The organism is Leptolyngbya sp. CCNP1308, assembly GCF_034932455.1.
In the GTDB taxonomy this organism is placed as follows: domain Bacteria; phylum Cyanobacteriota; class Cyanobacteriia; order Phormidesmidales; family Phormidesmidaceae; genus Nodosilinea.
The window spans coordinates 57,672-113,180 of the sequence record NZ_JAYGIH010000072.1; the positions used below are offsets into that span (position 1 = coordinate 57,672).

General features: G+C 57.1%; 53 protein-coding genes and 2 riboswitches. Of the genes, 18 read left to right on the top strand and 35 right to left on the bottom strand.

All coding sequences use genetic code 11. The features are described 5' to 3' along the window. Positions 1 to 33 precede the first annotated feature (33 nt). A complete protein-coding gene (locus VB780_RS14510) occupies positions 34 to 924 on the bottom strand; it encodes a DUF1838 family protein (RefSeq protein WP_323351876.1) in 891 nt (296 codons plus the stop codon). Positions 925 to 1,185: 261 nt separating this feature from the next. On the opposite strand from VB780_RS14510, the gene VB780_RS14515 reads away from it, so the two are divergent. Next, entirely contained in the window at positions 1,186 to 1,713 is a 528-nt protein-coding gene (locus VB780_RS14515) for a 2TM domain-containing protein (RefSeq protein WP_323351877.1), read from the top strand. Between the two features lie 45 nt (positions 1,714 to 1,758). Here the strand turns inward: VB780_RS14515 and hypB are convergent, their stop codons facing one another. From hypB to cobM, 4 genes are all read right to left on the bottom strand, one after another. Further along, on the bottom strand, positions 1,759 to 2,484 hold the full coding sequence (gene hypB / locus VB780_RS14520) for a hydrogenase nickel incorporation protein HypB (protein WP_323351878.1): 726 nt from the start codon (positions 2,482 to 2,484) through the stop codon (positions 1,759 to 1,761). Between the two features lie 143 nt (positions 2,485 to 2,627). Continuing rightward, positions 2,628 to 2,993, bottom strand: a complete 366-nt coding sequence (gene hypA, locus VB780_RS14525) for a hydrogenase maturation nickel metallochaperone HypA (RefSeq protein WP_323351879.1) — start codon at positions 2,991 to 2,993, stop codon at positions 2,628 to 2,630. A gap of 121 nt (positions 2,994 to 3,114) precedes the next feature. Then, positions 3,115 to 4,311 carry an agmatinase family protein gene (locus VB780_RS14530; RefSeq protein ID WP_323351880.1) on the bottom strand — a complete coding sequence of 399 codons (1,197 nt, stop codon included), beginning with the start codon at positions 4,309 to 4,311 and terminating at the stop codon, positions 3,115 to 3,117. 108 nt (positions 4,312 to 4,419) lie between these two features. Continuing rightward, a riboswitch (guanidine-I (ykkC/yxkD leader) is annotated at positions 4,420 to 4,525 on the bottom strand. Between the two features lie 41 nt (positions 4,526 to 4,566). Continuing rightward, positions 4,567 to 5,433: a precorrin-4 C(11)-methyltransferase gene (gene cobM / locus VB780_RS14535; RefSeq protein WP_323351881.1), complete on the bottom strand. Its 867-nt coding sequence runs from the start codon at positions 5,431 to 5,433 to the stop codon at positions 4,567 to 4,569. A 372-nt stretch (positions 5,434 to 5,805) separates the two neighbouring features. On the opposite strand from cobM, the gene VB780_RS14540 reads away from it, so the two are divergent. The 3 genes from VB780_RS14540 to VB780_RS14550 all read left to right on the top strand — a co-directional run bounded on the left by VB780_RS14540 (position 5,806) and on the right by VB780_RS14550 (position 8,994). Further along, the gene (locus tag VB780_RS14540) at positions 5,806 to 7,827 is read left to right on the top strand and encodes a serine/threonine-protein kinase (protein WP_323351882.1); all 2,022 of its coding nucleotides are present in this window, start codon (positions 5,806 to 5,808) and stop codon (positions 7,825 to 7,827) included. A 105-nt stretch (positions 7,828 to 7,932) separates the two neighbouring features. Then, entirely contained in the window at positions 7,933 to 8,400 is a 468-nt protein-coding gene (locus VB780_RS14545) for a phycobilisome protein (RefSeq protein WP_323351883.1), read from the top strand. A 99-nt stretch (positions 8,401 to 8,499) separates the two neighbouring features. Then, positions 8,500 to 8,994, top strand: a complete 495-nt coding sequence (locus VB780_RS14550) for a hypothetical protein (protein WP_323351884.1) — start codon at positions 8,500 to 8,502, stop codon at positions 8,992 to 8,994. A 46-nt stretch (positions 8,995 to 9,040) separates the two neighbouring features. On the opposite strand, the gene VB780_RS14555 is transcribed toward VB780_RS14550, so the two are convergent. From VB780_RS14555 to VB780_RS14575, 5 genes are all read right to left on the bottom strand, one after another. Further along, positions 9,041 to 9,499: a GatB/YqeY domain-containing protein gene (locus VB780_RS14555; protein WP_323351885.1), complete on the bottom strand. Its 459-nt coding sequence runs from the start codon at positions 9,497 to 9,499 to the stop codon at positions 9,041 to 9,043. A 151-nt stretch (positions 9,500 to 9,650) separates the two neighbouring features. Continuing rightward, positions 9,651 to 10,109 (bottom strand): hypothetical protein, encoded by a 459-nt coding sequence (locus VB780_RS14560; RefSeq protein WP_323351886.1) that lies wholly within the window; start codon positions 10,107 to 10,109, stop codon positions 9,651 to 9,653. Positions 10,110 to 10,219: 110 nt separating this feature from the next. Further along, positions 10,220 to 11,575, bottom strand: coding sequence for a 3-phosphoshikimate 1-carboxyvinyltransferase (aroA, locus tag VB780_RS14565; RefSeq protein WP_323351887.1), 1,356 nt, complete (start codon positions 11,573 to 11,575; stop codon positions 10,220 to 10,222). Between the two features lie 111 nt (positions 11,576 to 11,686). Next, complete coding sequence (locus VB780_RS14570) at positions 11,687 to 12,043, bottom strand: PIN domain-containing protein (RefSeq protein ID WP_323351888.1); 357 nt, start codon at positions 12,041 to 12,043, stop codon at positions 11,687 to 11,689. 379 nt (positions 12,044 to 12,422) lie between these two features. Next, the gene (locus VB780_RS14575) at positions 12,423 to 13,505 is read right to left on the bottom strand and encodes a PIN/TRAM domain-containing protein (RefSeq protein ID WP_323351889.1); all 1,083 of its coding nucleotides are present in this window, start codon (positions 13,503 to 13,505) and stop codon (positions 12,423 to 12,425) included. 200 nt (positions 13,506 to 13,705) lie between these two features. Here VB780_RS14575 and VB780_RS14580 point away from each other — a divergent pair, with 200 nt between their 5' ends. Next, entirely contained in the window at positions 13,706 to 14,830 is a 1,125-nt protein-coding gene (locus VB780_RS14580; protein ID WP_323351890.1) for a histidinol-phosphate transaminase, read from the top strand. 28 nt (positions 14,831 to 14,858) lie between these two features. On the opposite strand, the gene VB780_RS14585 is transcribed toward VB780_RS14580, so the two are convergent. After that, the gene (locus VB780_RS14585) at positions 14,859 to 15,326 is read right to left on the bottom strand and encodes a hypothetical protein (protein WP_323351891.1); all 468 of its coding nucleotides are present in this window, start codon (positions 15,324 to 15,326) and stop codon (positions 14,859 to 14,861) included. A gap of 306 nt (positions 15,327 to 15,632) precedes the next feature. Beyond that, entirely contained in the window at positions 15,633 to 16,250 is a 618-nt protein-coding gene (locus VB780_RS14590; RefSeq protein WP_323351892.1) for a GNAT family N-acetyltransferase, read from the bottom strand. A 315-nt stretch (positions 16,251 to 16,565) separates the two neighbouring features. Between VB780_RS14590 and VB780_RS14595 the strand changes: the two genes are divergently transcribed. Continuing rightward, positions 16,566 to 17,576, top strand: a complete 1,011-nt coding sequence (locus VB780_RS14595; RefSeq protein WP_323351893.1) for a hypothetical protein — start codon at positions 16,566 to 16,568, stop codon at positions 17,574 to 17,576. An 83-nt stretch (positions 17,577 to 17,659) separates the two neighbouring features. On the opposite strand, the gene VB780_RS14600 is transcribed toward VB780_RS14595, so the two are convergent. Next, positions 17,660 to 18,376, bottom strand: coding sequence for a histidine phosphatase family protein (locus VB780_RS14600; protein ID WP_323351894.1), 717 nt, complete (start codon positions 18,374 to 18,376; stop codon positions 17,660 to 17,662). 144 nt (positions 18,377 to 18,520) lie between these two features. On the opposite strand from VB780_RS14600, the gene VB780_RS14605 reads away from it, so the two are divergent. The 5 genes from VB780_RS14605 to VB780_RS14625 all read left to right on the top strand — a co-directional run bounded on the left by VB780_RS14605 (position 18,521) and on the right by VB780_RS14625 (position 25,018). Beyond that, positions 18,521 to 19,717, top strand: coding sequence for a hypothetical protein (locus VB780_RS14605; protein WP_323351895.1), 1,197 nt, complete (start codon positions 18,521 to 18,523; stop codon positions 19,715 to 19,717). Beyond that, a complete protein-coding gene (locus VB780_RS14610; RefSeq protein WP_323351896.1) occupies positions 19,714 to 20,613 on the top strand; it encodes a mechanosensitive ion channel family protein in 900 nt (299 codons plus the stop codon). Before VB780_RS14605 ends, VB780_RS14610 begins: the two co-directional genes overlap by 4 nt. A 102-nt stretch (positions 20,614 to 20,715) precedes the next feature. Continuing rightward, on the top strand, positions 20,716 to 21,540 hold the full coding sequence (locus tag VB780_RS14615; protein WP_323351897.1) for a cation diffusion facilitator family transporter: 825 nt from the start codon (positions 20,716 to 20,718) through the stop codon (positions 21,538 to 21,540). Between the two features lie 72 nt (positions 21,541 to 21,612). Further along, a complete protein-coding gene (locus VB780_RS14620) occupies positions 21,613 to 23,136 on the top strand; it encodes a D-Ala-D-Ala carboxypeptidase family metallohydrolase (protein ID WP_323351898.1) in 1,524 nt (507 codons plus the stop codon). A gap of 196 nt (positions 23,137 to 23,332) precedes the next feature. Continuing rightward, positions 23,333 to 25,018 carry a hypothetical protein gene (locus VB780_RS14625; protein ID WP_323351899.1) on the top strand — a complete coding sequence of 562 codons (1,686 nt, stop codon included), beginning with the start codon at positions 23,333 to 23,335 and terminating at the stop codon, positions 25,016 to 25,018. On the opposite strand, the gene VB780_RS14630 is transcribed toward VB780_RS14625, so the two are convergent. From VB780_RS14630 to VB780_RS14645, 4 genes are all read right to left on the bottom strand, one after another. Beyond that, the gene (locus tag VB780_RS14630) at positions 25,015 to 25,839 is read right to left on the bottom strand and encodes an SDR family oxidoreductase (RefSeq protein WP_323351900.1); all 825 of its coding nucleotides are present in this window, start codon (positions 25,837 to 25,839) and stop codon (positions 25,015 to 25,017) included. The genes VB780_RS14625 and VB780_RS14630 overlap by 4 nt on opposite strands. Then, positions 25,836 to 26,489 (bottom strand): ribonuclease III, encoded by a 654-nt coding sequence (gene rnc, locus VB780_RS14635; protein ID WP_323351901.1) that lies wholly within the window; start codon positions 26,487 to 26,489, stop codon positions 25,836 to 25,838. The genes VB780_RS14630 and rnc overlap by 4 nt, the downstream gene beginning before the upstream one ends. Before the next feature lie 160 nt (positions 26,490 to 26,649). Further along, the gene (locus tag VB780_RS14640; RefSeq protein WP_323351902.1) at positions 26,650 to 27,054 is read right to left on the bottom strand and encodes a PIN domain-containing protein; all 405 of its coding nucleotides are present in this window, start codon (positions 27,052 to 27,054) and stop codon (positions 26,650 to 26,652) included. Beyond that, positions 27,041 to 27,283, bottom strand: a complete 243-nt coding sequence (locus tag VB780_RS14645) for an antitoxin family protein (protein WP_323351903.1) — start codon at positions 27,281 to 27,283, stop codon at positions 27,041 to 27,043. Before VB780_RS14645 ends, VB780_RS14640 begins: the two co-directional genes overlap by 14 nt. A gap of 85 nt (positions 27,284 to 27,368) precedes the next feature. On the opposite strand from VB780_RS14645, the gene VB780_RS14650 reads away from it, so the two are divergent. Then, on the top strand, positions 27,369 to 27,716 hold the full coding sequence (locus tag VB780_RS14650; RefSeq protein ID WP_323351904.1) for a DUF3027 domain-containing protein: 348 nt from the start codon (positions 27,369 to 27,371) through the stop codon (positions 27,714 to 27,716). 166 nt (positions 27,717 to 27,882) lie between these two features. On the opposite strand, the gene VB780_RS14655 is transcribed toward VB780_RS14650, so the two are convergent. The 6 genes from VB780_RS14655 to VB780_RS14680 form a co-directional block, all read right to left on the bottom strand. Continuing rightward, on the bottom strand, positions 27,883 to 28,935 hold the full coding sequence (locus VB780_RS14655; RefSeq protein WP_323351905.1) for a hypothetical protein: 1,053 nt from the start codon (positions 28,933 to 28,935) through the stop codon (positions 27,883 to 27,885). Positions 28,936 to 28,957: 22 nt separating this feature from the next. After that, complete coding sequence (locus VB780_RS14660) at positions 28,958 to 29,509, bottom strand: J domain-containing protein (RefSeq protein ID WP_323351906.1); 552 nt, start codon at positions 29,507 to 29,509, stop codon at positions 28,958 to 28,960. Between the two features lie 186 nt (positions 29,510 to 29,695). After that, positions 29,696 to 29,902: a type II toxin-antitoxin system HicB family antitoxin gene (locus VB780_RS14665; protein ID WP_323351907.1), complete on the bottom strand. Its 207-nt coding sequence runs from the start codon at positions 29,900 to 29,902 to the stop codon at positions 29,696 to 29,698. After that, positions 29,899 to 30,114, bottom strand: a complete 216-nt coding sequence (locus tag VB780_RS14670; protein ID WP_323351908.1) for a type II toxin-antitoxin system HicA family toxin — start codon at positions 30,112 to 30,114, stop codon at positions 29,899 to 29,901. Before VB780_RS14670 ends, VB780_RS14665 begins: the two co-directional genes overlap by 4 nt. A gap of 53 nt (positions 30,115 to 30,167) precedes the next feature. Next, positions 30,168 to 30,380, bottom strand: coding sequence for a DUF2283 domain-containing protein (locus tag VB780_RS14675; protein ID WP_323351909.1), 213 nt, complete (start codon positions 30,378 to 30,380; stop codon positions 30,168 to 30,170). Between the two features lie 189 nt (positions 30,381 to 30,569). Then, positions 30,570 to 32,054 (bottom strand): glutamate synthase subunit beta, encoded by a 1,485-nt coding sequence (locus VB780_RS14680; protein ID WP_323351910.1) that lies wholly within the window; start codon positions 32,052 to 32,054, stop codon positions 30,570 to 30,572. 208 nt (positions 32,055 to 32,262) lie between these two features. On the opposite strand from VB780_RS14680, the gene VB780_RS14685 reads away from it, so the two are divergent. Further along, positions 32,263 to 32,568, top strand: a complete 306-nt coding sequence (locus VB780_RS14685; RefSeq protein ID WP_323351911.1) for a hypothetical protein — start codon at positions 32,263 to 32,265, stop codon at positions 32,566 to 32,568. 66 nt (positions 32,569 to 32,634) lie between these two features. Here the strand turns inward: VB780_RS14685 and gltB are convergent, their stop codons facing one another. The 4 genes from gltB to VB780_RS14705 all read right to left on the bottom strand — a co-directional run bounded on the left by gltB (position 32,635) and on the right by VB780_RS14705 (position 42,601). Continuing rightward, positions 32,635 to 37,275: a glutamate synthase large subunit gene (gene gltB / locus VB780_RS14690; protein WP_323351912.1), complete on the bottom strand. Its 4,641-nt coding sequence runs from the start codon at positions 37,273 to 37,275 to the stop codon at positions 32,635 to 32,637. A 261-nt stretch (positions 37,276 to 37,536) separates the two neighbouring features. Then, positions 37,537 to 38,043: a DUF3368 domain-containing protein gene (locus VB780_RS14695; RefSeq protein ID WP_323351913.1), complete on the bottom strand. Its 507-nt coding sequence runs from the start codon at positions 38,041 to 38,043 to the stop codon at positions 37,537 to 37,539. Next, complete coding sequence (locus VB780_RS14700; protein WP_323351914.1) at positions 38,040 to 38,285, bottom strand: UPF0175 family protein; 246 nt, start codon at positions 38,283 to 38,285, stop codon at positions 38,040 to 38,042. The genes VB780_RS14695 and VB780_RS14700 overlap by 4 nt, the downstream gene beginning before the upstream one ends. Before the next feature lie 92 nt (positions 38,286 to 38,377). Beyond that, a complete protein-coding gene (locus VB780_RS14705) occupies positions 38,378 to 42,601 on the bottom strand; it encodes a DEAD/DEAH box helicase (protein ID WP_323351915.1) in 4,224 nt (1,407 codons plus the stop codon). Positions 42,602 to 42,971: 370 nt separating this feature from the next. Between VB780_RS14705 and VB780_RS14710 the strand changes: the two genes are divergently transcribed. Both VB780_RS14710 and VB780_RS14715 read left to right on the top strand, forming a co-directional pair. Beyond that, on the top strand, positions 42,972 to 43,259 hold the full coding sequence (locus tag VB780_RS14710; protein WP_323351916.1) for an Asr1405/Asl0597 family protein: 288 nt from the start codon (positions 42,972 to 42,974) through the stop codon (positions 43,257 to 43,259). Further along, positions 43,256 to 43,837, top strand: a complete 582-nt coding sequence (locus VB780_RS14715; RefSeq protein WP_323351917.1) for a (2Fe-2S) ferredoxin domain-containing protein — start codon at positions 43,256 to 43,258, stop codon at positions 43,835 to 43,837. Before VB780_RS14710 ends, VB780_RS14715 begins: the two co-directional genes overlap by 4 nt. A gap of 179 nt (positions 43,838 to 44,016) precedes the next feature. Here VB780_RS14715 and VB780_RS14720 read toward each other — a convergent pair whose 3' ends face one another. Next, on the bottom strand, positions 44,017 to 44,553 hold the full coding sequence (locus tag VB780_RS14720; RefSeq protein ID WP_323351918.1) for a Dps family protein: 537 nt from the start codon (positions 44,551 to 44,553) through the stop codon (positions 44,017 to 44,019). Between the two features lie 363 nt (positions 44,554 to 44,916). On the opposite strand from VB780_RS14720, the gene VB780_RS14725 reads away from it, so the two are divergent. Beyond that, positions 44,917 to 45,390 (top strand): Fur family transcriptional regulator, encoded by a 474-nt coding sequence (locus VB780_RS14725; protein WP_323351919.1) that lies wholly within the window; start codon positions 44,917 to 44,919, stop codon positions 45,388 to 45,390. On the opposite strand, the gene VB780_RS14730 is transcribed toward VB780_RS14725, so the two are convergent. From VB780_RS14730 to VB780_RS14750, 5 genes are all read right to left on the bottom strand, one after another. Continuing rightward, the gene (locus tag VB780_RS14730) at positions 45,376 to 46,032 is read right to left on the bottom strand and encodes a hypothetical protein (RefSeq protein WP_323351920.1); all 657 of its coding nucleotides are present in this window, start codon (positions 46,030 to 46,032) and stop codon (positions 45,376 to 45,378) included. The genes VB780_RS14725 and VB780_RS14730 overlap by 15 nt on opposite strands. A gap of 32 nt (positions 46,033 to 46,064) precedes the next feature. Continuing rightward, positions 46,065 to 46,955 (bottom strand): AEC family transporter, encoded by an 891-nt coding sequence (locus VB780_RS14735; RefSeq protein ID WP_323351921.1) that lies wholly within the window; start codon positions 46,953 to 46,955, stop codon positions 46,065 to 46,067. A gap of 8 nt (positions 46,956 to 46,963) precedes the next feature. Then, positions 46,964 to 47,404 carry a DUF29 domain-containing protein gene (locus VB780_RS14740; RefSeq protein WP_323351922.1) on the bottom strand — a complete coding sequence of 147 codons (441 nt, stop codon included), beginning with the start codon at positions 47,402 to 47,404 and terminating at the stop codon, positions 46,964 to 46,966. A 134-nt stretch (positions 47,405 to 47,538) separates the two neighbouring features. Then, positions 47,539 to 48,927 (bottom strand): phosphomethylpyrimidine synthase, encoded by a 1,389-nt coding sequence (gene thiC / locus VB780_RS14745; protein ID WP_323351923.1) that lies wholly within the window; start codon positions 48,925 to 48,927, stop codon positions 47,539 to 47,541. Between the two features lie 178 nt (positions 48,928 to 49,105). Continuing rightward, positions 49,106 to 49,202, bottom strand: a riboswitch (TPP riboswitch). A 48-nt stretch (positions 49,203 to 49,250) separates the two neighbouring features. After that, a complete protein-coding gene (locus VB780_RS14750; RefSeq protein WP_323351924.1) occupies positions 49,251 to 49,808 on the bottom strand; it encodes a DUF305 domain-containing protein in 558 nt (185 codons plus the stop codon). A 661-nt stretch (positions 49,809 to 50,469) separates the two neighbouring features. Here VB780_RS14750 and VB780_RS14755 point away from each other — a divergent pair. Beyond that, the gene (locus VB780_RS14755; RefSeq protein ID WP_323351925.1) at positions 50,470 to 50,961 is read left to right on the top strand and encodes a DUF4383 domain-containing protein; all 492 of its coding nucleotides are present in this window, start codon (positions 50,470 to 50,472) and stop codon (positions 50,959 to 50,961) included. A 169-nt stretch (positions 50,962 to 51,130) separates the two neighbouring features. Here the strand turns inward: VB780_RS14755 and VB780_RS14760 are convergent, their stop codons facing one another. Further along, complete coding sequence (locus tag VB780_RS14760) at positions 51,131 to 52,123, bottom strand: AraC family transcriptional regulator (RefSeq protein WP_323351926.1); 993 nt, start codon at positions 52,121 to 52,123, stop codon at positions 51,131 to 51,133. A 251-nt stretch (positions 52,124 to 52,374) separates the two neighbouring features. Between VB780_RS14760 and VB780_RS14765 the strand changes: the two genes are divergently transcribed. Then, complete coding sequence (locus VB780_RS14765; RefSeq protein ID WP_323351927.1) at positions 52,375 to 53,817, top strand: arylsulfatase; 1,443 nt, start codon at positions 52,375 to 52,377, stop codon at positions 53,815 to 53,817. Between the two features lie 119 nt (positions 53,818 to 53,936). On the opposite strand, the gene VB780_RS14770 is transcribed toward VB780_RS14765, so the two are convergent. Then, entirely contained in the window at positions 53,937 to 55,448 is a 1,512-nt protein-coding gene (locus tag VB780_RS14770) for a sodium:solute symporter family transporter (RefSeq protein WP_323351928.1), read from the bottom strand. Positions 55,449 to 55,509 lie beyond the last annotated feature (61 nt).

Consider the following 55,509-nt stretch of genomic DNA (forward strand, 5'->3'; position numbering starts at 1 on the left):
GGATAAGGATTATGGCCAGAATTGACGACACGCCTATGGCTGACTATCTAAGGTCTCTAAGTAGTCGCGAAAGTTAGTCCAAGTGGTTTGGTTGGGACGGGTATCATCCAGCGCAGGCGGATTTTGATAGAGGGCAAATTCACCAGCAACTTGGCTGCGTAGGGGTTCGGGTACCTGTTGCCATGTTGCTAAGCGGGTACTGGCGGCATGAACGACCAGCTCGCCAGGCCTCCCTCCCATTCTCATCCAGGGTAGCCAGGGAGAGATCCGGCTCCAGCTGACTGCGACATCGTCAATATCCTGGTCGGCTGAGGCTAGGAGGCGCGATCGCTGAGCGGCAAAGGTAAACATTTCCATGGCGTGATAGTGTCCGCCTACGTAGTCTTGGTGGTCTCCCCCCAAGGGGTTGGGATAAAACAGGGGCAGTGTCACTGTGAAGAACAGCAGATCGGTATCGCCAAAGTGCTGAAATTGGAGGCGTTGCCCCGTGGTGTCAGCCCAAAAGGGGGACGAGTTGACGGGGTCGTTGGCCACCGGGTGTACGGTCGTGGTTTCTCCAGTCCAGGGGTTTTCCCAGGTGGTTAGCAGGGCATTGGTTTCAGGATCAAGGTAAATCATCACTTCGCGGGTGACTTGCCGAAAGCCAGCAGCACCAGTTTCAGACGTCAGTGATGTGCAGGCGCGGGTACTCATACCCTGGACATTGAACAAATGGCGATCGCTTTCTCCAGGCTGGCGGCTAAACACCTTACCCTGCCAGACAAAATACATGGCTTTGCCATCTTCCACCGAGCACAGCAGCTTGCGAAAGATCTGAAGCGCATCCTCAGGGCGATCGGGATTGAGGGAGGTGGCGATCGCCGTCCCGGAGCAGGTTGTGGCGGCCCAAAGCCCGACCGCAACTCCCAACAATTTTGATAGCACGACCGTTCTCCTCAACGACGGATACCGGATGGGCCGCTGATTGCCTAGGCTGACAGGCCCACACTCACACCACAAGGCGGAGATCTAAACCATATCAAATCAAGCCGTCTGGGCATTACCCTGGGCGGAGGTTGTGGGCTCAAGCCTGCAATCTGCGATCGCTCAAATCTGTGACAATAGGTTTCCCGTACCCCAACCGCCCCCGCAAACGCTTAGATTTTGTTTATAAGGAAAAAGAGAGTCTTGGCCGAGAGGGTGACGATGGCGGATTTAGCGACGGATGCTTACACCAGCAACGGCGAGTTTTTGTACCCAGCTGAGGATGCGCAACAGATTTTGAGCCTGGCGATCGCCCGTCAAACCGAGTCGGGCGAACTCACCCGTGCCCAGCTGCTAGAGATTGCCGACGAACTGGGCATAGCCGCTGACACCATCGCCGCCGCCGAGCGCGAGTGGGACGTAAAAAAGTATGAACTGGCTGACCAAAGACTGTTCGATAGCCAGCGCCGCCAGCGGTTTCACCACGGGCTGTCTCAGTTCGCCATTTTTGGCGGTTTCTTGCTGCTGTTCTTGGTGCTGACCGGCGGCGTTGGCTTTTGGGGCGGGCTGGTGAAATTCTTGCTTTATCTAGGCGTTGCCCCCTGGGGCCTCAAGCTCAGCTGGGATGCCTGGCGCATCTATCGCCCCAATGAGTATGGCTACCGCAAAGAATTTCAGCGCTGGCGACGCAAGCAGCAAATGAAGCGGGCCGTCGGCGGTGCCATGCGGCGACTGCTCGGGCCGTCATAGGGTTTTGGTTGTGGCAACGGCGGTGCATCCGCGCAGCGATGCACCCTACATGTGGGCGTGGGTCACCTCTGCGGTGGGGGGTTGAACACGCGATTCAGCTGTGGTGACGACCTTTGACTTTACCCACCCAAACCATTCCTCTAATCCTTCCTCAGTCTTAGTTGAAACCGCAATGATGGTGACGTGGGGGTTCATCTGCCGCACGTTGGCGGCGATCTGCTCAACGCTCACGTCTAGATGCGGAACCAAATCTACCTTTGTGATCAGCAGGCAGTCGGCCTCCTGGAACATGATCGGGTATTTGAGAGGCTTGTCTTCCCCTTCGGTGACGCTTAGCAGCGCCACCTTGGCATGCTCTCCCACCTCAAACTCGGCTGGGCAGACCAGGTTGCCTACGTTTTCGACTAGCACCAGGTCAAGGGCGTTGGGGTCGTAGCTGTGTTCTAGGGTATGAATGCCGCCCGCGACCATCTTGGCGTCGAGGTGGCACGATCGCCCCGTGTTGATAGCAATCACCGGCACCCCGTACTGGCGCAGGCGATCGGCGTCGAGTTCGGTGGTCATGTCGCCTTCGATGACGGCGATCGCCAGATCCCCATGCAGCCCTGCTAGCGTACGCTCCAGCAGCGCCGTCTTTCCTGCCCCAGGGCTACTCATGATATTCATGCAGGTGATGCCCCAGCGATCGAAGTGGGTGCGGTTGTGGTCAGCCCCGCTCTGGTTGACGTGGAGCAGATCGATTCCTAAAGCAGCATCGAAAGTTTGGTGCATGGGAAATTTGGATTTGCGAGTTTGGATTGGGGATTGTCCGACTCCCCTCCTGGGAGGGGCAGGGGTGGGTCTGCAAGCATGTTGGGTGAGGTTCGGTCTTTTCTGCCAAGATTTCGGGCGGTGCATTGCTGCGCGAATGCACCCTACGGGTGGGCGATCGCCTCCGCATACTCTACCCGATCGATCTTCAGCTCGCGCCCAGAACGAATGTCGCCCATGGGAGACTTGCAGGTGGGGCAGGCATATTGCAGGCCGATTTCGGGTCGATACTCGCTCTGGCAGTCGTGGCAGAAGGCAATCAGTGGCGTTTCGCTGATCACCAGCTCAGCCCCATCGAGAAACGTACCTTTGGTCTGCACCTCAAAGGCAAACTGTAGGCCCACCGGCTCCACGCAGGTAAATTTGCCCACCGTCAAATGAACTTTCTCAATAGCAGGCTGCCCTGGCTGTTCCTCCCACCAGTCGCGCACTGTGAGAATCAGGGCCTTGGTCATGTCGGTTTCATGCATGGCGGGGAACAGGGGAGGTAAGGAAGGTGAGGGAGATGAGGAAGGTAAGGACGAGAAGAAGGATGACTAGGGCCACGATCTTCCCCATCACCTCATCCCCCTATCGCCTCATCTTTTATTCCTACTGCCACGGCTCATCCACATTCATATTCGCCTCTTCGTGAATGTAGGAGGGCTTCTCGCGGCGGGGCAGCTGGCCCGACTTGACTAGGTGGGCCATGGTGTCGCAAATCACGCGGGTCGCCATCAGCGAGGTCATGTCGCTGACATCGTAGGGAGGCGAAACCTCCACCACTTCGATGCCGCAGACGGTGGTTTCTTGAATGATGCGCTTGAGCAGATAGAGGGCCTCGCGGGGCAGCAGGCCGCCGGGCTCGGGCCAGCCGGTGCCGGGCACAAAGCCCGCGTCGATGCAGTCGATGTCGAAGCTAATCCAGACGCAGTCGGTGCCGTCGGTGGCACGCTGAATGGCAAAGTCAGCGGCGGCATCGAGACCCATCTCGGTGATGTCGGTGACGGTGAGAATGTTTGTAGCTCGCTCGCGGCAGACCTTCACCCCCTGACGGGGCACCTGCCAGCCGCCGATGCCCAGCTGCACCAGGTTTTTGGCCGGGGCGTTGGCCATGTTGGTGGCGTGAAACCAGGGGCAGGTATGCATGCGCTCATCTAGGTCGGTCTCCTGGGTGTCAACGTGGCGATCGAAGTGGATGATGCCGACTTTTTTGTCGCCCAGGTGGCGGCAGATGCCCCGCACCGTGGGGAAGCCGATGGAGTGGTCGCCGCCCAGCAAGATCGGGAACGCGCCGGAGGCGAATACGTGGGCCACGCCCTTGGAAATCTGGTCGAAGGATTTTTCGTTGTTGGCGGGGATGGTGAATACATCGCCCACGTCGCAGAGAGTGATGCTTTCCCGCAGGTCAATCCCCATTTCAAAGTTGTAGGGGGTGTAGAGAGCCGAAATGCGGCGAATGCCCTGGGGGCCAAAGCGGGTGCCGGGGCGGTAGGTGGTGCCGCTGTCGTGGGGAATGCCGACGATCGCCACATCAAACTCACCGACTCGGCGCACGTCTTCAATGTAGGGGGCTTTGAGGAAGGTGTTGATGCCCGCGTAGTGGGGCAGCTCGCCGCGGGAGAATGTGGGGATGGTGCGATCGCGAATACTTGCCGCCGCCTCCAGGCCGTACTCCAGTCCCTGGGAGACCTCCTGCTGCCAGCCGGTCATGGGCAGGCGAGCTTCCATCTCCAGCGCTCGCTGGGCCTCGGAGGAACTGCCGTTGGGGCTTTGAAATACCGGATCGTTAGCGGGGTTGGTGGTCATCGGAAAGCCTCACAGGGTTGAATTGAGCACTAGACTAAACGCGATTCCCAGGCCAGGCACAGCAAAGCCCAGGAAAATTAAAGAAGCTGCATCGATCAACTTCCAGAATCCTCCCGGGCTTTTGTCCCGCCGTGTAGTTGGCTGTTACCAACCCGCCTCTCTCGGACCAGCCGTTTAGCAACCTCGCCAAACCGGAACCCTAGAGGCTTAAATTCAGTTTTAATGCCAACACTCTAAGCCCAGCAACCACTGAGGTCAAGCCTCAATCGTCACCGCATCTTGGGTCGCGTCAGAGGGGGTGACCGATCGATCCTTGGGCCGAAACAGGTGGGTGTGGTCGGGGCTATAGAGGCGCGACCTGACCTTTTGCCCTCGCAGCGCCGGGCTGATCACGTACAGAGTGGTGCGAATCAGGTCTTTTTCGCGGGTGGTTTGGGCCATCTCCGACAGAGGAACTACTAAAAGCTGCTCATCGGGCCAACCGATGCGAAAGCAAATCGCCACCGGGGTATCCGGCTCGTAGTGCTTCAACAGCTGCGCCTGGGACTCTTCCACATGGCGGGCGCTGAGGTAGAGGCAGAGGCTGGTCTTGTGGGCCGCCAGCGACGCTAAATCTTCTGCTTCGGGCACCTGGGTGCGGCCGCTGATGCGGGTGAGAATGATGGATTGAACAAGGCCCGGAATGGTCAGTTCGGCGTTGAGCTTGGCCGCCGCTGCCTGGTAGGCGCTGATGCCCGGCACCACCTCAAAGGGCACCTCCGCCTCGGCTAGCGCCTGAATCTGCTCATGAATGGCGCTGTAGAGGCTCGGATCGCCCGATTGCAGCCGAATCACCGATTTTCCGGCCTGCACCCGCTCTACCATCAGCGGCAAAATGCTCTCTAGGGTCATCGTCGCGGTGCCAATGCGCTCCGCATCGGGGTGAGTCCACTCCAAAATTTGCTGGGGCACGAGGGAGTTGGCGTAGAGAATCACATCGGCCTGGCTGAGCAGCCGCTGGGCTTTCACCGTCAGCAGTTCTGGGTCGCCCGGCCCGGCCCCGACGATGTAGACTCCCGGTGCTAGGGGTGCGATCGCAGCGGGTGCAGCGGCGGGAAAATCTTGGATTCTAGAGGAGGTCACAGGGCTGGACATAGGGCAAAGGTCAACAATTCACAGAGTCCCTGGATCATAGCCAGTTTGTTTCAAGTATCCGTGAACCCTAGGTATTTCCCCGGAATTTAGCGGCGGTGCTAGGAGATTAGAGCGGTAGATGCACCCTGATTCGGACCCCTGAGGATAGCTAACTCAGGGGTCTTTTTTTGTGAAGGGCTGATCCTGATTTATAAAATTGGCGCAGTCGGCGGCCAGAGCGCTTGAGCAGCGGTGCACCACCACTCAAATGCGCTCTGGATGACCCACTTTAGCCGTTCATAGAAACAGTGCTGGTTTGCGCTAATCTGTGACAGATGCATCGAACGCAACACTATATAGCTGGGTTCAGCAGTACGTGCCATGGCTGAAGCAGGACAGGGGGAACGGTTGCTCGGAGGCCACTACCGAGTGCTGCGGCAGCTCAGCCGGGGCAGCTTTGGCGACACCTATTTAGCTGAAGACACCCACCGGTTTCAAGAACTCTGCGTGCTCAAGGAGTTCAACCCCCAGGTGCCGGGCAAGCTGGCTTTGGATAAGGCCCAGACCCTGTTTGAGCGCGAGGCCAGCATTCTCTACCAGATCAACCATCCCCAGGTGCCCCGGTTTCGCGAGCTGCTGCGGGATGAGGGGCGACTGTTTTTGGTGCAGGACTACGTCGAAGGCCCCACGTACCGTGAGCTGCTCGATCGCCGCCGCGCCGTCGGCGAGAGCTTTAGCGAAGCCGAGGGAGTGCAGTTTTTAATGCAAACGCTGCCGCTGCTGCAATACCTGCACAGCATTGGTATTGTGCACCGCGATATTTCGCCCGACAACCTGATTCAGCGCAATGCCGACGGTCGCCCGGTGCTGATCGACTTTGGCGGCGTCAAGCAGCTGGTGGTGAATGTGCGCCATCAGCTGGGGGTAGCCCAGCCCTACCAGGCCGCCGACGGCACCATCACCCGCCTGGGCACCGTGGGCTATGCCCCCGAAGAACAGCTCGAATCGGGCCAGGTGAGCCCAATCACCGACCTCTACGCCCTGGGCATGACCACCCTGGTGCTGCTGACGGGCAAAGACCCCGACGCCCTCTACGACGATCGCCGCGATCGCTGGGTTTGGCCCCAGCAGGTTGAGCTGTCAGCCACCCTAACTCAAGTGCTGACCCGGCTGGTGGCGCATGAGCCGGGCGATCGCTACCCCTCCGCCGGGCAGGCTCTGGCCGCCCTCAACCTGGCTCACCCCGATCCGCTTTCGGCAGCCTGGTCGCAGCCCATGCCCATTCGCATGCAGCCCACGGTGCCGCCGCCCCGGCCAGAACCACCGAGCACGGTAGCTGTTTCTCCGGCAGCCCCCTACGCGCCCCCGATGGCCTACGACCCTACGGCCACCGTGGCCCCCCCGCCCCGGGCGGTGCCGGTGCAAAAAACCTCGTCGGGGTGCTGGCCCGCTATGGCCGGGCTGCTGCTCACGGTGGGGATCGCGGGCGGTCTGTGGTGGTGGCTTGACCCGCTCAGCCAGTTTGGGGGGGATGGCTCTGAAGTGGTTTCGCCCGGCGGCAGTGATGCTACCAATCCCAACCTTAGCGATGCCGAGCGCGATCGCAAGCAGGCCCTGCGCGATCGCGCCGTCGCCCTCAGCGTTGACTGGTCTTACATCACCAGCCTCACCGACCAGCTCTTCTACGAGCAAAACCCCGATCGCCAGGGCACCCAGCTCACCGATCAGCCCCAGGATGAGCCCCTGCGAGCCAAGTGGGATGCGATCGCCGCCGACAATCTAGATCTTATTGAAGCCAACCTCAGCACCGACGCTCGCAGCAAGCTAGGCCGCTACAACCCCACCGACAGCGATCGCTGGAAGCGCCAGGTCAACGCCCTCTACGTCAGCAGCAAAGCCCTCTACGATCTCGCCGACGCCCGCTTCAACCAGCTGTTCCCGGGGCGAGCCAGCGAAGGGTTTGTTGAAACCCCCGTCGATCAAATCTGGTTTGCCCTGGCCCAAGACCAGGTCAACGCCATGGAAAGCGGTGAAAACCTGACCGAAATCACTTTTGCCGAAGGCACCTTTAACCAGCAGCAGCAGGGCAATCTCAACCCCGGCCATGGCCAGATCTACATTCTCAACCTCAGCGCCGAACAGCTGCTGCGCCTCAACCTGCAAGCCCCCCCCGAGAGCACCCGCCTTTCGCTCTACGTGCCGGTGCCCACCGACGAGCTGCCCCACATTTTGGCCGATGCCGAGCAAAATACCTGGGCCGGAGAGCTGCCCCAGTCGGGCTACTACGAGGTTGTAGTGGTATCCCAATCTGACAACGTCACGCCCTACCGCCTCACCGTGGCGGTCGATAACGTGATCAACGACATTATTAACCAGCCAGATCCGCCTGAAAAAAACAATTGACATCGGTGCGGTCTGCTTTCTCCACCGTTTCCAATTGTTACCTTTTGCAACTCTGGGGGCAACTTAGGGGGATATTTGTTTGGGTCATGCACTTTTCCCACGGTTATGAACCACACTCTGCTCACCTCCATTCAGCAGGCTGACGGTCGGTACTTGAGCGATTTAGAACTACGGCCCCTAGCCCAGTTTGTGGCGTCCTTTGATACGCGTTTTAAGACCTATATCCGGCTGAGAGAAGACAGTGAAGCCCTGGTGCTCAGCACCCTGCGCCAGCTCATGGTGGGTTCCTACCGCGAGGCGGTGCAAGTCCACGGAGCTAAGTGCCAGCGCGACATGCTCTACACCTTAGAATGTATTGCCAAAGCCATTCTGCTGGATGACCCCGACGGTTTTAGGGAAGAGTATGTGATGTGGATGCAGAACATCACTCGCGCCCTCCATAAACAAGACTCTGCGATCGCCGCCTACCGCCATCTGCAAATCGAAATTCTGGCTGCTCTACCCGAAACCTCGGCCCAGCTCGTCAACAGCTATTTAGACAAGCTGATTCAAGCCTTCAGCGATGGTCTGTAGCCCTGCTCAAAGAACACCACAACTTCATCCCCAAGGTTGATGCTGGGTTGGGCTGGCTGGGAAGACTATAGGTACTGGTGCATTCATGGTTTAGCGCTAATGAGCCTACGCAATAACGCCTACGCCATAGTTGCTTCGAGGGCAGATATTTTGACTCATTCCGCTGCACCTAAACCCTATCTGATTAGGCTTTCGACCTTTCAGCAGCAGCCTTTACTGGGCGACTACCAGCAGGGCCAGCTGTGTCTCAACGACTGCGGCCTGATTGTGGCCGACGAGTGGGTGCGCTCTGCCGCCAACCGCAAAGGCATCGACCTCGATGTCTGGACAATTACCCCCACGAGCCTGCAAAGCATTGTCTTTTTGCAGGTGCCCGCTACCGTCGGTGCAGGACTAACCAGCAACTCTGAGAGCCAGAAGCCCTGGCTACTGTCGTCTTTTATTGCCGGCTTTAAGGCAGCGGCGGCAAAGCGCATCAATCTGCGGCTCAACCAGCTGGGGCAGTCGGTGTGGCAGCGCAACTATGACGAACACCTGATTGGCAACAGCGACCATCTTGCCGAACTGCGCTACAAGCTGCAACGTCAGGACTAAGCCCCTTGCCTGTGGCGTTCAATTGAAGCAGGTTTTGGGTTCAGGGCTAGCCCCCTAGCTTGGCCTTGACTAGAGCCTGCACCTTGCCACCGTCGGCGCGGCCCTTGAGCTGCTGCATGGCAGGCCCCATGACCTTGCCCATATCCCTGGGCGATGCGGCTCCGGTTTTGGCGATGAGTTCGTCAATCACGGCTTCGACCTCGGCATCGCTGAGCTGCTGAGGCAGATATTCTTCAATAATGGCTAGTTCTTGGGCCTCTTGATTGGCCAGGTCGTCGCGCCCGGCTTTTTGGTATTGCTCGACCGAGTCCCGGCGCTGCTTGGCCAGCTGGGTCAGTACCTCTAGCTCTTGATCGGCGGTGAGCTCGTCTTGGCCACTGGGGCGCACTAGAGACTCTTTTTCGAGAATGACTTTTTTAATGCTGCGAACCGTCTCTAGGCGCACTTTGTCTTTGGCCTTCATGGCGGTTTTGATGTCGTCGCTAATGCGGTCTTTCAGACTCATGGGGAGATTCCTTACGCCTATCTCGACGGCGCGTTGTAGGCTACCCCTTCACTTTAAACCGTTGGTTGGGCAATCAGCAGATGGGGAAGGTGAGGAAGATGAGGGGAGAGAGTTGGGCAAAAGACAGAAATATAGGCACTCTCTATCTACTTTATTCCCCTATCTCTCTCATCTCTTCATCTTGCCGACTCTCCATTTGCTGCTCTAAAAAGCTCACTAAATCAGCGCAGGTGAACAGCTGGGTTTCGTCGAAGTGCTCGCTGATGTCGAGGCCAAAGGTTTCGTAGAAATCTTCGCAGAGGGTGAGGCTCCAGTCAAACCAGCACACCGCTGGAAACGATAGGTCTTCAACCAAACGATCGCTGGGCTGAACTCGGCCAATCTCAAGGCCAGAGTAGGCGGTGAGCTGATGGTAGGTAAAGTCGATCAGGGGTTTGGGCAGAGGGCAGGGCACCGCTAGCGGCGTCCAATGGTAGCGGTACCACTCGTCGCAGGTGAGGCATGGGCGCGATCGCAGCCACTGATTCACCCGTTGACGGGCGACCATGTCGGGGCTGAGGGCCATGTAGGTGGTGAGGCTATTGACAAAGTTTTTCAACGGTTGCCACATCGGTTTCTTGAACGTTGAGCCCTAAGATTGCCTCTGGGGCTTGGCCCTGGGGCTTGCTTAGAGTGTGCCCAGGGCGACGGTCTAAGTCATGGTTTGGGCACGAACTTAGCTCAGCCTACGCTCAATCCACAAAGCTCAGCCAGGGTGGCGGTAAAACTTGGGTAAGACACCGCCGCTGCCTCGGCCCGCAGCACTTGCATTGAGCCTTTGACTCGCAGGGCGGCGATCGCCAGGCTCATGGCGACCCGATGATCAGTGTAGCTATCGACAGTGGCTCCTGTGAGGGGGGTGCCGCCGTAAATGGTGAGGCCATCGGGGTGTTCTTCGACACGGGCACCCATGTGAGTGAGCTGGCTGGCCATAACGGCGATGCGATCGCATTCTTTCACCCGCAATTCTTCGGCGTCGGTGATCACCGTGGTGCCCTCGGCAAACAGCGCCGCCACTGCCAAAATTGGCACTTCGTCGATCATTCGAGGAATCAGGTCGCCGCTCAAATTGACGGCTTTGAGGCGGCTGTGGCGCACTCGCAGGTCGGCGACTGGCTCCCCTGTAACCTCACGGGGGTTCTCCAGAGCAATATCGGCTTCCATCATCTGGAGCGCATCGAGAATGCCGGTACGGGTGGGGTTGATGCCCACATTTTCAATCACCAGGTCAGAGCCGGGGGTAATGGCTCCGGCCACTAGCCAAAAGGCGGCGGAGCTAATGTCGCCGGGCACCACCACGGTCTGCCCGGTGAGGGTGGCGGGGCCATGGACGGTGACGCTACAGGTGTCGGGGTCTACCGAAATATTGGCCCCAAAGGCTCGCAGCATGCGCTCGCTGTGGTCGCGCGACAGGCTGGGCTCGGTTACGGTGGTGTCGCCCTCGGTCATCAGCCCGGCCAAGAGAATGCAGGACTTGACCTGGGCCGAGGCCACGGGCGAGTGATAGTGGATCGGTTTGAGGGCTTTACCCCGCACCGCGAGAGGGGCGAGGCGGTTATTTTGTCGGCCCCAGATTTCTGCCCCCATCTGGGTCAGGGGCTTGATAACGCGATCCATGGGGCGCGATCGCAGCGACCCATCCCCTGTGACTGCAAAGTAGCGATCGGGGTGCGACGCCAGCAGCCCCAGCATCAGCCTCAGGGTAGTGCCCGAATTCCCGGCGTTGAGTACGTCCGCTGGTTCCTGCAAATTGCCCAGGCCCACTCCCTGCACCGTTACCCATTCGTCTTCAAGCGATGACAGGGTGACGCCCATGGCCTGAAAGCAGGCGGCGGTGCTGCGGGGGTCTTCCCCCAGTAGCAGGCCCTGAATGCGGGTTTCGCCCTGGGCGATCGCCCCCAACATCAGCGATCGGTGGGAAATTGACTTATCCCCCGGCACCCGTACCCGACCTCGCAGCGCTACCCCATCGGTAGGGAATTCCAGGGTCAGGGTTTGGTGCGGGGCAGCGTCGGTTAGCTCAATGCGGGGGGTCATAGCAGCGATAGTGAAAAGCCGTTGCGATCGTACCCCATTGTTGAGCTGAGGAATTTCCAAGGGGCGATACCGTAGACTCAAATAAAAGGATTGACGATCCTTAGCCTTCCTTCAATCACTTGGTTGTGCTGCATGTCTTCTGAGTAGAGCTGTTGCAATCAGCGCACTATCCCAGTAGGCATAGCCATAACGGATATCGATTTGTATGGCCTCCGCCACGCACGCGGGAGTTATTCCACAAATATCGAATCCATCAATTATTTGATAGATAATTTCTTGTGCCTGTACTTGGCTCTGTAATCTCTTTTTAATTAGAACGTTATACAGTTCACCTAAAATTTGAGTGCTCACAATTAAAGCGTCAAGATGAGATGAAAGTAGGGCGTCAGCCTTTTCATATTTCTCTTTAGGGTCTTTGCTGTAAAGATAAACCCAAAGATTGGTGTCGAGAAGAACCCTGTCGCTCATAGAGTTCTTCTCGGTTGAACTGGTAATCTTTGGGCAGTTTGAACGAGTGAAGACGGAATTTTTCCAAGAAGTTCTGCTTTCTGTCCTCTAAAGGTACATCGCTTCTATTTTAAGTCTGGACAGCATCCTCTATGAGGATAATCTTTAATTTCTTGCCCTCCCACGCTGCATCTAGTCTTTCCTCTAGCACTAGGCTGCCGTCATGATAGGTTGCCTGTAAAACCTGATTTTTTGGCATTGTTTCCTCTTGATCGATCGCTAATTTCTGTTGGTGTTGTGTTTCATACAGCCTTTCAGTTGTAGCGATTGAAGGATCTATGCGAATAGCTCAATTGGTGTGTACTGAGAGATTTGATTTAGCCCTAAATCTGGCGATCGCCTACGAAGCCACCATCGAAGTTTTGGGACGGGCGAAAATCATGCGCCCGGCGGAGGTTTGCAGCGACCCTGTCACCACCACGCCCACCTCTTCGCCGATGTAGTCGCGGCCTTCTTCGACTACGACCATGGTGCCGTCGTTGAGGTAGCCCACGCCCTGGGAAGGCTCTTTGCCCTCTTTGAGAATCTTCAGGTCGATGTCGTCGCCAGGCAGGTAGGCGGGGCGAATGGCCTGGGCCAGGTCGTTGATGTTGAGTACTTCGACATCCTGGAAGCTGGCGACTTTGTTGAGGTTGTAGTCGTTGGTGAGCAGCATGGCGTTGAGTTCTTGGGCCAGCTTTACCAGCTTGGCATCGACGGTGGGGATGTCGTCAAAATCGACGGAGTTGATCAGCAGACGGTTGGGGTAGGCTTCGCGAATGCGGTTTAGCACGTCGAGACCGCGTCGGCCGCGATCGCGCTTCTGGTCATTGCTGGCGTCGGCGACATTTTGCAGTTCTTGCAGCACAAACTGGGGAACTAGCAGCTGGCCCTCCAAAAAGCCGGTCTCCATTAGCCCTTCAATGCGGCCATCGATAATGCAGCTGGTGTCGAGCACCTTGGTTTTGCTGGGTTTGAGGGTGCCCTCGGCCACCAGGGTAGATTCCAGCGTGCTGGGGCTGATCAGGCGCAGCAGCGATCGCCCGTGGGTATCGGCCAGGTTCATGCCCGACACGGCAAACAACACGCTGCCCAGCACCGCTGTCATCGGCTTGATAAAGCCAAACTCTGAGGGGATGGGTAGCAAGAACAGCGGAGCCAGCATCAGGTTGGCGATCAGCAGACCCAGCACTAGGCCCACGGCGCGGGTGAGAATGCGATCGGGCGGCAGTTCTTTAACCTGGCGCTCTAAACGGCGGTAGCTGGTCTGCATCACCAGGCCCAGCCCGGTGCCAATCAACCCGCCAAACACGGCGGTCACCGCACCCAGCGCCTCAATATTCGTCACCTGCTGCAAAATTGGCTGGGGCAGCAGGTCAATGCTATAGAACCCAATGCCCGCTCCGGCCAGGATAAATGAAAATACAATCAGCGCGTCTAGCATGGTGGTCTGGGTTCTGGCCTTGATTTTGCAGCGGTTATAGGCTGCTTGCCTATAACTCTCAGTGTACTCCCCTAGATCGAAAGCGCCAGAATAGACGCAAGAGGGCAGCCAAGTTGGCAAAAGTATACCGTTAATGCCCGTCTCCCTGGCCGCCCCGCTGGCTCTGCAATAATGGGGGGGTTACTGCACTTGCGTTCTCCATGGCTTTGCCCTTTTTGCGATCGGCGGTGGTTCAACTGGCGGCCTACACCCCCCACGTTGAGTCGGCAGACGACCCTTCCCCAGCGAATCTCGATATTCTTGACACCAACGAGTGCCCCTACGATCTGCCCGAGGTGCTTAAGGAAAAACTGGCCTGGCATCTACACCGTGACATCACGGCCAACCGCTACCCCGACGGCGGCCATGGGGCGTTGAAGGACGCGATCGCCCAATACGTCACCGAATCTGCCCCAGGATCCTCCTATAACGCCGAGCACATCTCCGTCGGCAACGGCTCCGACGAACTGATTCGCTCGCTGCTGATCGCCACCTGTGTCGGTGGGGACGGATCGATTCTGGTGGCCAATCCCACTTTCTCGATGTACGGCATTCTCGCCAGCACCCTGGGCATTCCGGTGACGACGGTAGGGCGGAGTGAGGAAACCTTTGAGGTCGATTTAGCGGCGGCCCAGCAGGCGATCGCCCAACCTCAGGGAACGCCCGTACGAGCGGTGTTTATGGTGCACCCCAACTCGCCCACCGGCAACGCCCTCACCGCTGCTGAATTGGCCTGGCTCAAGGCTCTGCCCCCCGAAATCCTTGTGGTGGTGGATGAAGCCTACTTTGAGTTCAGCCAGCAGACCACCGTGGCGGAAGTGCTAACTCGATCCAACTGGGTGGTGATGCGGACATTCTCGAAGGCATTTCGTCTGGCGGCCTACCGGGTGGGCTACACCGTGGCGAATCCAGAGCTGACCCAGGCGCTTGAGAAAGTGCGCCTGCCCTACAATCTGCCCAGCCTCACCCAGGCGGCAGCTCAGCTGGCCCTAGTTCATAGACAGGAGCTGCTGGCGGTAGTGCCCGAAATTCAGCAGCAGCGGCGGGAATTGGCGGATGCGATCGCCCAGCACACTCCCTTGCACCTCTGGCCCAGCGACGCCAACTTTCTCTACGGACGGCCCCCAGCTCAGCCAGGTCAATCCTTAAATGTAGAGCTAGAGCGCTGGTTCAATGGCTTGCGCCGCCAGGGAACGCTAGTGCGTCACACGGGCGGTGGGCTGCGCATTACCATCGGCACCCCGGCGGAGAATCAGCGCACCCTGGCTCACCTACAGCAGGTGTAGACCTCTCCGGGCACTGCATGCAGTGCCCCTACACCAGGGCGCGGGCGCGGCGAACGGTGTAGGGCAGCACCCCCACTAGCAGGGCAAAGGCTTCATCGGGCACCCTGTCAACAATGCTCTGGTCAAAGTAGCTCTTAAACTGTTCGAGAATGAGCTGGGCGCGATCGAGGGGCACCGGCTTATCGGTAAAGTTTTGGGTGAGCCGCACCCACTGCAAGCGGATTTTGAGAGCCTTTTGCTGGGACTCCGCCGAGTCAGGAGAAATTAGCGACAGGCTGCCCAGGGGAATAACTGCTCGGCAGTCGGCATCGAGGCCACCCCCCACAGCGGCACCGGGGCCAGCAAACTCGGTATAAAACTCTTTGTGAAGGATTAAGCCATTGCGGCGGCGGCTGTTGACCACCCACAGTTCGCCGCCGCGAATTCTGGCCAGAATGTCATCTTCTTCTGACAGCAGCAGGCTCGATTCAAAAAATGGGTTTGAAAAACCGCTCACTGGGGTAACAGCGTGGGGACGGGTGGGTTCAGATGCAGCAGAAAACCCAGGGGAGTGTAGGGAACCCCCGAATCCTGAACCTGAGATATTCTGCTCAAAATTGGAGATCATCCCCGTCACATAGTAGCGACAACAGCTCAATTAGCTACAGTCTGGGTTCTTTTAAGGCTCTGGTTACTGAGGTTCCCAGGCCTTCATTCTAGGGTAAACACCTGCCAGACCCCCCATGAAGTGTTTAGCTGCGCTGAAGGAGGGATAAATTTCTCGATCAATAGCTTGAGGTTTCTGTGAAGTTGTCTGGCTGGGCTAGGGCTGGCTCGGTGGCGGTGGCGGCGGCAGGGTTTTGTGCAACAGCAGCCGACGGGCCTGGAGCCCTAGCCACGAGGCTGGTGAGTCTTCGGCCTGCACCACCGAAAACCCGGCTTTGAGGTAGAGGGCTCGGGCGGCCAGGTTATCTTCCATCACGTGGAGGTGCAGTTCATAGATGCCCCACCGCTGGGCAACCTGTTCGCACGATCGCAGCAGGGCCAGCGCAACCCCCTGCCGCCGAAAGGTTTGATCAACCGCCAGGTTTGAAATATATACGTGGCGATCGCCCTGCCAGGGCCAAGGCTGGCGCAGTGAGGCTTCGACGGTACCGGCAATGGCGTCGCTGGGGCTGGCCGGACAATCCTCAGTAGGAGGCGCTATGGCGGCTAAGCAGGCGTAGCGAGGCGACTGAGCCTTGAGCCGCTGCTTTAAGTCTTCGTAAATCCCCAGCCGAATGAAGGGATACACCCACTGCCGCCAGCCGCCGCGATCGTAAAAGCTAGCGGTGAGCACATCGGCCAGCCGGTCGAGATCGCGCAGACTGGCCGTGCGCACCTGCGGCTGGGGTGTTGCCGAGGCCGCCAAAGGATGAATGTTGGGGTCGGCCTGTACCATGAGCCTCTGCGGCAAACACAACTAAGGAGATTTCCAGGAAAGAAGATACCAGCTTCAATCCAGCGACTATAGCCGCTGTAGGGTGGGCACTGCCCACCATTAGGGAAACTCTTTTTCAGCAGTCTCCTAATGCCAGGGTTGGCGATCGCAAAGCGAGTGCCCGGCACTCAGTCTGGATGTTTGGCCAATTGCCTTAGCAGTCAATATACCCTTCTCCCCCCGCTCAACGGGTACGATCTAGAGAATGGTTTTGTTCACCACCGCTGGTTAGCGCCGGTATTGTCTCTGGACTGCCCTGGCGGGTGCTTGCTATCTATGGCCAATTCTTCCTTTTTAACCACCTTTACCCGCCACCGCGACCCCAAGCTGCTGTGGCCAGTGGCTGCCGTGGCCTCGGTGCTAGCCCATGGCCTGGCTCTGGGGATGGTGCGTACCCTGGCCATTCAGACCCCCGCCCTGCCCGAGGGCGAGATGGCTCCGCTACCGATTCAGATGGTAGATTTGCCCCTCGACTCACCCGCCCCTGAAGCGCCCGCCGAAAATTCAGACCCCACATCGTCCGCTGAGGACTCAACCGCACAGTCTTTTTCCCCAGCGGATGCGGCGATCGCTGAGGCTGCCCAGGTCGCTCAGGCTGCCGCTGCGCCGGAGCCCCCTGTAAGCCCGGCTCCTTCGCGCCCGTTTATAGAACCGTCGGTTACGGCTACGCCCCCGCCAGCGGCACCCCCAGTTGCGAGCCCGCCCGTGGCCCCCGCCCCCCGGCCGACCCCGGCCCCAGTCACTCAGGATCCCCCTGCCGTAGCTCCTGCCCCGCCCCGCCCCGCTGCGCCGGTTTCGCCAGCCCCGGAAGTCAGCCGACCGCCTGGAGCAGAGGGCTTGCCAGGGGTTGAGAATCCTGCCCCTGGCGAGCCGCTCCCCTCGGCCCCACCGGAGAATGCTGCACCGGGTGAGTCCGAGGGCCAGGGCGGACAGGTGGTACCCGTGGGCCTGCGCCTTGACCCCAATGGCCGAGACATTCCTGAAACGGCCCCGCAGCTGTTGGATACCAGCGCGATTGCCATGCGGCCTCTGGCGTCTAGCTGCGGGTTTGCCAACCTAGATGCGCTGCTGGCGGGAATCTCGGCTTCCTCGGTGCAGATGCAGATTCGGGTGGAGCCCAGCGGCGAGATTTCTAACGTGCGGCTGGTGCAGGGCACGGGCAGCAGCGCGGTGGATGACTTGGTGAGCTGTGTGGTGCGGCAGCGGCTGCGGCTACAACCGGCTAGCTCGGCGGGGGTGGCGCAGCTGACGGATGCGTTTATTTTGGAGGCGCGGGTTCAGTTTTGAGTGTTTAGGTTTAAGTTTTTGAATTTTCGCGTTTAAGTACAGCTCAAAATTCAAAATTCAAAATTGAGAATTCAAAACTAGCGTTAGCTCTGCAAGTGGGTGGTGTCGTTGAAGCGCTTGATGCGCCACAGTTCGCTATTGAGACGGTTAGGGCCAAACTGGGGCCAGCGATCGCGATCGAGCCAAAATTCAAACACAGCGGTGTTGGCCATGGGTAGACCCCAGGCGCGATCGCAGCCCATTAAACAAGCGATCGCGTGCTGCAAAATCCAGTGGTGGCCGATGACGAGCAGGCGATCGCCGTTGCGGTGGCGTTCAATCAGCTCATCTATAACGCGTTGGGCTCGGTTGTGGCCCTGCTCTAGGGTTTCGGCCTGGGGAATGGGCTGCCAGTCGAGGCTGGTTTCGAGCTGGTGGCAGAGGGCGGGGTGGCGATCGCAGGCTTCGGCCCAGGTTAGGCCGGTGAAAATTCCGACGTCGTATTCTTTGAGGCCATCTAATAGTGTTACGGGAATCGTCTGACCAGAGGCCAGAGTCACGGTCATAGAATTTCTTGCAGACTCAGGATCCTTATATCCTAAGCCTCGGAGAGTTTCGGCCAGGGTGGCGATCGCCCGCTCTAGCGGACTGCAATAGATGTGGGTGGGCTCCCAGCCGGTGGAGGCCAAGTGCTGCCCGAGCCTCAGTGACTGCTGCGCCCCCAGCGGAGTTAGCCCGCTAGAGCTACAGCCCTCCATGCGGCCCTCGGTATTGCCCACCGACTGGCCGTGGCGCACCAGCAGCAGCTTGAGAACGGTCATTGGCTCAAATTCAACAGTAAGCTATCTCTAGATTTTAGGTCGCTCGGGCCATGGTGCCCTGGGGGTGGCTGGCAGGGTGCCGCTAGATTGCGCCGGAAGGGCTGCGCCAGAGGGGCTACATCGCTGTTGTTTTCAGCATTTTTTATGGTCGGCAAGCTGGTTAAAAACATGGTCAGTCAGGCGCAGTCGGGGCTGCTGCGGGCCAAGGCGGCCTCTAAGCGCTCTGAGGAAGGGCTTTGCTCTCTGCCCTCGGTGTGGGATGTGGAGGTACGCCAGCGACTGCGGGCGTTACCTTACCCAGCCGCTTACCTCACCGCCGTGGCGGATCGGATTGCCGAGGCGATCGCCGCCTGGCAAAGCGACCTCGACGCCCCCAATAACCTAGTGCTGCTGGGCAGCCCGGTGGACAATACCGCTGCGGTACTAGACGCGGCGCTGACTGCCGACCATACCCCAGAGCTGACGACCAGCCTAGATATTTTGCGACCTCTGCCCTGGACGATGCGCCCGGCGGATCCTCTCTTGGTCGAGGCCCATCTGACTGAGGCTCTGGCCCGGCTCCAGGAGGCGGAGCAGAGCGACGACGATGACGACCCAGACGACCTGGCTCGCCGCCAGCGAGTAATTGTGCTGCCGCCTCTAGAACAGTGCTATCTGCGCTGCATCGGTGGCTGGCGGGGCATAGAGTGGCTGCGCGATACCGTCAGCGCCCAGCAAAACTACTTTTGGGTGATTCCTAGCAACACGTGGGCCTGGGCGTTTTTAAGCCGGGTGTGCCAGGTAGAGGCGTACTTTAATTACACACACCCCCTACCCCGCCTCGATCGCGACGCCCTCCGCGACTGGATTACCCCCCTGGCCGCAACCCTGGGCCAGCCGCTCTCGGAAGCTGATGAAGCAGCTTCGGCGCTGGGCGATATTTCCTGGTCAACCTTTGCAGAGCTGTGTGAGGGGCGACCCGAGGTAGCGCGATCGCTGTGGCTTAGGTCGCTACGGCTGCAACAGTCTGACCGGCCAGAACAGCCCCAGATCCCCGACCAGGGCAAACCGCTGCCGGTGCTACTGCGCCAGGTGCAGCCCGCCTTGCCGTCTCTGCCTGATCTAGAGGCCGCAGACCACTACGTGATCCACGCGCTGATGCTGCATGGGGTCATGGCGCGATCGCATCTGGCCCTCAGCCTAGGTCAGCCCGAAAGCATGGTGCAGGTGCGGGTACAAATGTTGCGACAGTCGGGCCTGCTGCACCTGGGTCAGTCAGGGCTGAGCATTCACCCGGCCTACTACTCGCGGCTCTATACCGAACTCGATACCAACAACTTTCTTACCGAGGAAAACGCGTGATCAGCCCTCTGCTTCTACGCCCTAATCTGTGGAATTTGTGGTGCCGTCTGGCTCAAATTGACAGCCTGCGGGAAACCGACAACACCGTAGACGCCCTGCTGCGAGAAATTTCCGTCAACCGCATCGTCAATGCGGTGGTCAGCCTGCTGCTGGCCTACGCCCTGCTGACCGGGGTGCAGAGCCTTTCCAACTGGCTCTCAGAGCGGGTGCCAAAGCAGTTTCGGCTCGGCATTAAGCAGTCGATCCCCTTTTGGAAGGGGATCATTCTGATTGCCCTGATTGCCCATATTCTGGGGTTATTTTTTAACCTTTCGGGGCAAAATCTGGTGGCGATCACGGGCACCATTGCGGTGGCCCTGGGCTTTGCCTTCAAAGACTACGCCACCTCGATTATTGCCGGGGTGGTGGCCCTGTTTGAGGCCCCCTACCGGGTGGGCGATCGCGTCACCATTGGCGACTACTACGGTGAAGTGGTGAGCTACGGGCTGCGGGGCATTCGCCTACAAACCTTCGACGACACCCTAGTCACCATTCCCCACAGCGTTACCTGGAGCGACCCCGTTGCCAATGCCAATAGCGGCAGCCTAGAGGCCCAGGTGGTGACCGACTTCTATGTTGACCATGAGGCCAACTTGCAGGCCATCACCGATATTCTCCACCAGGCCGCCTACAGCAGCCGCTTTGTGCAGCTCAAGCTGCCCATTGCGGTGGTGCTGGCCGAAATGCCCTGGGGCAGCCACCTCAAGCTGCGGGCCTACCCAATGGATGTTCGCGATGAACCGGCCTTTCGCACCGACATTCTGCGGCGGGCCAAGGCGGCACTGGCAGAGCTCCCAGTGGTATATCCACGGCTGAATCCGATGATGGGGTTAGAGGGAGGGAATCACGAGGGATGAGGGAAACTGGGAAAACTGTCTATATCAAGCTTCCATAACCTCGGAGCTATGCCAAAATGCGTAGACGAATCATTCAACCCCGCGACCTTTAGATTTTTCTCCATGTCGTCTTTTGTTCACCCCACCTCATCTCTGCCCTGTCGCTGCGGCCTAGATGCCGCTGACAGAAAACGTTTAGGTCTGTTTCTCAGTCTGGTGCTGGGGTTTGCGGTGGTGGAATGGCTGGTGGGTAGCCAGAGCCACAGCCTAGCGCTTCAGTCTGACGCGGGGCACATGCTTACCGATGTGGGGGCGATCGCCCTAGCCCTGTCCGCTAGCTGGCTAACGCGGCTAACCCTGAACCGTCCCCGGCCCGGTCAACCGCGATTGGAGGCGATCGCGGCCCTAGTGAATGGCCTGGGCCTGCTGGCCATGGCGGGGCTAATTTCCCTAGAGGCTTGGCAGCACCTAGCTGCGCCCCCCACGGCCCTAGTCAGCGGGCCGATGTTGGGGACTGCCCTAGTGGGTCTGGGCATCAATGGATTTGGGGTTTGGCTGCTCCACGGCCAGGGCGATGAGTCTCTGAACCGGCGCGGGGCGTTTTTGCATGTGGTGGCCGACCTGGTGAGTTCGGTGGGAGTAATTGTAGGGGCGCTGTGTATGGCGCTGTTTCACTGGTTTTGGGTGGATGGGGCGCTAAGTCTGGCGATCGCCCTGCTGATCGGCAGCAGCGCTCTGCCGCTGATCTACCAGAGCTGGGGCCATCTGAGGGGCAACAGGGGCAATGCTGGCCCAGACCTCGCCTCCCTTGGTTTTTTAGAGGCCGGGCGCACCGACTTGAGCGCCCACATTTTGGGGTCATCCTCAACTACCAATGCGCCGCTGACAACGGCTTTGGGTAACAAACCTGGCGTATTGGTGACAAAACTGCGCCACAACGGCGTTTAGATTCTAATATTCATAGCTAGGTGGCCATCTCTGCATGGGCCAGCACTGCACTGTGTCTACGGGAGTCAAACCATGGGTACCTGGGTTAAGGAAACCGATGAAGCTTTTTACCTGATGCAGGGAAACCAGTGGATCTCCCGCATTCAGAAGCGCCCCTCTGCCGCCAATCCCAAGGAGCAGGTGCTCAATGTGGAAGGCATGCGGGACTGGTTTTTGCGATCGGACTCGCCCCTAGCCATGACGGTGTCGGTCGGGGCAGGCGGGGCCGAGCCCGAGCAGGCGGGTTCCTCTGGGGGAGAGACGCCACCCCCGGACGGCGGCGGTACCTCGCCTGAAGAACCGGGCGGTGAACCCGCCCCCGAACCCGCCAAGAGCCTGGCGCTGCGGGTCAAAAGCACGACCTATTTTAAGCTCCAGCCCAAGCTGGCCAGCGAACTCACCGATGCCGAAAAGGTGCTGGTCACCAACGGCACGACCTTTGACATTCAGTACTATATCGATGTGGGCAAAAACCACTGGCAGGTGCAACTGCTCGAACCCACCCTGGGCGATAAAACCAATCGCACCTGGTATGTCTACACCCCAGATATTGATGTGCTGACCGGCGTGCGGCTGCGGGTGATCAGCGACACCCTCTTCAAAACCGAGCCCAAAATATCGTCGCAGCTGAGCGAGTCACAAAAGGTGTTTGTTAAAAACGGCACCCAGCTAAATCTGCTGGCCTTTAAGCCAGCGGCGGGCGACCACTACGAGGTCGAACTGGCCGATGCGATCGTGGGGGCTGAAGTCAACACCAAATGGTACGTCTACAGCCTCGACACCAAGGTAGACGGCAATCGTCAGACCCTAGAAGTGACGGGTGACACCATCTTTAAGGCTCGGCCAGTGCAGGCCAGCCAGCTCTCCGACGCCGATAAGGTGCTAGTGAAGAAGGGCACGGTGTTCTTGCTGAATTCCTACGCCCAGCCCGAGAGCAACCACGTGCGGGTGGCCTTGCAAGGTGCTTTTCTTGGCCCCCAAAACCGCACCTCTTGGTACGCTTACGTGCCCGATATTCAAATTTCAGGCACTGAGATTGGCAACCGTCCCGGTGACCAAGGTTCAGGGCAGCCCGGCAACCCCGCTGACCGGGGCGTGGCGCTGCGCTTTCCTGGATTTACGGGCACCTACTACTCCAACGACCCAATTCAGCCGAAAAACCGCTATGGGGTGCGGGGCAACTTTACCTGGGGCGAGGCTCTGCACGTCAACCGCTCTACGGGGGCCTACCGCCGCCCCGCCAACGCTGGCGTCATCTACAACATTTTGAAAGTGGCCGATGCTATGGAAGAAATTCGCAAGATGTACGGCGACAAGCCGCTGCAAATTAACTCCTGGTATCGCGACCCGGCCACCAATGCGGCGGTGGGCGGTGCGTCTATGTCGCGCCACCTAGCAGGCGATGCAGTGGACTTTGTGGTACCCGGCGTGCGGTGCTTTGATGTCTATGCCCGGCTGAATGGCTGGTGGGGTAGCCGGGGCGGATTGGCCAGCTCTTCGGTGTTTACCCATATCGACGTGCGCGGCTACCGAGCCCGCTGGAGCTACGGCTACTAGGCCAGGGCGCGTTTTGCGAGTTTGGATGGCTCTGCGATGGGAAAAAACTTGTCGTAGAGCTGTTTTGCGATATCGGTATCCTTTGCCAAATCGCTCTGCAATAGCTTTGATTGACACCCCACGTTCTGCAGGGGCACAGCATGCTCTGCCCCTACCTGGGGTAGTCAGAGATGTCAGAAAGTTTTTGGCTCTGGCAATGCTCACACTGGCGCTGAGCTTAGGGGGAATGCCAGTACCGGGTCTGGCGCTTTCGCCGCCCCCCGAGGCTGTTCCCACCCCTGATCTGGCCGGTTTCCCCCTAGTGAGATCCTACGATTTGGGGATGTCTAGCCTGGCCCAGAGCGGGGAGGAATTTGACCCAATGCCGCTGGCGCTGACGGGGGCGATCGCCCTTCCCCCCGGCGATTCCCCTATTCCCTGGGTCGTGGTGCTCCACGGTCGCCATGCGGGCTGCCACTTTCAGCCCGAGGCTACCAGCCAGTGGCCTTGTAATCCTGAATCTCGCTTTGATTTGGGGTTTGCCTACTTGGCCCAGGCTCTGGCTGAGGCGGGCTACGGCGTGCTGATGCCTAACCTAAATGCGGCCTTTAGCGAAACCTACGGGGCCACCGCCGACACCCGCAGCGAATTTGCCGACCAGCGCAGCGGCCAAATTATTGACGCCCACCTCACCCACCTGGCTCAGGCCCACCGGGAGGACAATTCTAACTTTGGGATTTCTCTAACCGGACGAGTCGATCTGGCTCGTCTGGCCATGGTGGGCCATTCTATGGGGGGAGGTGCGGCGGCCCTTAGTGCGATTCAGCGGCTCGACGGCGACTCGGCAGCGGCCCTGCAAGGCAGAATTGTCTCTGGCCTTGGCCCGATCGCAGCCCTGGTGTTGGTTAGCCCCACACGTAGCTACCCGATCGCTCAGCGTCCCGATGCTTACCAACTGCCGGATGTGCCGACGGCGGTAATCGCTGGGGGGTGCGATCGCGACATTTTTGACCTCAGCAGCCTGTATTACGTCGAAACGGCTCGCCAGCAGCCCCGCGCTACACCGGTTGCCGGAATACTGCTGCCGGGGGCCAACCACAACTATTTCAACGCCGCTGTGGCGGAGGATGACTACTACCGCAACCCAAACAATGGGCCATTGTGCAACCCGCAGCGATCGCGTGATCGTCTGTCGCGGGTGGCCCAAGAAACCTTTCTCGCCCAGTACACCCAGGCGTTTTTGCGCACTGTTTGGCCTGCCTCTAGGGAGGCAGACCTCACTGAGGTGGGTATGTCTCCTAACCGAGTAGCCCCAGCGGCACTTTTTGAACAGCCTGTGCTCACTACTCTCGTCTCTCCCAATGCCCAGCGGTACACCGTGTTTGAGGCTGAGAATGCGCCAGAAACGATTCTTACTGCTGGGCTAAAAGCGACCTTCTGCGAACCGCTAACCGATTGCCAGCAGCCTGTGCGCCCCTATCCCCACTTTCCGACTCTGCTTACCCTGGGGTGGGAGGCTACTACAGAATTGGTGCAGTTGCCGCTAGAGAGCATCGACGTTAGCAACTTTGCCAGCCTGGAACTGCGTCTTGCCCCTGACCCATCTTGGGCGCTACCCCAGGGGCAGCCAGCGTTTGCGGTGGTGCTGCGCGACGGCCAAGGGGGGGCGACGCGGGTCGAAATTCTCTCTGCGGTGCCTGCTCTGCGACGGTTCGAGGCTGACTCTACCCACGGCAACACGGCACCCCTTTATCCCAGCGCCCTGCGCATTCCCCTGGGGCAGTTCTCTGGTGTAGACCTGGCGGCGTTGACCAGCGTAGAGCTGGTGTTTGACCAAGTTCCCCAGGGCAAGCTGCACCTGGCTAGCATCGAGTTTGTGGGACAAAAGCCCTCAGGCACCTAAATGCCTTCAAACTTGGGATGGCAAAACTCGTAGCCCGCTGCCTTGAGTTTTTGGTTCGACACGCGCACGTTGTAGGGCCGAGCACTGGGTTTGGATGGATCCCACTGCACGGGTTCTAGCTGGTTGGCTTGGCAGACGCGATCGATCAGCTCGCGCACGGTGGGGATTTCGTCTTGCACCAGGTTGTAGAGGCCGCTGAGGGAGTGGGTTTGGGCGTGGGCGATCGCCCCCACAATGTCGTCTAGATGAATCCAGTTGCTGCCTTCGTGGCCAGAGCCGGGGCGGGTAGTGCCAGCGGCGCGGCTATAGATTTTGGCCAGCTCGCGCCCTGGGCCATAGATGCCGCCGAGGCGAAAGACGCAGACTTGGCGCTCAGGTGTGGTTGCCCGCAGCAGGGTTTGCTCGGTCTCGGCCATGGTGCGGGCGTTATCGGTGGCGGGTTTGACCGGGTCATCTTCTCTCACCCAAGCCCCGTCGTAGTTGCCGTACACCGAATAGCTGCTGGTGAAAATAATCTGCTTTAGGCTGGGAGCGCGATCGAGAGCGCCCACAACTGTTTGAGCTGTCTTTAAGTAAACGTCTTCATAGTTCGCTTGGCGACCGGCCCCTACGCAAATGAGCAGCGTGTCTTGGTCTTGAAGGAGGGCGGCAATGCCTTCTGCATCTGACCCACTGACCACCTGCACAGCATCGGCTACTGTCTGTAAATCACTTACTCGCTCGGAGCTAGTGGTCGTGGCTGTTATGTGGATTTCCTGGGATTTCCACAGGTGCGCTACTGCCTTGCCGACATACCCACAGCCCAAGATTGCTGCCTTCATGGTTTTAAGATCCTCAGTGCTGCGATCGCGGCATTTTTGCGCGCTTCTTTAATACTGCGGCCTTGACCCGTGCCGTAGCTGGTTCCGCCCGCCCAGACTTCTAGGATGAATACTTTAGCGTGGTCGGGGCCAAGGCGCTCTTTTTCTAGGTAGGTGGGCAATGTGCCGCCCATGTGAACCTGTACATATTCTTGCAACTCGGTCACTGGGTCGGTGGCCTGAAGGTCTAGGGCGCGATCGATAAGGGGGCTAAAGATTGCCTCAACATAGCTAAAGGCGGCGGCAATGCCAGAGTCTAAGCGGTAAGCGCCGATCACCGCTTCAAACATGTCGGCTTGAAAGCTGGGGTTGTGGCGCTCGTGCTGGGCACCAGCCCCCAGGCGCATTTGGTTGGGAATGCCTAACTGCACTGCTATCTCTGCTAGGGATGGCTCATCGACGAGGCGATCGCACCGCTGAGACATTTCGCCCACGGCTAGGTGAGGATAGCGGGCAAAGATTAAATCGCGCACCACAACTTCAAGAATTCCGTCGCCCAAAAACTCTAGGCGATCGTAATCGGGGCCTTCGCTGGGGTGTTCGTTAGCGTAGCTGCTGTGGGTGAGCGCTTGCCGAAGCAAAGCTGGATTTTGGAAACTAGGCAAGGGCATTGTGCGATTGAGTTTGTTCAGAGCAGTTCAGTAACGCTCATCAAGTCAAGATAGCACTCCCGCACCGCCTGTTTAAGAAGTGTGTAAGCCAGTGTGCTGCGATCGAGGAAGTTGAGCTTGTAATCAGAGCGAGGGGCTATAAAATAGTGGTCAATGATCTTTACACTTCAAAGGGATTGACGATAGTCAAGCTGTCAATTTTTGAGTATCCGAAGTCTTCTGAGTAAAGGGTTTGGATATTAATTTCTAAACACGCTGCCACAATCATTGCATCCCAATGGGATAGGCTAAATCTACTGTGCAAGGTCTCTGCTCGATCAAGCACATCCCAGTTAGGCAGCGAAGTGTACCAAACTTGTTGTAGATCTCGAATATATTGATAGGCCTGGGTTTTGTCGTAACCCAGGGGTTCCAGTTTGCGACTAGCTGCTAAATACTCTGTTGCGACTTGCCATAACAAAACGCCATCCACTAACTCGGCTATAAGCGAAGTCGCTACACGTTGCTTGATAGGGTCACGGGGATCGTTGACATAAATTAAAATGTTCGTATCAACGGCGTTCATGCAGAGAGTCTCTAGTGAAGTAGGGAGCGTTGAGAGGAATAGGGTTTTGCTGCATTCGCTCTACTAATGCTCTCAAAAACTGCCGCTTTGCTGCTACATCAGCAATGGGGGGTGAAGTTATTTGGGAAGCCTGTACCAATAGCTCAACCTCTGTGCCTTCGGGAAGCTCAAAGGCTGTTTGGGGAATAAAGGCACCGTTACGGTAGATAGCTCGCAAAGATTGAGTCATGGCGGGTCCCGATTGGAGGCAGTCTAATTTAAGGATAGCTTGTAGATTGGGTTGAGCTAGAGAAACCAACCTACAGGTACCCAGTATGGGCGCGATCGTCTACGGTGCTAACGAGTCGATCGCAGGGGGAGAGCGTTTAAGACTGTCCTTGTCGTATCACAGCAGTGAGCCAATGCCTGAATTACATCAGCGTCTTCTGGAGATTGTTCAATACCTACCCAGCGACTTTGAGCCCTATGGTCGTCGCGATCGCGATGATGATTGGGGACCCGATTGTTCTTGTGGCTGCAAGTATTTCTTGCCGTTGGAGGGTCAACTGGGTATGGATTGGGGAGTGTGTGCTAATCCTGCCAGCCCTAGGGCAAGTTTGCTGACCTTTGAGCATCAGGGGTGTAAAGAATTTGAAGCCGGTGAAGATGAAGCCTATGATTAAATCGTAGCCCTTTCGGCTTTGTTGTCAGGTGGTACAGGTTCAAAATGTAAAACCATGACCTGATTTAGCTGTAAACCTAAGGATTCGTATGTACGCCCTTCGCGATCGCTTACGCCCTTGGTATCGTCGGGCGCTACTCCCTTCTATTCAGCATACACAGAACTCACTAAGGCATGTGATAGTGATTTTCGAAAAATGACTGAATTCTTTCTAGCTTAATGACCAGAGCATCAAGATTCCTGGTACTTCGCTTTGTCTCAAACTTACCTCCTTCTGCATGAAATAAATATTCAATAAGATCTTTTGGCTCACAACTTTCACTACCATGCCATCTGTGGAAACCACGATGTATCTCAGAATGCATGACGAGCAGATTGTCCAAGACATCTGCTAGATCTGGTCTTGAGCTACGATCAAACAGGTGATGGACATGGAGATCGAAGGGCCGGGCAGGAGTACGCTTCAGTAAAGAAACCTGGCAGGTGTTATCAGCAACTCTTTTGGCCTTTTCCATTGCCTTGTTGATTCGGCTTTCGGCTGATTCCAAGTATTTCCTTTGTTCTTGAATCGCGTCCTCAATTTCTTCAAACACCGTGTCTGTCCAAGCTTTTCGGGATGCCCGTGATCTCTTTCCATGGTTTTGAGACATATCTTGGGCTAAACCAACAATTCCAATTTGGCTCCAGTATTGGATATTGTCTATAACATCAAAATGCTTTCCGGGCTTTAACTGCTCTTGCCCTTCTAAACTATTATTATTCTGTATTCGCTTAATTGATGCGTTTATCCCCTTGCCATTTGTGCGCAAAATACGAATAATTTTTGGCCTTTCTAGAAAGACTAAGTCAGGCGTCAAGCTTGCATCATCTAGGTTCGAAAATTCAATGGAAACTTGTCTTCTAACTAAGTGGCGACGTATCCTTTTGCGTCGATGGGTAAAAGCTTCTACCACTTCGTCTACTAAGCTAGCGAAAAACCCTTGTGTTTCAACTTCCTGAAGATGCTTTGCAAGTGCTACAGCCCCTGCCTCGTAAAATTGTCGTTTTTTTACATCTTTTCGCACCCACTCGAAATGCTCTCCCTCAACTAGCTCCCATTCATCGTCAACATTTCTGTCGAAGAAATCACAAACTCTATAGAGTTTGTTGATGTTAATTCTCAATATGCTTGCCGTTTCTTGATCAGATAAAAGAATGTGTTTTCGTTGTGCTGCTGGCATTTCAACTATTCACCTAAAATACTTAGCGTAATAAAAGTAAGGAATCTCGCATCTTTTGAAGTTCTTCAAAGACCTTGCGATCTCCGCCAGTATCTGGGTGATGTTTTTTGGCTAGCTGACGAAAGGCCGTATTTATATCATCAGCAGTGGCAGTTTTTGGATCCAGTTGAAACACCTGCCAGGGGCGAAAATTTTTGAGCACGTCAATCCCATTGATGGTGTTTGGCCCAATTTCATTGCGCTCGTTTTCAGGAACTCGCACCCATTCGCGATAGAGTGTCAGCCATGAATCTTTATAGCTAAAATTAAAGCCACGTCCAGCAGTAGCTAGCTGAAACGCCTTGTTTTTCTTAAGAGATTTATAATCAGAACAATTAAACGCTTGACAAACTGCCTCCTTCAATTCATTCAGGCTTGGTTCAATTTCCTTGAACTTCCCACCATTCACAAATTCAGCAAAATCCAACAAAATTTGCTCATCGTAACTGTGCAGCTTTGCCAGGTTGCGGATTTGTGCTCGAATTTGATTAATGGTCGCTGGCTTGCGACGATTTGACGGCTTTTTCTGGCTCATGCAATTTTGAGGTAGAGACGGGATGCGATAATGGGTACACGTGGGGACACCCTATTACTATCTACAATATGCCCAGCAACGAACCGGAACGCCCTACCTGCATAGCTTAATCTTGATAGTTGGTTGTAATGATCTTCATATTGGTAGAAAACCTAAGGGCTTGAGGGCACTGCCCGTCCTCAGCTCTTAAGCAGCAGCAGGTTTAGGTTTGGGTAGGAGCAACCCGTCTTCCTCTAGCAAAAGCTGCAAAACCTCTTGACCATTTCGTGCGGCTTCTTCGTAGCTGTTGCCGTGGGTACGATAGGTCTGTTCGGGAAAGTCGGGCAGATGCACCAGAAAGCAATCATCTTCCTCTGACCAGACAATTGCCATTTCATAACGAAGGGTGCTCATTGTCTCTCATCCCCTTGCTGCATCACTATTCTAATCGCTTCAGCTACTTCCCTTTCCTGGTAGGGTTTGGCATCACTCCCATCCTTACCAGATATGGTGACTCGACCCATATATTGGGGGTGCAACCACTTGGTATGGCTCCCCTTACCTGATTTTTCGTAAAAGCCAGCTTTTTTAAGCATAGCTTTCAGCTCTCGGATTTTCTTCGGCAACTTCAGCCCCCACGGTTACTCAAGCTTAGGATTTCCTTGCAAGAGATGCAGTGCTAAGCAGCCTTCGCCAGCTTGGCCCGTAATCCAATCACCGTTAGCCCAACAACTTCCCGATTTGCTTCGTCATAGCGAAGCACAACTCCATCGCCAATATCGACTCCAAAGGCTGGACGAGGTTCACCAACTGTCAGATATAAGACATCCGCTTCGTCGTCATAATCCCAGTTGGCCTGGTCAGATGTTTGTAGGATTTTCAATCCGTCCATAAAACCTTACCTCTGTCTGTCTGCCGTTTGGCTGTGTTTTGCTGAGCGGCAGTGCTGCTATTGTCGTAGATCCTTCTATTGACAGTTCAATGGGTATTGATAAAAAGCGAGAAACCGGGTTTCTGTTAGCCCTTATTGATTGCTAGTTCTAGCACTTGAGGCAAGAAACCCGGTTTCTGGGTGAGCAAGTTAGGGCAGCTCGGTGGTGCCCATCAGGTAGCGATCGCACTCCCGCGCCGCCCCACGCCCCTCATTGATGGCCCAAACCACCAGGCTCTGCCCCCGGCGACAATCCCCCGCCGCAAACACACCCGGAATCGACGTGGTGTACTGCTCATGCTCAGCTTTCACATTGCTACGACCATCTTTCTCGAGGCCCAAAGCATCGATCAACGGCTGCTCGGGGCCAAGGAAGCCCATCGCCAGCAGCACCAAATGGGCGGGGACAACCTTCTCGGTGCCGGGCACGTTCTGCGGCACAAACCGCCCATTTTCGTCTTTGCCCCACTGAATTTGTACCGTGTGGACAGCTTTCACGTTGCCCTGCTCATCGCCCTCAAACTTGGTGGCGGTGGTCAGGTAGGCGCGGGGGTCGTCGCCAAACATGGCGGCGGCTTCTTCCTGACCGTAGTCCATCTTGTAGACCTTGGGCCACTCGGGCCAGGGGTTACCCGCCGATCGCGTCTCCGGCGGCTGGGGCATAATCTCCACCTGGGTGACGCTATTGCACCCGTGGCGAATGGAGGTACCCACACAGTCGGTGCCCGTGTCGCCGCCGCCGATGATCACCACATCTTTGCCCGCCGCCGAGATGTAGTCGTTGCCGGGGTAGCCATCCAGCAGCGATCGCGTATTGGCAGTGAGAAATTCCATCGCAAAGTGAATGCCCTTCAGCTCGCGCCCTTCGATGGGCAGATCGCGGGGCTTGGTGGAGCCGGTGCAGAGCACTACAGAGTCGAACTCTTTGAGCAGATTTTCAGCAGAGATGTCTTTGCCAACTTCGGTGTTGCAGACAAAGGTGACGCCCTCGGCCTCCAGCACATCGAGCCGGCGCTGCACCACCTGTTGCTTATCGAGCTTCATGTTGGGGATGCCGTACATCAGCAGGCCGCCGGGGCGATCGGCCCGTTCGTACACGGTGACCCAGTGGCCCGCCGAGTTGAGCTGGGCGGCGGCGGCAAGACCCGCAGGGCCAGAGCCAATCACCGCGACTTTCTTGCCTGTACGCTGCTGGGGCGGGTTGGGGGTGATCCAGCCCGACTCCCAGCCCTTTTCGGCAATGGAATACTCAATGTTTTTGATCGTCACCGGGGGGCTGGTGATGCCCAACACGCAGGAACCCTCGCAAGGGGCAGGGCAAACCCGCCCGGTAAATTCGGGGAAGTTGTTGGTCTTGTGCAGCCGCTCTAGGGCTTCTTCCCACAGGCCGCGATAGACGAGGTCGTTCCATTCCGGGATCAGGTTGTTGACGGGGCAACCGCTGGCCATGCCGCTAATGGTCATGCCCGTGTGGCAAAAGGGGGTGCCGCAATCCATACAGCGAGCCCCCTGGGTGCGGAGGTTTTCCTCCGGCATGTGGAGGTGGAACTCATCCCAGTTGCGAATGCGATCGGCGGGGGCGACTTCTTGCGCCACTTCCCGCAGGTATTCCATAAAGCCAGTCGGTTTTCCCATGGTGGTTATCCTAAAGAATGCGTTGATGAGGGACGTGTAGGTTGGGCAAAACCTGCGTGCCCATTAATGATTTGATTGTGGTGATGGGCATGGTCTATCGACCTTTGCCTATCCTACGGATCTGGTCGTTTCCTAAGCATGGCGGTTCAAAAATAAGCGGTGGGCATACTTGGCTAGAATTGAGTCATATCTAGGCTGAGGTCGGGCCGTGCAGATACCGGAGAATCCAACGAATAGCGACATTCGGGATGCGTTGATCGATCTGCGCCATGTGATCGATGAAGTTCGGAGCGAGGTTCGGGGCGAGATCGATGACGTTCGCAGAGACATTAAGAGCCTGGGTGACAAGGTAGATAAGCAAGACTACAAGTTCGATGCCTACCAGAAAGGCATTGATGGCATGGTACGCATGTCGATCACCATCATCATTGCTACCGCTACTGTGGCCGTTTTACCCAGCCTAAGCCCAGCTATCACCGCCATCATTAACGCCATTACAAGTGGTTCTCAGTAATCGTAGGGTGGGCACTGCCCACCAAAGCCTAGGCCACAGCACCTCACCCCACGAATCCTCTACCCCCTAACTCCCTCCAATTCGCGCGACGTCGCGGGCGTTTTCTTCAAACGCTGCCGTTAGGGCATCGTCGCCAGTGAGCCCGTCGGCCAGGGCTTTTTGGATGTGTTGCAGCACCCGCTTGTAGTCGCGGGGCATCACTTTCACAAACTTGGCGATCGCATTCTCCCAATCCTCCAGCAGGCTCAGCCCCCGCTTGCTCTGGGTGTAATCGACGTGGCGCTGAATCAGTTCTTGCAGATCGCGAATTTCTTCGGGGTCTACCAGCTGCTCCAGATCCACCATTTCGGTGTTGCAGCGGGTGGCAAAGTCGCCCGCCTCATCGAGCACGTAGGCAATGCCGCCGCTCATGCCCGCCGCAAAGTTGCGCCCAGTTAATCCCAGCACGATCGCCTTGCCTCCGGTCATGTATTCGCAGGCGTGGTCGCCGACGCCTTCCACCACGGCGGTCACGCCCGAGTTGCGGACGCAGAAGCGCTCGCCCGCTAGGCCGCGAATGTAGGCTTCGCCGCTAGTCGCCCCATAGAAGGCCACATTGCCGGTGATGATGTTTTCGGCGGGTACAAAGGTGGACTGCTTGGGTGGGTAGACAATCAACTTGCCGCCGCTGAGACCTTTGCCCAGATAGTCGTTGGCTTCGCCTTCCAGCTCTAGGGTGACGCCCTTGGGTACAAAGGCTCCAAAGCTCTGCCCGGCGCTGCCCTGGAAGTGCAGGTGCACGGTGTCGTCGGGGAGCCCTTCCCAGTGGCGCTTGGTGATTTCGTTGCCGAGAATGGTGCCGACAACGCGGTTGATGTTGTGGATGGGCAGGGTGGCGGTGACCTTTTCGCCGCGCTCGATGGCGGGGGCGCACAGCTCCAGCAGGGTGGTCATATCGAGGGATTTCTCTAGACCGTGATCCTGGGCCATCTGGCAGTAGCGACCCACCTCGGGGCCGACCTCCGGCTGGTGGAGAATGGGGGAGAGGTCGAGGCCTTTGGCTTTCCAGTGGTCAATGGCGGCCTTGGGCTCCAGCACATCGGTGCGGCCCACCATCTCATCGATGGTGCGGAAGCCGAGCTGGGCCATCCACTCGCGCATTTCCTGGGCGATGAACTGCATGAAGTTGACCACGTGGTCGGGGTCGCCCATGAAGTGCTTGCGCAGCTCGGGGTCTTGGGTGGCGACGCCTACGGGGCAGGTGTTCAGGTGGCAGACCCGCATCATGATGCAGCCGAGGGAGACCAGGGGCGCAGTGGCAAAGCCAAACTCTTCGGCCCCCAGCAGGGCGGCGATCACCACATCGCGGCCGGTTTTCATTTGGCCGTCGGTTTCGACCACGACGCGGCTGCGCAGGTTGTTCATCACCAGGGTTTGGTGGGTTTCGGCTAAGCCCAGCTCCCAGGGCAGACCGGCGTGCTTGATGGAGGTTTGGGGGGAGGCCCCGGTGCCGCCGTCGAACCCGGCGATGAGGATGACATCGGCGTGGGCCTTGGCCACCCCGGCGGCGATGGTGCCGACCCCGACTTCCGACACCAGCTTGACGTTGACGCGGGCGTCGCGGTTGGCGTTTTTGAGGTCGTGGATCAGCTCGGCCAGGTCTTCAATGGAGTAGATGTCGTGGTGGGGCGGGGGGGAAATCAGGCCCACGCCGGGGGTGGAGTGGCGCACTTTGGCGATCCAGGGGTAGACTTTGCGGCCCGGCAGCTGGCCGCCTTCCCCCGGTTTTGCCCCCTGGGCCATTTTGATCTGGATTTCCTGGGCCTGGGAAAGGTAGAGGCTGGTGACGCCGAAGCGGCCGGAGGCCACCTGCTTGATGGCGCTGTTTTTGGAGTCGCCCTTCTCATTCGTCCAGGTGTAGCGATCGGGGTCTTCGCCACCTTCGCCGGTGTTGGATTTGCCGCCAATGCGGTTCATTGCGATCGCCAGTGCTTCATGGGCCTCCTTGGAAATCGACCCGTAGCTCATCGCTCCGGTCTTGAACCGCCGGGTGATGGCCTCTACGGGCTCCACCTCGTCGAGGGGAATCGGTTCTCGCTGCTTAAACTGAAGCAGATCCCGCAGGCGGAACATCTGCTGATCCTGCTCGTTGACGATGGCGGCGTAGCGCTTGTAGGCGTCGTAGTCGCCGGTACGCACCGCTTTTTGCAGGGTGTGGATCACCTCGGGGCTGAGCAGGTGGGCTTCGCCTTCTTTGCGCCACTGGTAGTCGCCGCCCACATCGAGGGTGACGTGCTCGGCGGGGCGATCGGGAAAGGCGTGGCGGTGGCGCTTGAGGGCTTCTTCGGCCAGCACATCTAGACCCACACCCTGAAGGCGGGAGGCCGTCCAGGTGAAGTATTGGTCGATGACGGTGTGGTTGAGGCCCAGGGCTTCAAAGATCTGCGCGCCGCGATAGCTCTGGATGGTGGAAATGCCGATCTTGGAGGCAATTTTGATCACGCCTTTGGTGACGGCCTTGATGAAGTTCTGGCAGGCTTTCTCCAGTTCCATGGGCGGCAGCAGCTGGTCGGCAATCATGCCCTCAAAGGTGTCGAACACCAGGTAGGGGTTGATGGCACCGCAGCCGTAGCCGATCAGAGTGGCGAAGTGGTGGACTTCGCGGGGTTCGCCCGACTCCAGCACCAGGCCGACGCGGGTGCGGCTGCCGTTGCGAATCAGGTGGTGGTGCAGGCCCGCCACCGCCAGCAGGGCGGGAATGGGGGCGTTGTCTTTGTCGAGGGTGCGATCGCTCAAAATAATCAGGCTGGTGCCGTTGGCGATCGCCTCATCCGCCGCCGCAAAGATCCCGTTCAGCGCCGCCTCTAGCCCCGCTTCGCCTTCCTCAGCCTTGAACACAATCGGCAGCGTCACCGAGGGGAAGTCGCTCTCGCCAGCGTTTTTCAGCTTGGCCAGTTCCGCATTAGTGATGATTGGCGTTTTGAGGTTGATCAGCCGACAGCTCTCGGGCTCAGGCTTGAGCAGGTTGCGCTCGCTGCCGATGGTAGTGTCGGCGGAGGTGATAATCGCCTCACGAATGGAGTCGATGGGCGGGTTGGTGACCTGGGCGAACAGCTGGTGGAAGTAGTCGTAGAGCAGCCGGGGCTTGTTGGAGAGCACGGGCAGGGGCGTATCAGTACCCATCGCGCCCACGGCTTCCACACCGCTTTCGGCCATGGGCTTTAGCAGCAGGCGCAATTCCTCGAAGGTGTAGCCAAAGGCGGTCTGGAGGATGGGTAAGGGCGCGAGGTTGGGTAGGGGCGAACGGCCGTTCGCCCCTACGGGGTTGGTGCCATTGCCGTTTAACCCTGCGGGGTCTGCTGCCTCCGGCAAATCTGCCAGTTTTACCAAATGCTGATCGAGCCATTCCCGGTAGGGTTGCTCGGCGGCAATCTGGTGCTTGATCTCTTCGTCGGAGACAATGCGGCCCTCTTCCATATTCACCAGGAACATGCGGCCCGGCTCCAGGCGACCCTTGTAGGCCACGTTCTCTGGGGCGATGGGTAGCACCCCGGCCTCCGAGGCCATAATCACCAGCTCATCCTTGGTGACGGTGTAGCGGGAGGGGCGCAGGCCGTTGCGATCGAGCACTGCCCCCATCATGGTGCCGTCGGTAAAGGCGATCGCCGCCGGGCCATCCCAGGGCTCCATCAGGCAGGCGTGGTATTCGTAGAAGGCTTTTTTCTCGGCGCTCATCGACTCGTGGGCCGTCCAGGGTTCGGGCACCATCATCATCATGGCGTGGGGCAGCGAGCGCCCCGCCAGGGTCATGAGTTCCAGGGTGTTGTCGAAAATGCCGGAGTCGCTGCCTTCTTTGTTGATCAGCGGCTTGGCCCGGTCGAGATCGCCGCCAAACAGCTCCGAACCAAACATCGACTGGCGGGCATACATCCAGTTGATGTTGCCGCGCAGGGTGTTGATTTCGCCGTTGTGGGCCACGTAGCGGTAGGGGTGGGCCCGCTCCCAGCTGGGGAAGGTGTTGGTGCTAAAGCGCGAGTGCACCAGGGCCAGGGCGCTTTCCATCGCCTCATCGGCCAGGTCGGGGAAGTACATCCCCACCTGCTCCGGCGTCAGCATGCCCTTGTAGACCACCGTGCGGCAGGACAGGCTGGTGGCATACCAGTATGGGTCAACCCCGGTAGGATGAATGGCGGAGTGGGCGCGCTTGCGGATGATATACAGCTTGCGCTCAAAGGCCTGGTCGTCGGCGAGATCGGGCGATCGCCCAATAAACACCTGCTGCATAAACGGCTCGCTGGCCTTGGCCGTCTCCCCCAGGGAGGCGTTGTCGGTAGGCACATCGCGCCAGCCCAGCACCCGCTGCCCCTCTTCTTCAACCACCCGCTCAAACAGGCGGCGGCCCTGCTCCCGGTCTGCCGCATTGGGCGACGAGAAGAAAAAGCCCACCCCGTAGTGCCCCGGCGCTGGCAGGGTAATGCCCTCTACCGCCGCCACCTTGGCCATAAACTTGTGGGGCATTTGCAGCAAGATACCCGCCCCGTCGCCGGTATTCGCTTCGGCCCCCACCGCGCCCCGGTGGGCCAGGTTGACCAAAATCGTCAGCCCCTGCTGCACGATCGTGTGCGACTGCGCGCCTTTCATATGAACGATGAAGCCCACGCCGCAGGCATCGTGCTCGTATTGAGGATGGTAAAGACCTTGGGCTTGGGGCGGTTGAGATAGGGTCATTGATTTATCGAGCAAAACGAAGGAACTCAAACAGGGACAGCTATAGACCAGCCTAGCTATTCTGAGATCAGGCGCAGGCTGCTGACACGTCTCTTAAGAAAATAATCAGATCAGCAACCCGAAAAGATTGCGAAATATCACAAAATTCAGGATTTTTGTTGGCCAAGAATTTCTGCCAAATCAAGCACATCTATAAGAAAAGACACACTGAGCCTGAGAAGGCCCGACATCTTTCGGGTCAGCCTTTGTAGCGCAGCTAGTTTATGGATTAAAACTAGACTCGTCAGCAAGAGTTAAAATCTTGCGGTAGAGATCGGTAGAAACCCTGAATTTTGCTCGACCTACAAGGTCATCAACAATGGGTTTAACCTGCAAGATTATGCCTTTGCTCTTGGCTTCTAGCAAAGCTCCAAGTAGGCCAGTAATCTCCAAGCCTTTTTGTTTGGCAACATTTCTGCCTAGCTGTTCATCAATAATTAGCAAATTAGCATTCAAGCTAATGGCTAAAATAATAGCCTCAGCTTCGCCTAGATCTAGTTTTTGCTGCCGCAGCAGATCGTCAACGGCATCACGGAAGGTTAGCTCTTTGATTTCCACCCAGGGCAAGGTGGGAAGCATCGCTGCTTGGCTACAGCTTGAGCCAAGCTTGGCTACTTCATGGGCGACAGCGTGGGGAATCACAATCGCTCCATAGACTTGACGGAGTAGATCTAGTTGTCCAATTACAGCCAGATTGCTAATTGGAGAAGTATTGCAAACAATGGTCACAATCTTCCCAGTCGTCTGAGGGTAGCAGCGTCTTCTTCTAAGTCTTTAACATCGTAATGGAGGGGAATGTTGCGATCGCTAATTAGATGCTGAAATTCGATCAGGTTCATGTCTAGTAGGCCGCTTGCTTTGCCGATGCTAATTCTTTGCTGCTGAAACAGCATTAGCACAATTTCTCTAACCAGCTCATTGGGGGCCAGGCCAGAAGCTTCTACTAACTCATCGGGTAAAACAACGCTCATGGCAATTTAGCAATCTATGAATGTGATCATAGCAAGCCCATCTGGCGGTAGGCCAAAGCAGGGCAAAACCCGGTCGCCCTGGTGAGAGCACTCTACCCTTCGCTGATCAGCCGGAGCAGTTGCTCGGTGGAGATCTTGCCGCTCATGTCGGTGCCTTCGAGCAGACTGTCGGCCAGATCGCGTTTTTGCTTGTGCAAGTCCACGATTTTTTCTTCGATGGTGTTTTTGGCTACCAGGCGATAGATAGTGACGGGGCGCAGCTGGCCGATGCGGTGGGCGCGATCGCTGGCCTGATCCTCCACTGCCGGGTTCCACCAGGGATCCATATGAATTACGTAGTCGGCAGCGGTCAGGTTCAACCCGGTGCCCCCGGCCTTGAGGCTGATGAGAAACACGTCGCCCTGGCCCGCCTGGAAGGCATCGACTCGCTTTTTGCGATCTTTGGCGGGGGTGCTGCCGTCGAGGTATTGGTAGCTGATATCCTGCCCGTCGAGGAACTCCCGCAGAATGCTCAGGTGATCGACAAACTGGCTGAATACCAGAGCTTTGTGGTTGTTCTCCAGTAGTTCTTCGAGCACTTCGCCAAAGGCTTCGAGCTTGGCGCTGGGTAGCGCCGTGGTGCCCTTGACCAGGCGGGTATTGCAGCAGGCGCGGCGCAGCTTCATGATTTCGGCCAGCACTTGCAGGTGCTTGGTGCCCGACTCGATGGTGGGATCGGCTAGTTTTTCTACCGCCTCTCGCCGCAGCGCCTCGTAGAAGGCCATTTCCTGGGCGCTGAGCTCGACCTGGAGGGTGACTTCGGTGCGGGCGGGCAGTTCGTCGAGCACTTGAGTTTTGGTGCGCCGCAGAATGAAGGGCTGGATGAGTTTTTTGAGCCGGTTGCGGGCTGCTTTGTCCTGGTTGCGCTCGATCGCATTGGCAAACCGGGTGCTGAACTGATCCTGAGAGCCCAGCAGGCCGGGGTTGATGAAGCGAAATAGGTTCCACAGTTCGCCCAGGTGATTCTCGATCGGGGTGCCGGTGGTGAGAATCTTGAAGCCGCCCTGGAGCTTCATCGCCGCTTTGGATCGCTTGGTGGCGGAGTTTTTGATCGCCTGGGCCTCGTCGAGCACGATGGTCTGCCACTCGACTTTGGCCAGCATGTCGGAGACATCATCCTGTTGTAGCAGGCCGTAGCTGCACACCAGCAGGTCAAAGGGTTTGAGATTGTCGAGCACTTTTTGGCGATCGCCCGTACCGAACTGCATCGGGTTCAGCGTGGGGGCAAACTTCTCGGCCTCGCTGAGCCAGTTCATGCACACCGAGGTGGGGGCGACGATCAGCGTCGGCCCCTGGGGGGCGCGGGTGAGAATGAGCGCCAGGGCTTGCAGGGTTTTGCCCAGGCCCATGTCGTCCGCCAAGCAGGCTCCCACGCCCCAGTGGGCCAGCCGGGCTAGCCAGTTAAAGCCCTCAACCTGGTAATCCCGCAATTCGGCTTGCAGGGTGGAGGGCAGCTCCGGCTTGAGATCTTTGGCTGCTTTCAGCCGCTTGAGGTGCTCTTTCCAGTGCTTGTCGGTCTTGAGCTGGCCAACGTCGTCCATCCAGTCTTCCATCGCCAGGGAGGCTAGGGGGTGGAATCGCACGCCGCTGCCGCTGGTTTCGGAGTAGGCCCGCAGGTCGTCCAGGCGCTTGCGAAACTCCTGGGTGAGGGCGAGGAACTGGCCGTCGGCCAGCTTCACGAACCGACCGGGGGAGGCGTCGAGCAGCTCCATCAGCTGCTTCATGCCCATCACCTCGTCGTCGCTGATTTGCAGCTCGCCGCTGGCGGCAAACCAGTCGCGCTGGCGCTGAATCTGGATCTTGAAGTTGCTGAGGCTGACCCGGTTGGCGATGCGCATTTTTTCGCCCTCGGGCCATTCCACCACCGCTTCGTCGCCCACGTCCTGAATCTCCAGAATCAGCTCTAGGCAGTCTTCGGGGTCGTCGATCAGCCATTCCCCGGCGGTGTCTTCTAAACGTTGCAGGGTGGGGCAGGCTTTTTCGAGGGCGCGGGCGAGTTTTTTCTCTTCTTTGAGATTGCGGTGGGTTTGCAGGCGCTGGCCGTCGATTTCGGCGATTACCATTTCGCCGCCCGTGCCGGGGCGGTAGTAGGGGCCGTCGTCGCCAAAGGGCCGGGTGAGTAGAGAGACCTTAAGGCCTTCGCCTGCGGGCAGCAGGTGCAGGTGGGGCTTGGGCACCGCGTCTACCGTCTCGGCATCGGCGACGCCGCCGCCAATGTCGGAGTGAACGGTGACGAGTCCGGCCACGGCGTTGATGGCGGCCAACACCTGATCTTTGGCGTTTTCGGGCACTTCAAGGGCATTCTTTGGCCCCAGTACCTCGGCGATACGGCGGTGCTGGGCGGTGATCTCAATCACCTTGAGGCGGGTAGGGGTTTCTTTGATCAGGGCGATCGCCTGCTTGCTATCCACCGCCGGGGTGAGCGAAATCGCCAGTTTACCCGCCTGGGTCTGGCGCACCATCAGGGCGGGTTCCCCCTTCACCACCTCCACTGTGGTGCTGGAGGCGTCTTCCCAAAACACCAGGGGGTGACCTACCAGCGCTAGCAGCGCCTGGGCCGGGAAGTGATAGTTGTCGTAGCCGTAGGCGTAGGGGTCGTGGGTGAGGTGGGAGCAGATCTCGCGATCCTGAGTCGTCAGGTAGTTGAAGCTAGCCATCTCGTTTTTGAGGCGGCGCAGGGCGATCGCCCGTCCCTTGCTCCAGCCGCCCTTGACGCTGATTTTTTGCTCCTTGGGCTGGAGCTGCCAGGTTTGCTCGGAATAGTAAGTGATAAACCAGGCCAGGCGATAGTCGCTGGCGACGGGGGCCTTGGCCTGCTGGGATGGCGTTGTGGGGCTGAGGCCAATCAGCGCGGTAAGCGACAGTTCCCAGGGCTGCTTGGGCTTAAGGATATCCACTAAGGGCGCAATGCCGGTTTTCTCGCGCAGGGCCTTGGCTTTGGTGCTGTAGGTGCTGTCGCCCAGGTGAACCAGCAGGGCAGCGGCTTCGAGGGCCAGCCAGTCGTAGCCAGACTCGGCGGCTGCTTTGTAGAAGGCCTGAGCCATCTTGGGTAGGCGCTCCTGGGCGTTTTCCACATCCACCCAGTAGAGGCAGATCATATCGATCAGCACTTCGATGCTGGTGTTGTTGTCTAGATCGCTGACGGGGGTGCTGGTGAGGTAGCGCTTGGCGGTGGTGTTGCCCTGGAGGGTTTGGGCCACCTTCTCCAGACAGTTGTAGATCACGCTCATCCAGTGGCGGTAGGTCTGCTCGGCGATGATGTGGGCGTAGCCCTCGGCCTCTTTGAGGCTGGTGGGGGAACCCTCTTGCAGCAGCCCTAAGGGCAGAAATATACCGGGCAGGGTGTCGAAGTAGATTTTGCGTTTGCCGGTGCTCTTTTTCAGCAGCTTGAGGGCGACGCGGCCATCTTCGACGGCTTGGGAGTAGTCACCCCGCAGGCCGTCGAGCCAGCTCTGGTGCAGCAGTTCTTCAATGGGGTTGTCTTTGGCGTAGCGGGCCAGGGCGGCGTCGGCCTCCGCCAGCTGGCCTCGGGCCATGAGTTGCTCGAGCCAGATGCTTTTGAGGCGATCGCTGGCGGTAGAGTTGAGCTGGCGGCATTCGTCGTGGAGCAGTTCAAAAAAGTGATCGTTGGGAACGAGGTCGGTAAAGGAACTGCGGCAGAGGCTGCCCAGGGCCGCTTCGTAGATTTCAGGAACCTGCTTGAGGGTGAGGAACCAGTCGCGATCGAAGGGGTTGTCGCAGATCAGCGCATAAACTTCGGCTATAGAGATGCGGCTGGCGTTGTAGGGGTTGCTGTAGAAACTCTCGAACTGCTGTTTGACAAATTTCCAGTCGTAGCGGTAGACGCCAATGCGCACCTCGCGGATGAATTCGTCTTCGTTGGCAAACAGACGCAGGTCTTTATTCCAGCCGTGGGTGCGAATGGGAATGGCTGCCTCGATCGCATTCACCATCGGCTCAAAACGTTTCTGGCCAACGGCCTCGCGGGTGAGTAGCTCGGTGAGCAGAGGCTGGGTATGGGAGCCCTGGTTGCCCGCCGCCATAATCAACCCCTTGCGCGACAGCCGAGTAAACAAGGGGTTCACCTGATTAATGCTGGTCAGGCTTTTCTGAACGATTTTTAGGTAGCGATTGTAGACGTCAAGCAGCTTGGTTCTGTTCACCGGGGCGTAGATCAGCGACAGCAGCTGTAACAGCTCTTTCTCCTCGGGGGAGAGCTGCCGATAGGCCTTGAGTAGTAGATCGCGCTGGGTGGCGATTTGTTTGAGGGCGGGCATGGGCGATCGCAGTAGCTGCTCGTAGATGAATTGTATCGGTCGGGGCGAGCCCAGGATGTTCTGGTTGCGTTCTTATCGCGCTTAACGGCAATAGCTGGCCCTAGCAATAGGCAAAGCTTATTGAAAATCTGTTGCATTAATCCCAGAGCTTGGGTATCTTAGTAATAACCAAAGTCAATAACAACAGCAGCCGATGTCCCTAGGGCATCGCGTCCATAAATTTATAAAAAATGCTGTAATGCCTTCTGAAGAAGGGTTTCAGCCCTTTCAGTCCCTGGTTGGGCCACATCTTTCAGCGTTTAGTTCAGAGACAGTTTCAAGAAGCTCAGACCTCGCGGGGTCACCACTATGGAGAGTCAGTCGAGTTAGTATGCACGTTTTAGAGTCAGACTATTTAGGGTCAGGGCAAGACCTTCGAAACGCTGCCCCAGCTCAAACCGTTGTTTCCCTAGACCGGGTCACCCGCTGGAACGTCTACCGCCGCCTGCAAGAGCTACATATGCTGTGTGAGTGCGGCTGCGATCGCCCCCTCACCGTCGCCATTGACACCCCCGCCGATGCTCTGCTGGTCTGGAGTGTAGTGCAGTCCACCACCCAGCCCAAAGCATCCCTCGCCGACCACTTAGAGCGCTGCTGGCAGCAAAGGAGCCTGCGATGAAAACCGCCTACGAATCCGCCGTGGCAGACAGGGCAGCGCCCACTGGGCAGGTGCTCAAGGGTCAGTATGCCGGAGCCTACCGTTCTGATAAAGGCAAGATTAAGGGGCTCCTGCTGCGATCGGGGGAGACAGAATTCACCATCAAGTTGCCCAAGTATCTGCGGCCTATGCTGGTACGTGAGCTAGCGCCGGGAGATTTCGTGCAGGTTTGGGCCTATCCCGAAGATGAGCGCTGGCGAGCGGTTAATGTGCTGCCCCTGCCGGAGTGCGAAGCAGAAACCCTGAAACAGCAGTGGGGCGATCTGACCCCTGCGACTGAGGTGCCTCAGTCGCAGCAAAAGCGCCTCTGCATTGAAGTGTGCAGCAAAGGCAAATGCTTTAAGCAGGGTGGTAGGCAGACCTACCACGCCCTGCAAACGGCCATTGATGACAATCCTGAGCTGAGCCACGTCTCGGTCAAGGCGACGGGCTGTATGAAAGCCTGCAAGCACGGCCCCAACTTGCGCTTGCCCAGCGGCCAAATGCTGCACCGGGCCAGCCCCGCCGAAGCCCTGGCAAAGCTAGGTACCAAGCGATGAATGGTCAGGCGTTTGACCCCCAGCGGTTAGACCATTGGTTGGTGATCGTCGCCTTTGTGGCGCTCTCTAGCTGGATTATCTGGAAGGTGTATCTCGATGCTTAGGGGGGTGGGTGTGAGCCAGAGTGACATGAGCGGAAGATCCCCCCTGCCCCCCTTGAAAAGGGGGGCAGAGAACCGCTACCAGCCCAGCTTGAGGCTGTCGGGGGTGAGGAAGTGATCGAGATGGTAGGCGCGTTCCTCGGTTTTCAGCAGAATTTGTTCGTAGAGGTAGCGGGTGGCGCGATCGCCCAAACTTTCTGCCTGGGCGGCCAACCGACGAATCAGTTCGATCAGCGACTGCTCGGCTTTGAGATCGTGGTTGATCATGATGCGGCAGCGGTAGGTGTCGTCGCCCTCCATGTCGAAGCAGCACAGCTCAGCCAGCTTGCCAAAACTCAGCGGCGGAATCCCCCCCAGCCCGTGGAGGCGCTCGCCAACGTCGTGGGCGTGGCCCTGGGCGGCATCGTAGCTTTCAGAAAAGTAGTCGTGGAGCATGTAATACTCCGAGCCCTCTACTACAAAGTGGTGCTTTTGGTATTGCAACGACAGGGCCACGAAACTGGCATACAGCGTCGCCAGCCCGTCTACAACCGGCTCTGTAATCGACTTCTCCAGCAGAATTGGGTTGTCTGCAACCTCGCCGTAGGTTTGCAGCAGCGTTTCAGTGATAGGCATAACCATCCCCCTTTATCAGCAGTAAAAGCAGCTCCAAACCTGTGGGGCTACTTCCTGAGCCTACCTTATTTCTTTAAATCTAGCTAATAACTTTGTTTGCCTAAAATGTATGGATAAATGCAAAATTTAGTTACCGATGTAGATAGCGAAAATGACTTTCAACAAACCTAATACTCTATATCGAAAACTACTTTCGATAGGGCGCAATCCTATAGTGAAAGCCACTTTCAATAGTTATAGCTAACTGAGCAATATCCCAGCAACGCTATTCAAAAAGCATTTCCCACCTATGCCCTTAGCCAGATGACAACCCCTGATTTGTACAGGCAAAGCTACAGCTTCTTTGACCGCAACCAGCCAACAATGGAAAACGAACCACCTCTGCCCAAATTAAATCAGGAGCCCGAACTACTCAAAACCGTTCTTAATAAAGAAGGGTTTCGGTTCACCAGCCAGCGGCAAAAAATTCTAGATTTATTTCAGGCGGCAGCCCTGGGGCATCATCTCAGTGCTGAAGAAATTCATCAGCAGCTCTTGGGCCAGGGCGAAAAAATTAGCTTTTCAACCATCTATCGGGCGCTGCACGTGATGGTGGAGCTGGGGCTGCTGCAAGAGCTAGAGCTGGCCGAGGGGCGCAAGTACTACGAACTCAACACCCCCTTTATGGATCAGCATCACCATCTCGTGTGCGTTCACTGCGGCAATGTGGAAGAGTTTGAAGACGCCACGATGAGTCAAGTGGGCAGCAGCGAGAGTTCCTCCCGAGGGTTCTCGCTGCTGAACTGCCAGTTTACGGTGTATGGCATTTGCCCTAGCTGCCAGTCACTGCTGAGCTAACTGGCGGTAGTAGTGCCACAGCAGGTGAGCCACGGCTCCCCGATAGGGATCGAGGCGATCGGTGGAGGCAATGAGTTCTTTGCGAGTTGGGCGACGCTCTAGTTTTTTGAGCCGTTGGTAGCCAACTTGAACCGCTAAATCTGAGGCCGGAAAGCTGCTCAACCGCTCTAGGCAAAACAGCAGATAGACCTCTGCCGTCCAAACACCAATGCCTTTGATTTGGGTGAGCTGGGCGATCGCATCTAGGTCTGTCATATCGGCCAGGGCCTCTAAGCTGAGCTGGCCCGACAGCAGGGCTGCCGCTAGCCGCTGACAGGTGGCTATCTTGGCTCGACTAAACCCAACGTGCTGAAGGGCAATTTCCGGAGCGGCGGCGATCGCCTCGGGAGTCAGCTCTAGTTCTGCCTTTAGCCGCTGAAAAATTGCCAGGGCGGCCCGAGACGACAGCTGCTGCCCCAGAATAATACGTACCAGCGAGGGAAACCCCGCTGCCCAGGCGCGAACGGTGAGAGGGCCAGTTTCGGCTTCAATGCGTTCAAAGCTGGGGTCGAGATCATACACCACGGCGATCGCCTGCCGTAGCTGAGGGCTGGGCGGCAGCAGTTCGCTATCCAGAGTTGTGCTGAGGTCGCTAGGTGCCATAGTGCAAAACCATCCAATATCCAGAACCGGCTCTACCGACTGCTGAGCCACAGCACCACGGGCAGGGTAAAGACACTGAGAAAGGTAGAGAGCACAATGGTTCTAGCCACCCGGATTCTGTCACCCCCCAACTCCGTCACCCAAATCAGCGAATTAACCGCCACGGGCATAGCGGCTTGCAGCACCACTACCTGGCGGTCTAGCCCCTGCAACCCCAGCCCGGTGCCCAGGCCATAGGCCAGCAGCGGCGAGACAAACAATCGCAGCGCCGAGCCCAGCAGCTCGTACCGCCCAAATATCAGCTGCGTGCGGGCCAGCTGCACCCCCAGCGTCAGCAGCGCTAGGGGAATTGCCCCCTGCCCCAAAATCGTCATTCCCCGCTCTATCGGCACCGGAAAAGCGCCACTCGCCGCCTGGAGGCCAATGCCGGCGATCGCCGCCCAAAACACCGGCAGTTGCAGGGTAAAAGTAACCCCCGCCCGCATCCCTGCCCCCTTCAGCACAATAGGGAAGACGCTGGCGATCATCACGCTAGAACCCACCAGGTACACCACCGCCCGCTCTAGCCCCGCATCCCCCAGGGCAAACAGAATGAAGGGCAGCCCCATGTTGCCCACGTTGGCGAACAGGGTGGTGGCAATTAGACTTTTCTGCTCGTCGATAGAAAGCTCTAGGCTACGACCCAGCCCCACCGCCAGCAAATACAGCAGGGCCGTATTTAGCAAGAAGGTGACGACGATTGCTAGGGCGCTGCCTAACGCCAGAGTAGTCTCGGCCAGACTGGTCAACACCAGCGCGGGCAGCAGGGCATAGATATTCACCCGCGCCAGGGTTTGCATGTCGAGGTCGAACTTGCGCCCCACCCCAAACCCCACCAGCGCCACCAGGGCAATGGGCAGCATCGCCGCAATCAAAATCTCCATGGGGGTGCTTACAACAACCAGTCGATGGGTTGCGTGAAGATATCTGATTCAGTAAAGGGGCAAGTCTGGGGAAGCTGTTTGGGATCGAGGGGCGTTTCTCGGTTGACTAAATCTAAGCCATCTTCGTAGCCAATGGCGATCGCGTCCGCCAGATAAGGCTTCAGGCTAGGGTTTTCTTTCAAATGACGCTGAATTCTCCGACGCTGCTCTTGAATGGTGGCCGCCCAGCTTTTGGTGCGGGCTTCGGGCTGGTAGTGCCACTTGAGCAGATGCCCCAGCAGCACCCCCAAGCGATTGCGCAACTCCTGGCGTTCTTGCCTACCCAATGACTCAATTTCCTCCACCAGGTTTTCAATATCGAGGTCGGCTAGTTGACCCGATCGCAGCAGCTCAACCTGGCGCTGAGCCCAGGCGTGAAAGTCTTGGTCGTAGAGCGTGGTTGTCTGCATAGGAACCACTGATCGCGTGGTCATATTGTAGCCCTATCATTTAGAAACCCCACCCCAGCGGTATGGAGTGGGGCTCTGCTCAGTCATCTGTGGACAGCCAGGATGGGTAGGTTGCTTTTCCCGAGAGAACTGGGTTAAACAGGCTGCGCGATCGCTTGCTTAGCGTCTGCGCTCGCTAAAAACTTCTCCAGCTCGGTCAGGGCGTCGGCATCCACTTTGGTTTGCATGGGGCAGAACTTGGGGCCGCACATCGAGCAAAACTCGGCGGTTTTGTAGATGTCGGCAGGCAGGGTTTCGTCGTGGTATTCCTTCGCCCGCTCAGGATCCAGCGACAGCTCGAACTGTTTGTTCCAGTCGAAGTTGTAGCGGGCGTGGGACATGGCATCGTCGCGATCGCGCGCCCCCGGCCGATGCCGCGCAATATCCGCCGCGTGGGCCGCAATTTTGTAGGCGATCAGCCCCGCCCGCACGTCCTCAGCATTGGGTAAACCCAGGTGCTCTTTGGGCGTCACGTAGCAGAGCATGGCCGCCCCGCTCCAGCCCGCCAGCGCTGCGCCAATGGCCGAGCTAATGTGGTCGTAGCCCGCCGCAATGTCGGTCACCAGCGGCCCCAGCACGTAGAAGGGGGCTTCGGCGCATTCTTCCATCTGCTTTTTGACGTTGTAGTCGATCTGATCCATGGGCACGTGGCCGGGGCCTTCGACCATCACCTGCACGTCGTGCTCCCAGGCTTGGCGGGTGAGTTGGCCCAGGGTTTTGAGCTCGGCCAGCTGGGCGGCGTCGGTGGCGTCGTGGAGGCAGCCGGGGCGCAGAGAATCCCCCAGACTAAAGCTAACGTCGTAGCGCTTGAAGATTTCAATGATGTCGTTGAAGTGGGTGTAGAGGGGGTTTTGCTTGTGGTGGTGCAGCATCCAGCGGGCGAGGATGCCGCCGCCGCGAGAGACAATGCCGGTGATGCGATCGCGCACCAGCGGCAAATGCTCAATCAAAATCCCGGCGTGGATGGTCTGGTAGTCAACCCCCTGCTGGGCGTGCTTTTCGATAATGTGCAGAAAGTCATCGGCGGTGAGGTTCTCGATGTTGCCGTGGACGCTCTCCAGCGCCTGGTAAACAGGAACCGTCCCAATCGGAATCGAAGACGCCTGGATGATAGCGGTGCGGATGGCGTCCAGGTCGCCGCCCCCCGTTGATAGATCCATCAGGGTGTCGGCCCCGTACTTCACCGCCAGGTGTAGCTTGGCCACTTCTTCGTTAATGTCTGACGAGTTCGGCGACGCGCCGATGTTGGCATTCACCTTGCACTTTGACGCAATGCCGATCGCCATCGGCTCCAGGTTGGGGTGGTTGATGTTGGCGGGGATGATCATGCGGCCCCGCGCCACTTCATCGCGAATGAGTTCTGCGGGCAGGTTCTCCCGCTTAGCTACGTGGGCCATCTCCTCGGTGGTCATGCCCTGGCGAGCGTAGTGCATTTGGGACACGTTGGCGTGGCCCTGGCGTTTAGCGATCCATTCAGTTCTCATGGGTTTACCTCTGGTGTGGCGCTAGAGGTTTTGCCTGAATCGGGATGTAGTGGCCGTGAGGATGGATAACGCCGAGATGGATAGAGCGATCGCCGATGAACGTCAGCATCTGGCTGAGCTTTCATCCAATACCCTGGCATAGCGCCAGAATCATCAATCTATCCGTTGATTCGGCTGATGGCCTCAAGCAACGCTTTCCTCCGCTGGTATTAACCAGGTCAGGTTCTGAGGGTATGATCTCAGTCCGATGCGATCGGACACCCCTAGCTTGGCTGCATCATACAGCATTTCCTGGCCGGGCCAGACGCCGTTTACATCCAAAGTTACTGAACCACGCTCATAATTTCGGCTTGCATTTCCGGTGTGATTTCCGTAGAACGAGGCTGGAGCGCAGTAGTGCCTCGCTCACCGTTGCGCTCTATATCTTCGAGCAGCAGCTTCATCTGTTCGATCTCGCGCACCTGAGCTTCAATGATTTGGTCGGCCAGTTCGCGTACTCGCGGATCGCTGATGCTTGCTTTACGAGAGTTATTAATAGCGATGGAGTGGTGCGGAATCATTGATTGCATGAAGGTCACGTCACTGATAACCGCTTGATTCCTGTTCACCGAAAGCAGAACGATGCCTGCGAGCGCAGCCACCGCGAGCACAACAATCTTAGTGAGCTTGCCCTTGAACATCGACCACATGGAGGCGAGCATTACAACAGTCATGACGCATCCCATCACCAAAGACGCAACCAGACGGTTGACGCTGAATGTGGCGTGGTCGATCGCATAAACCAACTGATACATAAGAAAGAACATGATCACGGTTGAAGCTGCGATCGTCGCTGCGAAGTGCCCCCAACCCATGCCCATCATTTGCTGCTTCTGACTCATGGCTTCTCCTTGGCGAGAAGACCGACATCAAGCCGAATAAAGCTTGGCTGCTGCCCACTCTAAACCCAAACTGCGTTTGCATAATAGAGTTTGCAACCAAGGCCAGCATCTACCGCAGGCATGAAAGCTAAGAACTGCCGGGCTAAAGCACAACCCATCCAACGGCTTTGTAGCGGTTTGTCCCACACGAGACGTTAAATTTTGAGTTTGTGTTCTGACTACTCGTTTACGGGCTATTGCTAGTTTTGTAGGTTGTCGAGGACGTTTTTAGCTAAGTGAGCTGCTGAGTGTGGCAATTAGATCGGTCCATTGAGCCTTAGATATTCCTACAGGCAGGTAAAGGGTTGACTAACTTAATTCTTCCGTGAGAGGAAGGAGCAGCGCATAGTTCCTAGGATGCATTTAGCGTTGCTTGCAGGTTTTTGTGCAAGAGCAGCGAGTACAAGAGCAGCGATGTTAGCAGCTGAGGCTATGAAGTCTCTCTGAAGATAGAGCACAAAAAGATAGGAAAATTAGCTGCTACAAGCAGCGCAAAAAAACGAGTTCAACAGCCTAGATAGTTAAGAACAGTCATAGTCCAGACATATAGCTAATGCTTTCATTCGCTAGCAATAGACAATGCTGTTCCTACGAAAAATTTTGTCGCACGGAGTATCTTGACATGAACGGTGAACAAAAATGTGCATTGGCACTGGGAATCATCTTTACCTTTTTAGGTATTGCTGGTTTCATTCCTGCTTTAATTAACCTGCCTACCGCAGGCATGGGCGCTAGCGTACCGCTAGATGCAAGCTCAATACCCATTAGCGGTGGGCCTGATTACATGGCCGCTTACCTGAGAGGGTTTGGCTACTTGTTTGGGCTTTTCCCCACCAACCTCCTTCACAACATGGTGCACCTGGCCATTGGCGGCTTTGGTCTGTTTTCAGCTACGGGTAAAGAAGGGGCATTTAGATACAATCGGTTCTTTGCCATTAGCTATTTGCTGCTTGCCATCATGGGGTTGATACCGCTTTCAAACACCCTGTTTGGTATCATGCCGATCTTTGGTAACAACGTTTGGTTCAATGCTACAACCGGGGCGATCGCGGCTTACTTTGCCTTCGTCTGGCACCCCAGCCATCCCGAATCGACGGCTCCTTCTACTCAGTAGTTAACTGATAGCTCTGTCAACTGGTAAATGACGCTACAGATTGTCTCTGTAAGCATCAGATTTGACCTAAGCGCACGGTAATTTTTGACCGTGCGCTTATTTACTTCTCAGACCTCATCCTTCGATTGAGGTGTGGTAACTACTAACTAAAAATTGAGGAACATCAAGCCTACTTATTCCGATTCAAGGTTTCTGAAGGTAATTCACCAAACATTTGCTTATAGTCGCGGGCAAAGTATCCCAAATGGTAAAAACCAAACTGAGTTGCCACCTCAGTCACGGTCTTCCCGTCCGGGTCAGCTGCTTTTAGCACTCGATGGCTGCCTTGCAACCGCAAGATTTTCAAGTAAGACATAGGACTGGTTCCAAACATTTCCTGAAATCCATAGCAGAGGGCTCGAGTGCTAGTGCCCAAAGCCTCGCATAGATCAGTCAGTGTTAAGGCCTGATCTATATGCGATCGCATATAATCATCGGCTTGCTTAACCAGTTTAGAGCGGCGAAAGAATTTAGCTGGAGTCCGATGCTCCTGCCGAGCTGGTAATGATGCAATAAACAAAGGCAGGAAGTCTTGCACAATAAGCTGCTGAAAGTTTGGCTGGTGCAGCAAAGGCGACTGCTGAACCAAGAGTTTGCAGATTTGCTTCAGGTAAGTACGCAAGGAAGGGAAAGATTCCGGCATGTAAACATGATTGCAATCTAAAAATTTTTCATCTAATTCCAGCCGATCCATAGTCTGAGCACAGGTTTCAAAGGTATCTGGCTGAATGTAGACAGCGCAATATGTACAGCCCCCAGGAAAGATCAGATCTGCCTCGCGATTTACATCAAATCCAAATAAATAGTCTTCTGTAATGAGTTGGTTACTTTCAATGCCATGTTGCCCAACGCTCTGGAGAATCATAGAAAAGCTTAAAAAGCCTCTTTGCTTTTGTCCAACCGCTTGAAGCTTGCGGTTGACATGATTGAAATTGAAGTGAACCGGTCCCAAATTTAGAGACGCCGATTCACAACTAAAAGGTCCATACTCCAAAGGTGTTAGACAAACATCCTCAGGTAAAAATACCGCTAAATCATCAATATCTTGAAAGCGATGAAGCGATATAATATTTGAAGTGGTGACATTCAGAGATTGAGGACTTGAGTCCTTGAGCGATTTCATGTCTTACCCAAGTAATGCCAAGTTTTTTAGAGAAAACACCCCTGAAACATACATTTTCAGTCAAACTTCTTCAAAGTTCTTAATATTTTTCTTTTGTTATCTTGCGATTTTTGGATAGTCACCATCTTAGCTGACTTCTATTCTTGTGCCTGATGGCAAGCACAAGAATTCACTTTGCAACCTTGCTCAACGTTATTGCTGGCTTGCGCAAGCCGTCACAAACAATCACTAAAACGGGGGTTAACTATAACGTGAAAAAATTGGGCTTTTTCATCGCCTTTGTCGTGGCGCTGTTGATAGGGGGCCGTGGATGGTTGCCCCCGGCGGCTGTCGCTCAGCAACCGCTGCGCCCTCACATCCTCTACATCATGGCCGACGACCTGGGATGGAAAGATGTTGGGTTTCATGGCTCTGACATCAAAACCCCCAACCTCGATCGCCTGGCCCAAGCCGGAGTAGATCTCAATCATTACCATGCCCATCCCTGGTGTACACCCTCAAGAGCCGCCCTGCTGACGGGACGATATCCCTTCCGCTATGGATTACAAACCATCGCTATTCCATCGGCGGCTACCTATGGGCTGGCCACCGACGAATGGTTGCTGCCTCAGGCACTCAAAGATGTCGGTTACAAGACTGCGATTGTAGGCAAGTGGCACTTGGGTCATGCCGATCGCCAGTACTGGCCTCGGCAGCGCGGGTTTGATTATCAATATGGCCCTATTCTCGGTGAAATCGACTATTTCACCCACTCAGCCCACGGTGTAGTTGATTGGTATCGCAACAACGAACTGGTCAACGAAGAGGGCTATGTCACCACACTGCTGGGACAGGATGCCGTAAAGCTCATCGACGAGCACGATGCGGATACTCCGCTCTTCCTATACTTGGCCTTTACTGCTCCCCACGCGCCCTACCAGGCACCAGAAGAGGCGCTTGAGCAGTATGCAAATATCACTGATCCAAACCGTCGTGCCTACGCGGCCATGATTTCCGTGATGGATGAGCAGATTGGTCAGGTGGTGGAGGCCCTGGAACGGCGGGGGATGCGAGACAACACGCTGATTGTTTTCCAGAGCGACAATGGCGGTCCTCGTTCTGCCCAGGTTACGGGTGAAGTCGATACCTCGGGAGGCACCATTCCTGCCGATAACGGTATTTTTCGAGGTGGCAAGGGATCGCTATACGAAGGCGGAACCCGCGTTGTCGCCCTCGCCAACTGGCCCGGACATATCGAGCCCGGTTCGGTCACGAACCAGCCGATGCACATTATTGACTGGTACCCGACCCTGGCCAGTCTGGCTGGGGCATCGCCTGACTCAACAAAACCCCTCGATGGGCTAAATATTTGGCCAGCCCTGAGCAATGGTCAAACTCTCAATCGAGGGGCCGTCGGCTACGATGTTGAACCCTTTCGGGCCGCTGTGCGTGAGGGCGACTGGAAGCTGGTGTGGCAAACGATGCTGCCCTCTCAGGTCGAACTGTTTAACCTGGCTCAAGACCCTTCGGAGGAAACTAACCTGGCGGGCCAGCGCCGCAGGATGGTGAACAGGCTACAACAGCGGGTTGAGGCAGCGTCGAAGGAAGCTGAAGTTCCGCTGGTTTTAACCGAAGCCTTGGGGGCCGCCAAGAGTGCGCTGTTTTCGCATGTGGCGACACCGGAGGAAGCGGAGGCGATCGACAATCTACCGTGACCATTGCTCACCCGTTAAGGGTGAGGCTTAACGTTGAAGTTGAACCGCACCGCTGCCGTAACCGACGACGGTGCGGTTCCAACGCAGGGTTGTGTAGCGCCCTGGTCAGTCCTAGGTATTTAACCCTGTCTTTCTGGTAAACCCTCTACAGTCAACGCCTCGCCCTCGCCGTAGGCGCGGATGTCGCGGCTGAGAATGCCAAAGTCAAACGCCTCCGTCTTACCGCGCTGGGCCTTGAGCTGAATCCACCCCAGACAAATCAGCGTTGACACCACAATCGGGGCGGCAAAGCTGACCAGTAGATCGCCCGCAAAAGGCAGACCATTCCAGGGGCTAAAGTCGGGTCGGGGGAAGAAGAGAGCACCGGATGCGATCGCAGCCACCGCACTCCAAACCGCCATCGTCCCCGTCAGCCGTCTGGAATACAGCCCAAACAGCACCGGAAACAGCGCCCCGGCGCAGACCAGATCGGCCAGCAAAAACAGGTACAGCACGTTGTAGCCCCGCGAGGCGATCAGAATCGCGGGAATGCCCACAGCCACCGTCAGCACCCGGCTCAGCCGCAGAATGCCTTGGGTAGATTGAGCGGGGAAAAAACGCAGCAGATCGGGCGTAAACACGCTGGCGATGCCGTTCAGCAGCGAATCCAGGCTGCTCATTACCAGGGCCAGCACCAGCACCAGCACAGCAATGCTCACCCAGCCCGGCAGGTTCAGCGCCTGGATCAGGGAGAAAAAGGCGCGATCGTCGTTGAAGCCAAAGTGCATGGCCACAATACCCAACAGCCCTGCAATGAACAGCATCGGCAAGATCACCAGAAATGACCCCAAAAATGATCGCCGCACCACCTGATCCGTCTTGCAGGCGTAGATGCGCTGCCAGTTGGTCTGATTAAACATTTCGGCGGCGATCACCGCAATGAAAAGAGTGGCCCCAAACTTAATCCCCGGCCCATTTGCCAGCGTCAGCAATTCTGGCGCGGTCTGGGTGACGGGTGCGATCGCACTGCCCCAGCCGCCCAACGCAAACACCGCAATGCCAAAGCTCAGCAGCAGCAGCGGCACAATTACCACAAACTGAATCGCGTCGGTAAAAATTGTCGCCGCCAGACCGCCCACCAGGGTGTAAATGAACACGGCGGTAATCACCAGCAGCGCCGTGAGCCAGAGGGGGACGCCAGCCATGAGTTCGACCGCCTTGGCGATCGCCGTCAGCTCTGCCGCCAGGTACACAAACATGTAAAACACCACAATGCCCAGCGTCAGCCGGTACATGGCCTGGCCAAAGCGGTGCAGCACGTACTCATTCAACGAGTGGCCCTTGGGCATGAGAAACCGCATGCGCGTGCCCATAAAGGCAAACAGCGCCGCCGGGGTAGCCTGGCCAATGCAGTAACCCACAATGCCTGCAATGCCGCTAGTGGCCCCCACTTCGGGCGGGCTAAACAAAATCCATGCGCCCATGGCCGAGGCCACAATGGTTGCCAGCGCCATCGGGGTGCCCACGCTGTTGCGGCTGACCATGTAATCTTCCAGGCTGATGGTGTGGCGGCTGGCCTGGAGCAGCCCAATCAGCGTAAAGCTGGCCACGGTGATGAGAGTGACGGCGATCGCCGTTGCACTAAGCGTCATAGAACAACTCACCTCGATAGGGTTGGGTGGTTGCTAGAGGCGGCTGCTTTAGAGAACAGGA

Excerpts from the sequence above, each read along its gene's own strand:
- rnc (WP_323351901.1), bottom strand. The coding sequence starts at position 26,489 with ATGCCCTTGCCTAGTTTCCAAAATCCAGCTTTGCTTCGGCAAGCGCTC.
- VB780_RS14580 (WP_323351890.1), top strand. The coding sequence starts at position 13,706 with ATGGCTTTGCCCTTTTTGCGATCGGCGGTGGTTCAACTGGCGGCCTAC.
- VB780_RS14755 (WP_323351925.1), top strand. The coding sequence starts at position 50,470 with ATGAACGGTGAACAAAAATGTGCATTGGCACTGGGAATCATCTTTACC.
- VB780_RS14590 (WP_323351892.1), bottom strand. The coding sequence starts at position 16,250 with ATGGTACAGGCCGACCCCAACATTCATCCTTTGGCGGCCTCGGCAACA.
- VB780_RS14770 (WP_323351928.1), bottom strand. The coding sequence starts at position 55,448 with ATGACGCTTAGTGCAACGGCGATCGCCGTCACTCTCATCACCGTGGCC.
- VB780_RS14625 (WP_323351899.1), top strand. The coding sequence starts at position 23,333 with ATGCTCACACTGGCGCTGAGCTTAGGGGGAATGCCAGTACCGGGTCTG.
- gltB (WP_323351912.1), bottom strand. The coding sequence starts at position 37,275 with ATGACCCTATCTCAACCGCCCCAAGCCCAAGGTCTTTACCATCCTCAA.
- VB780_RS14735 (WP_323351921.1), bottom strand. The coding sequence starts at position 46,955 with ATGGAGATTTTGATTGCGGCGATGCTGCCCATTGCCCTGGTGGCGCTG.
- aroA (WP_323351887.1), bottom strand. The coding sequence starts at position 11,575 with ATGACCCCCCGCATTGAGCTAACCGACGCTGCCCCGCACCAAACCCTG.
- VB780_RS14540 (WP_323351882.1), top strand. The coding sequence starts at position 5,806 with ATGGCTGAAGCAGGACAGGGGGAACGGTTGCTCGGAGGCCACTACCGA.
- VB780_RS14725 (WP_323351919.1), top strand. The coding sequence starts at position 44,917 with ATGGAAAACGAACCACCTCTGCCCAAATTAAATCAGGAGCCCGAACTA.
- VB780_RS14720 (WP_323351918.1), bottom strand. The coding sequence starts at position 44,553 with ATGCCTATCACTGAAACGCTGCTGCAAACCTACGGCGAGGTTGCAGAC.
- VB780_RS14615 (WP_323351897.1), top strand. The coding sequence starts at position 20,716 with ATGTCGTCTTTTGTTCACCCCACCTCATCTCTGCCCTGTCGCTGCGGC.
- VB780_RS14515 (WP_323351877.1), top strand. The coding sequence starts at position 1,186 with ATGGCGGATTTAGCGACGGATGCTTACACCAGCAACGGCGAGTTTTTG.
- VB780_RS14570 (WP_323351888.1), bottom strand. The coding sequence starts at position 12,043 with ATGAGCGACAGGGTTCTTCTCGACACCAATCTTTGGGTTTATCTTTAC.
- VB780_RS14620 (WP_323351898.1), top strand. The coding sequence starts at position 21,613 with ATGGGTACCTGGGTTAAGGAAACCGATGAAGCTTTTTACCTGATGCAG.
- VB780_RS14665 (WP_323351907.1), bottom strand. The coding sequence starts at position 29,902 with ATGAGCACCCTTCGTTATGAAATGGCAATTGTCTGGTCAGAGGAAGAT.
- VB780_RS14705 (WP_323351915.1), bottom strand. The coding sequence starts at position 42,601 with ATGCCCGCCCTCAAACAAATCGCCACCCAGCGCGATCTACTACTCAAG.
- VB780_RS14630 (WP_323351900.1), bottom strand. The coding sequence starts at position 25,839 with ATGAAGGCAGCAATCTTGGGCTGTGGGTATGTCGGCAAGGCAGTAGCG.
- VB780_RS14700 (WP_323351914.1), bottom strand. The coding sequence starts at position 38,285 with ATGAGCGTTGTTTTACCCGATGAGTTAGTAGAAGCTTCTGGCCTGGCC.
- VB780_RS14595 (WP_323351893.1), top strand. The coding sequence starts at position 16,566 with ATGGCCAATTCTTCCTTTTTAACCACCTTTACCCGCCACCGCGACCCC.
- VB780_RS14730 (WP_323351920.1), bottom strand. The coding sequence starts at position 46,032 with ATGGCACCTAGCGACCTCAGCACAACTCTGGATAGCGAACTGCTGCCG.
- VB780_RS14640 (WP_323351902.1), bottom strand. The coding sequence starts at position 27,054 with ATGAACGCCGTTGATACGAACATTTTAATTTATGTCAACGATCCCCGT.
- VB780_RS14760 (WP_323351926.1), bottom strand. The coding sequence starts at position 52,123 with ATGAAATCGCTCAAGGACTCAAGTCCTCAATCTCTGAATGTCACCACT.
- VB780_RS14555 (WP_323351885.1), bottom strand. The coding sequence starts at position 9,499 with ATGAGTCTGAAAGACCGCATTAGCGACGACATCAAAACCGCCATGAAG.
- VB780_RS14560 (WP_323351886.1), bottom strand. The coding sequence starts at position 10,109 with ATGTGGCAACCGTTGAAAAACTTTGTCAATAGCCTCACCACCTACATG.
- VB780_RS14600 (WP_323351894.1), bottom strand. The coding sequence starts at position 18,376 with ATGACCGTTCTCAAGCTGCTGCTGGTGCGCCACGGCCAGTCGGTGGGC.
- hypB (WP_323351878.1), bottom strand. The coding sequence starts at position 2,484 with ATGCACCAAACTTTCGATGCTGCTTTAGGAATCGATCTGCTCCACGTC.
- VB780_RS14750 (WP_323351924.1), bottom strand. The coding sequence starts at position 49,808 with ATGAGTCAGAAGCAGCAAATGATGGGCATGGGTTGGGGGCACTTCGCA.
- VB780_RS14715 (WP_323351917.1), top strand. The coding sequence starts at position 43,256 with ATGAAAACCGCCTACGAATCCGCCGTGGCAGACAGGGCAGCGCCCACT.
- VB780_RS14605 (WP_323351895.1), top strand. The coding sequence starts at position 18,521 with ATGGTCGGCAAGCTGGTTAAAAACATGGTCAGTCAGGCGCAGTCGGGG.
- VB780_RS14645 (WP_323351903.1), bottom strand. The coding sequence starts at position 27,283 with ATGACTCAATCTTTGCGAGCTATCTACCGTAACGGTGCCTTTATTCCC.
- VB780_RS14675 (WP_323351909.1), bottom strand. The coding sequence starts at position 30,380 with ATGGACGGATTGAAAATCCTACAAACATCTGACCAGGCCAACTGGGAT.
- VB780_RS14545 (WP_323351883.1), top strand. The coding sequence starts at position 7,933 with ATGAACCACACTCTGCTCACCTCCATTCAGCAGGCTGACGGTCGGTAC.
- VB780_RS14660 (WP_323351906.1), bottom strand. The coding sequence starts at position 29,509 with ATGAGCCAGAAAAAGCCGTCAAATCGTCGCAAGCCAGCGACCATTAAT.
- VB780_RS14655 (WP_323351905.1), bottom strand. The coding sequence starts at position 28,935 with ATGCCAGCAGCACAACGAAAACACATTCTTTTATCTGATCAAGAAACG.
- hypA (WP_323351879.1), bottom strand. The coding sequence starts at position 2,993 with ATGCATGAAACCGACATGACCAAGGCCCTGATTCTCACAGTGCGCGAC.
- thiC (WP_323351923.1), bottom strand. The coding sequence starts at position 48,927 with ATGAGAACTGAATGGATCGCTAAACGCCAGGGCCACGCCAACGTGTCC.
- VB780_RS14530 (WP_323351880.1), bottom strand. The coding sequence starts at position 4,311 with ATGACCACCAACCCCGCTAACGATCCGGTATTTCAAAGCCCCAACGGC.
- VB780_RS14710 (WP_323351916.1), top strand. The coding sequence starts at position 42,972 with ATGCACGTTTTAGAGTCAGACTATTTAGGGTCAGGGCAAGACCTTCGA.
- VB780_RS14740 (WP_323351922.1), bottom strand. The coding sequence starts at position 47,404 with ATGCAGACAACCACGCTCTACGACCAAGACTTTCACGCCTGGGCTCAG.
- VB780_RS14650 (WP_323351904.1), top strand. The coding sequence starts at position 27,369 with ATGGGCGCGATCGTCTACGGTGCTAACGAGTCGATCGCAGGGGGAGAG.
- VB780_RS14550 (WP_323351884.1), top strand. The coding sequence starts at position 8,500 with ATGAGCCTACGCAATAACGCCTACGCCATAGTTGCTTCGAGGGCAGAT.
- VB780_RS14575 (WP_323351889.1), bottom strand. The coding sequence starts at position 13,505 with ATGCTAGACGCGCTGATTGTATTTTCATTTATCCTGGCCGGAGCGGGC.
- VB780_RS14680 (WP_323351910.1), bottom strand. The coding sequence starts at position 32,054 with ATGGGAAAACCGACTGGCTTTATGGAATACCTGCGGGAAGTGGCGCAA.